This window comes from Phycicoccus ginsengisoli, from assembly GCF_054779295.1.
This window is the reverse complement of sequence record NZ_BAAGYN010000005.1, coordinates 281989-338690: the sequence shown is the minus strand read 5'-3', so window position 1 is coordinate 338690 and position 56702 is coordinate 281989. Positions and strand designations below refer to the sequence as shown.

52 protein-coding genes (2 of these 52 only partly in view) are annotated in these 56702 nt (G+C 72.5%); 28 read left to right on the top strand and 24 right to left on the bottom strand.

Annotated elements, in window-relative coordinates:
- From ACYVDO_RS10885 to metG, 5 genes are all read right to left on the bottom strand, one after another.
- On the bottom strand, positions 1 to 273 hold the start of the coding sequence (locus tag ACYVDO_RS10885; RefSeq protein WP_460935658.1) for a 4-(cytidine 5'-diphospho)-2-C-methyl-D-erythritol kinase. 663 nt of this gene lie to the left of the window's left edge; only the first 273 of its 936 coding nucleotides appear in the window; it begins with the start codon at positions 271 to 273; its stop codon lies off the left edge, out of view.
- A 43-nt stretch (positions 274 to 316) separates the two neighbouring features.
- A complete protein-coding gene (gene rsmA / locus ACYVDO_RS10880) occupies positions 317 to 1192 on the bottom strand; it encodes a 16S rRNA (adenine(1518)-N(6)/adenine(1519)-N(6))-dimethyltransferase RsmA (protein ID WP_460935656.1) in 876 nt (291 codons plus the stop codon).
- Between the two features lie 90 nt (positions 1193 to 1282).
- The gene (locus ACYVDO_RS10875; protein WP_460935654.1) at positions 1283 to 2440 is read right to left on the bottom strand and encodes a ubiquitin-like domain-containing protein; all 1158 of its coding nucleotides are present in this window, start codon (positions 2438 to 2440) and stop codon (positions 1283 to 1285) included.
- Positions 2441 to 2698: 258 nt separating this feature from the next.
- On the bottom strand, positions 2699 to 3562 hold the full coding sequence (locus ACYVDO_RS10870) for a TatD family hydrolase (RefSeq protein WP_460935652.1): 864 nt from the start codon (positions 3560 to 3562) through the stop codon (positions 2699 to 2701).
- Positions 3563 to 3573: 11 nt separating this feature from the next.
- Positions 3574 to 5427 carry a methionine--tRNA ligase gene (gene metG, locus ACYVDO_RS10865; protein ID WP_460935650.1) on the bottom strand — a complete coding sequence of 618 codons (1854 nt, stop codon included), beginning with the start codon at positions 5425 to 5427 and terminating at the stop codon, positions 3574 to 3576.
- 302 nt (positions 5428 to 5729) lie between these two features.
- On the opposite strand from metG, the gene ACYVDO_RS10860 reads away from it, so the two are divergent.
- Positions 5730 to 6680 (top strand): hypothetical protein, encoded by a 951-nt coding sequence (locus ACYVDO_RS10860; RefSeq protein WP_460935648.1) that lies wholly within the window; start codon positions 5730 to 5732, stop codon positions 6678 to 6680.
- 241 nt (positions 6681 to 6921) lie between these two features.
- On the opposite strand, the gene ACYVDO_RS10855 is transcribed toward ACYVDO_RS10860, so the two are convergent.
- A complete protein-coding gene (locus tag ACYVDO_RS10855) occupies positions 6922 to 7596 on the bottom strand; it encodes a response regulator transcription factor (RefSeq protein ID WP_460935646.1) in 675 nt (224 codons plus the stop codon).
- Between the two features lie 46 nt (positions 7597 to 7642).
- Positions 7643 to 9724 carry a histidine kinase gene (locus ACYVDO_RS10850; protein WP_460935644.1) on the bottom strand — a complete coding sequence of 694 codons (2082 nt, stop codon included), beginning with the start codon at positions 9722 to 9724 and terminating at the stop codon, positions 7643 to 7645.
- A gap of 181 nt (positions 9725 to 9905) precedes the next feature.
- On the opposite strand from ACYVDO_RS10850, the gene ACYVDO_RS10845 reads away from it, so the two are divergent.
- Positions 9906 to 10541 carry a hypothetical protein gene (locus tag ACYVDO_RS10845; protein ID WP_460935642.1) on the top strand — a complete coding sequence of 212 codons (636 nt, stop codon included), beginning with the start codon at positions 9906 to 9908 and terminating at the stop codon, positions 10539 to 10541.
- A gap of 138 nt (positions 10542 to 10679) precedes the next feature.
- Positions 10680 to 11279 carry a DUF4126 domain-containing protein gene (locus ACYVDO_RS10840; protein WP_460935640.1) on the top strand — a complete coding sequence of 200 codons (600 nt, stop codon included), beginning with the start codon at positions 10680 to 10682 and terminating at the stop codon, positions 11277 to 11279.
- A 7-nt stretch (positions 11280 to 11286) separates the two neighbouring features.
- Here ACYVDO_RS10840 and ACYVDO_RS10835 read toward each other — a convergent pair whose 3' ends face one another.
- Positions 11287 to 12957, bottom strand: a complete 1671-nt coding sequence (locus ACYVDO_RS10835; RefSeq protein ID WP_460935638.1) for an ABC-F family ATP-binding cassette domain-containing protein — start codon at positions 12955 to 12957, stop codon at positions 11287 to 11289.
- 134 nt (positions 12958 to 13091) lie between these two features.
- Here ACYVDO_RS10835 and ACYVDO_RS10830 point away from each other — a divergent pair, with 134 nt between their 5' ends.
- Entirely contained in the window at positions 13092 to 13868 is a 777-nt protein-coding gene (locus ACYVDO_RS10830) for a CPBP family intramembrane glutamic endopeptidase (RefSeq protein ID WP_460935636.1), read from the top strand.
- A 57-nt stretch (positions 13869 to 13925) separates the two neighbouring features.
- On the opposite strand, the gene rsmI is transcribed toward ACYVDO_RS10830, so the two are convergent.
- Complete coding sequence (gene rsmI / locus ACYVDO_RS10825) at positions 13926 to 14789, bottom strand: 16S rRNA (cytidine(1402)-2'-O)-methyltransferase (RefSeq protein ID WP_460935633.1); 864 nt, start codon at positions 14787 to 14789, stop codon at positions 13926 to 13928.
- A gap of 50 nt (positions 14790 to 14839) precedes the next feature.
- Between rsmI and ACYVDO_RS10820 the strand changes: the two genes are divergently transcribed.
- The 11 genes from ACYVDO_RS10820 (at position 14840) to ACYVDO_RS10770 (ending at position 23738) form a co-directional block, all read left to right on the top strand.
- A complete protein-coding gene (locus ACYVDO_RS10820; protein ID WP_460935631.1) occupies positions 14840 to 16396 on the top strand; it encodes a dolichyl-phosphate-mannose--protein mannosyltransferase in 1557 nt (518 codons plus the stop codon).
- A gap of 10 nt (positions 16397 to 16406) precedes the next feature.
- Entirely contained in the window at positions 16407 to 16667 is a 261-nt protein-coding gene (locus tag ACYVDO_RS10815) for a hypothetical protein (protein WP_460935629.1), read from the top strand.
- A 73-nt stretch (positions 16668 to 16740) separates the two neighbouring features.
- Entirely contained in the window at positions 16741 to 17820 is a 1080-nt protein-coding gene (locus tag ACYVDO_RS10810) for a sigma-70 family RNA polymerase sigma factor (RefSeq protein ID WP_460935627.1), read from the top strand.
- Between the two features lie 2 nt (positions 17821 to 17822).
- Positions 17823 to 18743, top strand: a complete 921-nt coding sequence (locus ACYVDO_RS10805; RefSeq protein WP_460935625.1) for an STAS domain-containing protein — start codon at positions 17823 to 17825, stop codon at positions 18741 to 18743.
- Positions 18740 to 19144: an STAS domain-containing protein gene (locus tag ACYVDO_RS10800; RefSeq protein ID WP_460935623.1), complete on the top strand. Its 405-nt coding sequence runs from the start codon at positions 18740 to 18742 to the stop codon at positions 19142 to 19144. Before ACYVDO_RS10805 ends, ACYVDO_RS10800 begins: the two co-directional genes overlap by 4 nt.
- A gap of 5 nt (positions 19145 to 19149) precedes the next feature.
- Positions 19150 to 19461, top strand: a complete 312-nt coding sequence (locus ACYVDO_RS10795; RefSeq protein ID WP_460935621.1) for a phosphatase RsbU N-terminal domain-containing protein — start codon at positions 19150 to 19152, stop codon at positions 19459 to 19461.
- Between the two features lie 147 nt (positions 19462 to 19608).
- Positions 19609 to 20160 (top strand): ABC transporter substrate-binding protein, encoded by a 552-nt coding sequence (locus ACYVDO_RS10790; RefSeq protein WP_460935619.1) that lies wholly within the window; start codon positions 19609 to 19611, stop codon positions 20158 to 20160.
- Between the two features lie 176 nt (positions 20161 to 20336).
- Positions 20337 to 20537, top strand: a complete 201-nt coding sequence (locus ACYVDO_RS10785; protein WP_460935617.1) for a hypothetical protein — start codon at positions 20337 to 20339, stop codon at positions 20535 to 20537.
- 476 nt (positions 20538 to 21013) lie between these two features.
- Positions 21014 to 22039: a fatty acid desaturase family protein gene (locus ACYVDO_RS10780; RefSeq protein ID WP_460935615.1), complete on the top strand. Its 1026-nt coding sequence runs from the start codon at positions 21014 to 21016 to the stop codon at positions 22037 to 22039.
- 341 nt (positions 22040 to 22380) lie between these two features.
- Positions 22381 to 23010 carry a DedA family protein gene (locus ACYVDO_RS10775; protein WP_460935613.1) on the top strand — a complete coding sequence of 210 codons (630 nt, stop codon included), beginning with the start codon at positions 22381 to 22383 and terminating at the stop codon, positions 23008 to 23010.
- Positions 23007 to 23738, top strand: a complete 732-nt coding sequence (locus ACYVDO_RS10770; RefSeq protein WP_460935611.1) for a phosphatase PAP2 family protein — start codon at positions 23007 to 23009, stop codon at positions 23736 to 23738. Before ACYVDO_RS10775 ends, ACYVDO_RS10770 begins: the two co-directional genes overlap by 4 nt.
- An 11-nt stretch (positions 23739 to 23749) precedes the next feature.
- Here the strand turns inward: ACYVDO_RS10770 and ACYVDO_RS10765 are convergent, their stop codons facing one another.
- The 3 genes from ACYVDO_RS10765 to ACYVDO_RS10755 form a co-directional block, all read right to left on the bottom strand.
- The gene (locus ACYVDO_RS10765) at positions 23750 to 25306 is read right to left on the bottom strand and encodes a CYTH and CHAD domain-containing protein (RefSeq protein WP_460935609.1); all 1557 of its coding nucleotides are present in this window, start codon (positions 25304 to 25306) and stop codon (positions 23750 to 23752) included.
- 295 nt (positions 25307 to 25601) lie between these two features.
- Positions 25602 to 26393 carry an alpha/beta hydrolase gene (locus ACYVDO_RS10760; protein WP_460935607.1) on the bottom strand — a complete coding sequence of 264 codons (792 nt, stop codon included), beginning with the start codon at positions 26391 to 26393 and terminating at the stop codon, positions 25602 to 25604.
- 356 nt (positions 26394 to 26749) lie between these two features.
- Positions 26750 to 27652: an alpha/beta fold hydrolase gene (locus tag ACYVDO_RS10755; protein ID WP_460935605.1), complete on the bottom strand. Its 903-nt coding sequence runs from the start codon at positions 27650 to 27652 to the stop codon at positions 26750 to 26752.
- Between the two features lie 268 nt (positions 27653 to 27920).
- On the opposite strand from ACYVDO_RS10755, the gene ACYVDO_RS10750 reads away from it, so the two are divergent.
- From ACYVDO_RS10750 to ACYVDO_RS10740, 3 genes are read left to right on the top strand one after another with little or no spacing between them, the layout of a single operon-like run.
- Positions 27921 to 29411: an MFS transporter gene (locus tag ACYVDO_RS10750; RefSeq protein ID WP_460935603.1), complete on the top strand. Its 1491-nt coding sequence runs from the start codon at positions 27921 to 27923 to the stop codon at positions 29409 to 29411.
- Positions 29412 to 29437: 26 nt separating this feature from the next.
- Entirely contained in the window at positions 29438 to 30556 is a 1119-nt protein-coding gene (locus tag ACYVDO_RS10745) for an NADP-dependent oxidoreductase (protein ID WP_460935601.1), read from the top strand.
- Positions 30553 to 30873: a hypothetical protein gene (locus ACYVDO_RS10740; protein WP_460935599.1), complete on the top strand. Its 321-nt coding sequence runs from the start codon at positions 30553 to 30555 to the stop codon at positions 30871 to 30873. The genes ACYVDO_RS10745 and ACYVDO_RS10740 overlap by 4 nt, the downstream gene beginning before the upstream one ends.
- Before the next feature lie 68 nt (positions 30874 to 30941).
- Here the strand turns inward: ACYVDO_RS10740 and ACYVDO_RS10735 are convergent, their stop codons facing one another.
- From ACYVDO_RS10735 to ACYVDO_RS10725, 3 genes are all read right to left on the bottom strand, one after another.
- Positions 30942 to 33734 (bottom strand): LuxR C-terminal-related transcriptional regulator, encoded by a 2793-nt coding sequence (locus tag ACYVDO_RS10735; RefSeq protein WP_460935597.1) that lies wholly within the window; start codon positions 33732 to 33734, stop codon positions 30942 to 30944.
- Positions 33735 to 33885: 151 nt separating this feature from the next.
- The gene (locus ACYVDO_RS10730) at positions 33886 to 34149 is read right to left on the bottom strand and encodes a hexameric tyrosine-coordinated heme protein (RefSeq protein WP_460935595.1); all 264 of its coding nucleotides are present in this window, start codon (positions 34147 to 34149) and stop codon (positions 33886 to 33888) included.
- Entirely contained in the window at positions 34133 to 35545 is a 1413-nt protein-coding gene (locus ACYVDO_RS10725; RefSeq protein ID WP_460935593.1) for an NAD(P)/FAD-dependent oxidoreductase, read from the bottom strand. The genes ACYVDO_RS10730 and ACYVDO_RS10725 overlap by 17 nt, the downstream gene beginning before the upstream one ends.
- Positions 35546 to 36173: 628 nt before the next feature.
- Here ACYVDO_RS10725 and ACYVDO_RS10720 point away from each other — a divergent pair.
- From ACYVDO_RS10720 to ACYVDO_RS10705, 4 genes are all read left to right on the top strand, one after another.
- Positions 36174 to 36695 carry a hypothetical protein gene (locus ACYVDO_RS10720; RefSeq protein WP_460935591.1) on the top strand — a complete coding sequence of 174 codons (522 nt, stop codon included), beginning with the start codon at positions 36174 to 36176 and terminating at the stop codon, positions 36693 to 36695.
- 237 nt (positions 36696 to 36932) lie between these two features.
- The gene (locus ACYVDO_RS10715) at positions 36933 to 37616 is read left to right on the top strand and encodes a GAP family protein (protein ID WP_460935589.1); all 684 of its coding nucleotides are present in this window, start codon (positions 36933 to 36935) and stop codon (positions 37614 to 37616) included.
- A 157-nt stretch (positions 37617 to 37773) separates the two neighbouring features.
- Entirely contained in the window at positions 37774 to 38916 is a 1143-nt protein-coding gene (locus ACYVDO_RS10710; protein WP_460935587.1) for an AI-2E family transporter, read from the top strand.
- On the top strand, positions 38897 to 40720 hold the full coding sequence (locus ACYVDO_RS10705) for a SulP family inorganic anion transporter (RefSeq protein ID WP_460935585.1): 1824 nt from the start codon (positions 38897 to 38899) through the stop codon (positions 40718 to 40720). Before ACYVDO_RS10710 ends, ACYVDO_RS10705 begins: the two co-directional genes overlap by 20 nt.
- A gap of 768 nt (positions 40721 to 41488) precedes the next feature.
- On the opposite strand, the gene ACYVDO_RS10700 is transcribed toward ACYVDO_RS10705, so the two are convergent.
- The 6 genes from ACYVDO_RS10700 to ACYVDO_RS10675 form a co-directional block, all read right to left on the bottom strand.
- Positions 41489 to 42211 (bottom strand): phosphatase PAP2 family protein, encoded by a 723-nt coding sequence (locus tag ACYVDO_RS10700; RefSeq protein ID WP_460935583.1) that lies wholly within the window; start codon positions 42209 to 42211, stop codon positions 41489 to 41491.
- 62 nt (positions 42212 to 42273) lie between these two features.
- Positions 42274 to 42915, bottom strand: a complete 642-nt coding sequence (locus ACYVDO_RS10695; protein WP_460935581.1) for a phosphatase PAP2 family protein — start codon at positions 42913 to 42915, stop codon at positions 42274 to 42276.
- A complete protein-coding gene (locus tag ACYVDO_RS10690) occupies positions 42912 to 43556 on the bottom strand; it encodes a DedA family protein (protein ID WP_460935580.1) in 645 nt (214 codons plus the stop codon). The genes ACYVDO_RS10695 and ACYVDO_RS10690 overlap by 4 nt, the downstream gene beginning before the upstream one ends.
- 223 nt (positions 43557 to 43779) lie before the next feature.
- On the bottom strand, positions 43780 to 44631 hold the full coding sequence (locus tag ACYVDO_RS10685; protein ID WP_460935578.1) for a COG4705 family protein: 852 nt from the start codon (positions 44629 to 44631) through the stop codon (positions 43780 to 43782).
- 19 nt (positions 44632 to 44650) lie between these two features.
- Complete coding sequence (locus tag ACYVDO_RS10680) at positions 44651 to 46021, bottom strand: sensor histidine kinase (protein ID WP_460935576.1); 1371 nt, start codon at positions 46019 to 46021, stop codon at positions 44651 to 44653.
- Positions 46012 to 46680 (bottom strand): response regulator transcription factor, encoded by a 669-nt coding sequence (locus ACYVDO_RS10675; RefSeq protein WP_460935574.1) that lies wholly within the window; start codon positions 46678 to 46680, stop codon positions 46012 to 46014. The genes ACYVDO_RS10680 and ACYVDO_RS10675 overlap by 10 nt, the downstream gene beginning before the upstream one ends.
- A 198-nt stretch (positions 46681 to 46878) precedes the next feature.
- Between ACYVDO_RS10675 and ACYVDO_RS10670 the strand changes: the two genes are divergently transcribed.
- Complete coding sequence (locus tag ACYVDO_RS10670; RefSeq protein WP_460935572.1) at positions 46879 to 47103, top strand: hypothetical protein; 225 nt, start codon at positions 46879 to 46881, stop codon at positions 47101 to 47103.
- 435 nt (positions 47104 to 47538) lie between these two features.
- Positions 47539 to 49302: an ArnT family glycosyltransferase gene (locus tag ACYVDO_RS10665; protein WP_460935774.1), complete on the top strand. Its 1764-nt coding sequence runs from the start codon at positions 47539 to 47541 to the stop codon at positions 49300 to 49302.
- A 71-nt stretch (positions 49303 to 49373) separates the two neighbouring features.
- Here the strand turns inward: ACYVDO_RS10665 and ACYVDO_RS10660 are convergent, their stop codons facing one another.
- The 3 genes from ACYVDO_RS10660 to ACYVDO_RS10650 are packed head-to-tail and all read right to left on the bottom strand — an operon-like array spanning position 49374 to position 52778.
- Complete coding sequence (locus ACYVDO_RS10660; protein WP_460935570.1) at positions 49374 to 50297, bottom strand: DMT family transporter; 924 nt, start codon at positions 50295 to 50297, stop codon at positions 49374 to 49376.
- Between the two features lie 25 nt (positions 50298 to 50322).
- Positions 50323 to 51498 carry a glycosyltransferase family 4 protein gene (locus ACYVDO_RS10655; protein ID WP_460935568.1) on the bottom strand — a complete coding sequence of 392 codons (1176 nt, stop codon included), beginning with the start codon at positions 51496 to 51498 and terminating at the stop codon, positions 50323 to 50325.
- Positions 51495 to 52778 carry a sensor histidine kinase gene (locus tag ACYVDO_RS10650; protein ID WP_460935566.1) on the bottom strand — a complete coding sequence of 428 codons (1284 nt, stop codon included), beginning with the start codon at positions 52776 to 52778 and terminating at the stop codon, positions 51495 to 51497. Before ACYVDO_RS10650 ends, ACYVDO_RS10655 begins: the two co-directional genes overlap by 4 nt.
- A 190-nt stretch (positions 52779 to 52968) precedes the next feature.
- Between ACYVDO_RS10650 and ACYVDO_RS10645 the strand changes: the two genes are divergently transcribed.
- The 4 genes in view from ACYVDO_RS10645 to ACYVDO_RS10630 are tightly spaced (each overlapping or abutting the next) and all read left to right on the top strand, a layout consistent with a single transcriptional unit that may run on beyond the window.
- Positions 52969 to 53664 carry a hypothetical protein gene (locus tag ACYVDO_RS10645; protein ID WP_460935564.1) on the top strand — a complete coding sequence of 232 codons (696 nt, stop codon included), beginning with the start codon at positions 52969 to 52971 and terminating at the stop codon, positions 53662 to 53664.
- Positions 53652 to 54386: an ABC transporter ATP-binding protein gene (locus ACYVDO_RS10640; protein ID WP_460935561.1), complete on the top strand. Its 735-nt coding sequence runs from the start codon at positions 53652 to 53654 to the stop codon at positions 54384 to 54386. The genes ACYVDO_RS10645 and ACYVDO_RS10640 overlap by 13 nt, the downstream gene beginning before the upstream one ends.
- Positions 54383 to 55081, top strand: coding sequence for an ABC transporter ATP-binding protein (locus ACYVDO_RS10635; protein WP_460935558.1), 699 nt, complete (start codon positions 54383 to 54385; stop codon positions 55079 to 55081). The genes ACYVDO_RS10640 and ACYVDO_RS10635 overlap by 4 nt, the downstream gene beginning before the upstream one ends.
- Positions 55078 to 56702: the 5' portion of an FtsX-like permease family protein gene (locus ACYVDO_RS10630; protein WP_460935557.1), read on the top strand. Its footprint extends 1030 nt past the window's final position; 1625 of the gene's 2655 nt are visible here — the first part of the coding sequence; its start codon is at positions 55078 to 55080; its stop codon lies off the right edge, out of view. The genes ACYVDO_RS10635 and ACYVDO_RS10630 overlap by 4 nt, the downstream gene beginning before the upstream one ends.

The window sequence follows — 56702 nt, the reverse complement described above, 5'->3', positions numbered from 1 at the left end:
GGTGACGCCGGCCGCCTGCGCCAGCAGCTGGGCGGCCCGGGCGGCGAGGTTGGTGCCGTCCTCGGGGACGCCCAGCGACTGCGGGCCGCTGACCGAGATCCCCCACTCGGCCGCCGCCGTGACGGTGACCTCGTCGTGCAGGGACACCGCGTGGAAGACGGTCGAGAGGGGGTGGTAGCCGTCGGGACGCGGGGCGCCGACCACGAGCTCGAGGTTGATCTTCGCCGGGACGCGCACCGTCACCGATGACGGCGGCACCAGGGCTGAGGTCATGGCCGCCACCCTAGTCGGAGGCGACCGAGGGGACGTCCTCGAGTCAGCCGGGCGGCAGCGCGGTCCGGGCGGCCGCGATCGCGGCGAACTGCTCGACCCCGAGCTGCTCGCCCCGGGTCCGCGGGTCGATGCCGGCCGCGACGAGGCACGCCTCCGCACGGGCGGCGGACCCTGCCCACCCGGCGAGCGCTGCGCGCAGGGTCTTGCGGCGCTGGGCGAACGCGGCGTCGATGCAGCCGAAGGTGTCTCGTCGCGTGGCTCCTGCCACGTCCGGCTCCGGGCGGCGGTCGAAGGCGACCAGGCCCGAGTCGACGTTGGGCACGGGCCAGAAGACGCTGCGCGGTACGGTCCCCGCCAGCCGCACCGAGGCGTACCAGGCGGCCTTGACGCTCGGCACGCCGTAGGCCTTGGAGCCCGGCGGCGCGGTGAGCCGCTCGGCCACCTCGAGCTGGACCATGACGAGGACGCGCCGGATCGTCGGGAACGACTCGAGGAAGGAGAGCACGACCGGGACGGACACGTTGTAGGGCAGGTTCGCCACCAGGGCGGTCGGCTGCGGGTCGGGGAGCTGGCGCACCTTCAGCGCGTCGGCCGCGACGACGGTGAGGCGCTCGGCGACGCGGGGCGCGAGCCGGGCCACGGTGTCCGGCAGGGCGGCGGCCAGGGTGGGGTCGACCTCGACGGCGGTCACGTGCCCTGCCTCCGGCAGCAGCGCGAGCGTCAGCGAGCCGAGGCCGGGCCCGACCTCGACGACGACGTCCTGCGGGCCGACCCCGGCGAGGCGGACGATCCGCTTGACCGTGTTGGCGTCGACGACGAAGTTCTGTCCCCACTGCTTGGTGGGTCGTACGCCGAGGGAGGCCGCGACCTCTCGGACCTGCGCGGCGCCGAGGTAGCCGCTGGTCTCCGGGTCGCTCATGCGGCCGAGCCTAGGGGCACCGCGTCGACCACGTGCGACAGCACCCCGGACCGCCCGGTCCGGGGTGCTGTCGGTGCAGCCGAGGTGCCGTCAGGCGGCGTGGGCGCAGCCCCACGGGCCGAGGCCGGCCTTGGCGTAGTAGCGGTTGGCCACGGTGATCTGCTGCTCGCGCGAGGCCAGGTCGGCGCGCGGGGCGAAGTCGCCGCCACCGTTCGCCAGCCAGGAGCCGGAGTCGAACTGCAGGCCGCCGTAGTAGCCGTTGCCGGTGTTGATGTGCCAGTTGCCACCGGACTCGCACTGGGCGATCCGGTCCCACATCGCGGCGTTGGCCAGGTTGATGCCCGCGCCCGACGTGTTGCCCGCGGAGGGCGCCGGGGCAGCCGGCCGGGCCTTGGTGCCGACCGCGACGAGGCGGGCGACGGGCTGCTGGGTGACCGTGGAGCTGACGACCTTCTTGCTCTCGACCTTGCCGTCGACCTTGGTGACCTTCCAGGTCACCAGCTTGGCGCCGTCGGCACCGGCCTTGAGCGTCTTGGTCTGGCCCTTGTAGAGGCTCGAGTCGCTCGTGCGGGTGACCGGGGCTGCGATGGCCTGGGTGTCCTTGACCTCGGTCGAGGTGACCCGCTGCACCTGGATCTTCATGCCCTTGGTGACCGCCGTGGTGAGGGCGGGCTTGACCCGGTCCTCGCCGCCCTGGGTGATGCCGAGCTCGGAGAGCACGTCGGCGACGGTGGCGGCGGTGGTGGTCTCGTTGCGGTTCTTGCCATCCGCCCGGACGGACACGTCCTTGGGCGTGGTGACCGAGAGGGTGAGGCCCTGGCGGCCGAGAGTCATCGAGCGCGAGGCGGACAGCTTGGCCGAGTCGGCGCGGATGCCGAGCTCCTGCAGGGCCGCGGCGACGGTGGTCGCGGTGGTCCAGTACTCGCGGGTCGCCCCGTCGACCGTGACGGTCAGCTTGCGGCCGTACCGGACGACGACCTTCTCGCCGTCGGACAGCGGGGCGTCCTTCGACGGGGCGACGACGTCGTGGTCGCCGATGGTGATGCCCTCCTTCGTGAGGACGTCACCCACCGTGCTGCCGAAGGCGTGGACGGTGGAGGTCTTGCCGTCGACCGAGAGGGTGACGGACTTGTCGAGGTGCGAGACTCCGACGGCGCCGGCGACGAGGGTCGTCACGACCGCGGCTTGGACGATGCGGCGAACGGGCAGGGTGATCACGGTGCTCCAGAGGTCGTACTCCCCGGGCATCGGTCCGCGACGGCGCGCCTCCCTCCGCAGCCCCTGACGGGGCCTGGACGAAGATAGAGGGAGGCTCGTCGCGGTGCCGTTCTCTCGCGGCGGACCAGCTTCCCTCTTCGCGTCGCCCGGAGGTCCGACCCCGGCCAACAGTCGTCCACCCTGAACCCCTCGGGGGCCAAAGGTCAAATTTTGATAACGGCATGTTCAGGGTTCGGCCAAGTTGCACCCGTGGCATTCGCGAGTGTGCACCGGCCCGGCAGCGAGCCGTCACCAGGGTCCGTAGACCGCCTCGGAGTTGGCGCTCAGCGCCTCGCAGAGGGTGGGCACGGCGACCCCGACGACACCTGCCATGGCGCGCACCGTGAGCGGCACGAGGTAGGGGGCGTTGGTGGCCCCGCGCCACGGCGCCGGGGTCAGGTAGGGGGCGTCGGTCTCGACGAGCAGGCGGTCGAGCGGCACGATCGAGAGCGCGTCGCGCAGGCCCTTGGCGTTCTTGAACGTCACCGTCCCGGCGAAGGACAGGTGGTAGCCCCGCTCGACGCAGGCACGGGCCACCGACATGTCGCCCGAGAAGCAGTGCATCACCGTGCGGTCGGGCGCCCCCTCCTCCTCGAGGATGCGCAGGACGTCCTCGTGGGCGTCGCGGTCGTGGATCTGCAGGGCGCGGCCGGTCCGCTTGGCGAGGTCGATGTGCCAGCGGAACGAGTCCTGTTGCACCCCAACGCCTTCCGGGCCAGTGCGGAAGTAGTCGAGACCGGTCTCTCCGATGACCCGGATGCGCGGGTGGGCGGCCAGCGCCTCGATCTCGCGGTATGCCGCGTCGAGGGCACCGGCCGCGGCCAGCCGTGGTGCCTCGTTGGGGTGGATGGCCACGCCACCGAGCACCTGGGGGTGCCGGTCGACGACGTCGACGGTGAACCGCGCACCGGGCAGGTCACAGCCGATCTGGACCAGCCGGTCGACCCCGACGGCGGTGGCCGCGGCGACGGCGGCGGCCACGTCGGGCGGCGCCTCGCCGTCACGGGCGATGTCGAGGTGGGTGTGGTTGTCGACGACCGCGATGGGCAGTGGGTCCGGCGCGTCCGGCACCCGCCCGTGGCCGCTGCGGCCGTGCGTGTCCGAGGGTGCCACCGAACGTCCGCTCAGGCCGTCGTGGCGGTGTCGTCACCGTCGGCGTCGTCGTCGGCGGCGAGGCGCTCCAGCTCCTCCTCGACCACCGACTCGTCGAGCTTGGTGAACACCGGTGTGGGCTTCGCCACAGGCGCTCCCACGACCACGGGGCGGGACTCCCAGCGCGGCGTCGCGGAGTACTCACCCGTGATGACCGGGTACGTACGGCCGTCGTCGGCGGGGTCGAGGCCCGCGACCTGCTCCAGCCGCGGCATCGGCATGAACTCGCCCTCGCCACCGAGCACCCGGTGCACGGCGTTGGAGGAGTGCGGCAGGAACGGCGCCAGGATGGTGTTGAGGTCGCTCACGCACTGCACGAGCGTGTGCAGCACGGTCGCGAGGCGCTCGCGCTGGTCCTCGCCCTTGAGCTTGAACGGCTCGGTGTCGGTGACGTACTTGTTGACGTCGCCCACGACCCGCATCGCCTCCGCCACGGCCGCCTTGACGCGCTGCCGCTCCAGTAGGTCACCGACCGTCCCGAAGGCGCCGAGCACCCGCGTACGGACCGCCTCGTCGACGGGCTCCGGTGCGCCCGGCTGCGGGACCTCGCCGAAGCTCTTGGCCACCATCGAGGCCGTGCGGTTGACGAGGTTGCCCCAGCCGGCCACGAGCTCGGAGTTGTTGCGCTGGACGAACTCGGCCCAGGTGAAGTTGGCGTCCTGGTTCTCCGGTCCTGCGGCGCAGATGTAGTAGCGGATGGCGTCGGGGCCGTACCGCTCGAGGACGTCGCGGATGTAGATGACGTAGCCACGCGACGTGGAGAACTGCTTGCCCTCCATGGTCAGGTACTCGCTGGAGACCACCTCGGTGGGCAGGTTGAGCTCTCCGAAGACGCCCGGCTCCCCGCCCCTGGCGCCCTTCCCGGCATACCCGAGCAGCTCGGCCGGCCAGATCTGGGAGTGGAAGGTGATGTTGTCCTTGCCCATGAAGTAGTAGGACAGCTGCTCGCCGTCAGCGGCGTCGGCGTTCCACCACTCCCGCCAGCGCTCGGGCTCCCCGATCCGGCGGGCCCACTCCACGGACGCGGAGAGGTAGCCGATCACGGCGTCGAACCAGACGTAGAGGCGCTTGCTCGGGTTGTCGCGCCAGCCGTCGAGCGGCACCGGGATGCCCCAGTCGAGGTCGCGCGTCATGGCCCGCGGGCGGATGTCGTCGAGGATGTTGAGGCTGAACTTGATGACGTTGGGGCGCCACGTGCCGGACGCCTCCCGCCCCTCGAGCCACTCGCGCAGCGCGTCGGCGAGCGCGGGCAGGTCGAGGAAGAAGTGCTGGGTCTCGATGAACTCCGGCGTCTCCCCGTTGATCTTGCTCCTGGGGTCGATCAGGTCGGTCGGCTCGAGCTGGTTGCCGCAGTTGTCGCACTGGTCACCGCGCGCCTCGCCGTAGCCACAGATCGGGCAGGTGCCCTCGATGTAGCGGTCGGGCAGGGTCCGGCCGGTCGACGGCGAGATGGCGCCACGGGTGGTCTGCTCGACCATGTAGCCGTTCTTCCAGACCTGGGTGAACAGCTCCTGGGCGACGGCGTAGTGGTTGGCCGTCGTCGTGCGCGTGTACAGGTCGTAGGAACAGCCGAGATCCGTGAGCTCGCCGGCGATCACCGCGTGGTTGCGGTCGACGAACTCGCGTGCGGTGATCCCCTCCTTGTCGGCCTGGACGAGGATCGGGGTGCCGTGCTCGTCGGAGCCGCTGACCATGAGCACGTCGTGGCCCGCCATCCGCATGTAGCGGCTGAAGACGTCGGAGGGCACGGCGAACCCGGCCACGTGGCCGAGGTGCCGCGGGCCGTTGGCGTACGGCCAGGCGACGGCGGAGAGGACCTTGCTCATGCGACGACCGCCTGAGGACACGAGCGACGAAGGAGCGAGGCCCGGAAGTCCGAGGCGCCTGAGCGGAAGTGGGAGCTCACGGGTCCGATCCTAGGGGTGGGCGGCAAACCGGTTGCGCGGGCGTCGGTATGCCGCGTGCCCGCCTCCGCGCGCGTCGCGTCCCCTCCAGGAAACGGTTCCGGCAGGGCCCGTCTGGCAAGCCTCGAGCCGCACGTCCGCGGGAAACGGTTCCGCGAGGGCCCGTCTCGACCGCACCTGTGGACAACGGGCGGGGCGGGCCGCCGGTCCGCCAGTCTGGGCGCGTGTCCCGAGCCGACATGAACCGCAGGCCCGACCTCCAGCCCAACGCGCCGTTCACCCGCAAACAGGCGTTGGCCGCCGGTCTGACCGACCACGACCTCTGCGGGCCGGCATACACCCAGCTCTACTGGGGCGTGTACATCGCGGCGAGCGTGCAGGTCACGTTGGTGGTGCGGGCATTAGCAGCGCTCATGGTGGCCCCGACCGGTTCCGTGCTGAGCCACCACAGCGCGGCCACGCTCTGGGGAGGCACGCCACCGGACTCCGGGGAGGTGCACGTCACGGTCACGGGCGACGCCCGGCAGAAGACGCGGGGGATCCGACCACACCGTGCGAAGGTGCTTCCGCCGGCCGTGACCCGGCACGGGCTGCGCGCGACGCCACCCGAGCGGACGTGGCTGGACATGGCCGGCTGCTGCGACCTCGTCCAGCTCGTCAGCCTGGGCGACTCGCTCGTCCGGTCGGGGGCCACCACGCCCGAGCGGCTTGTCAACGCGGTGCCGGCCGGCAAGGGGAAGCAGGTGCGGCTCGCCCGTCGCGCGGCCGGTCTGGTCCGGGCGAGGGTGGACTCGCCCATGGAGAGCCGGCTGCGGCTGCTGTTCGTCCTGGCTGGGCTGCCCGAGCCGGTCGTGAACCACGAGATCCGGGACGAGGAAGGGCGCGTCAGGTACCGGGTCGACCTGTCCTTCCCGGAGCAGCGACTGGCGTTCGAGTTCGAGGGTCGCCAGCACGTGGACGTCGTGGAGCAGTGGGAGAAGGACATCGTGCGCCGCGAGGACCTCGAGGCCGAGGGGTGGCGGTTCGTCCTGGTGACCTCCTCCACGCTCTACGCGGCTCCCGCCGACGTCCTGGCGCGCGTCGTCGCCGCCATGGGCGATCGCGGCGTGCGGGTCCCTCGCCGGCTGCGGTCCGAGTGGCGGCACTTCTTCGTCGGGAAGGCCGACATCCGCTGACGCTGGCCGGGAAGGGCCCGCGCGGAACCGATTCCCGGATGAGGGGTAGGGGCGGAGCACTAAAGAGGCCCGCGCGGAACCGATTCCCGGATGAGGGGTAGGGGCGGGGCACTAAAGAGGCCCGCGCGGAACCGATTCCCGGGTGAGGGGTAGGGGCGGAGCACTAAAGAGGCCCGCGCGGAACCGATTCCGGGCGACGGGTGGGGGCTGCGAGCCGGCCTGCACCCGGCGGCCCCAGCCCTCAGTCGCGCTGGCCCAGCCCGGCGTCGCGGGCCCGGATGATGACCTCGGCGCGGTCGGTGGCCTGGAGCTTGGACAGGATCGCGGAGACGTTGTTGCGCACCGTCTTCGGGGCGAGGAACAGCTCGGCGGCGATCTGGGAGTTCGACCGCCCGGCCGCGATGAGGTCGAGCACCTCGCGCTCGCGCTCGGTGAGCATCGGGAACTCCGTGGCCGTCCGCGCGGGCGACGGCGAGAGCAGCTCCCCGATCCGTGACGCGAGCGAGGCGCCGAACACCACCCCACCCGCGTGCACCGCGGTGATGGCCCGGGTGACCTCCTCCTGCGACGCCCCCTTGACCAGGTAGCCGCGCGCGCCGGCCCGCATCGCCGACAGCAGCGTCCCGTCGTCCTCCCCCATGGTGAAGACCAGCACGCCGACCGCGGGGTTCGCGGCGAGCACCCGGCGGGTGGCCTCGATCCCGTTGACCTCGGGCATCTGGATGTCCATCACCACGACGTCCGGCCGGTGCTCGGCCGCGAGCGCCACCGCCTCGGCCCCGTCCGCCGCCCGCGCCACGACCTCGATGTCGGGGTGCGGCTCGAGCAGGGTCGCCAGCCCGTCCCTGAACACGGGGTGGTCGTCCGCGATGAGCACCCGGATCCGCCCCGCCGCCGCTGCAGCGTCCTGGGTCATCTCGCTCCCTGCCTCGTCGCCACCAGGGACGTTCCCTGCGACCGTCTCATCGCGTGCCCGGCCCGGTCGGCAACCAGGCGCGCACGGTGGTCCCGCCACCCGGAGGACACACCACCTCGTACCGGCCCCCCAGCTCGTCGACCCGCTCACGCAGCGACCTCAGGCCCACCCCGGCGACGACGTCCTCGGCGATGCCGCGCCCGTCGTCGGCCACCTCGACCGCGAGGTCGGCAGGCCCGGTCGCGAGCCGCACGGTGGCTGCGCCCGCACCCGCGTGGCGGGCGACGTTGGCCAGCGCCTCCGAGACGATCCGGTAGGCCGCGACCTCCACGGCCGCGGGCAGGTCCCCCAGCGACCCGGGGTCGGCGTCGACGACGACGGCGAGGCCGCCCGAGCGCGCCCGCACCGCCTGCTGCTCCACCGCGGCGAGCAGGCCCAGGTCGTCCAGGGCGGGCGGACGCAGGCCGTGGACCAGCCGCCGCACGTCGGCCAGCGCCTCGGTGATCTCGGCCCGGGACTGCACGACGAGCCGGTGGGCGGTCTGCGGGTCGGAGGCCACGGCGTTGCCCGCGGCGTCGAGCCGCATCGCCACCCCGCCGAGCACCGGCCCGAGGCCGTCGTGCAGGTCGCGGCGGATCCTGCGCCGGTCCTCCTCCCGGGCCAGGACGAGCTGCTCGCGCGACTCCTGCAGCTCGCGCGCGAGCAGGCTGGCGCGCACGGCGATGGCGGCCTGCCGGACGACGTCGAGGAGCAGCGTCTGGTCGCGGCGTGAGAGCATGCCCCGGATGCCACCGTCGGGCAGCTGGAGCGTGCCGATCCGCTCACCGCGGTAGGAGATCGGGAAGGTCTGCGTCTGCGTGGGGGTGGTCCCCCAGGTCGCCGCGAGGCCCTCCCCACCACGTCCGAGCACCTCCACCCGCACGTAGGCCACCCGGAACGCGTCCGCCACCGCCTCGGCGAGCATCGGCAGCTGCTCCTCGAGGCCACCCGACTCCTCGAGCCGCTCCGCGAGGGCCGAGACCACCTCGTACCGCTCCCCGCGGCGGCCCAGGAGCCGGCGGCGCACGATGCCGGTGAGCCAGGAGCGCAGGGGTCCGTATGCCGCGACCGCCAGCACGAGGACGAGGACGGTCACCTGCCGCTCCTGGAACCGGTCCCCCAGCACGGCGCTGGCCCCGGCCAGCACCAGCAGGTCGAGCACGACGAACGCCACCGCGATGCCGCCGTAGACGAGGGTCCCGCCGACGAGGGCGTCGACGTCACCGGTCTGCGGCCGCACCACCCCGATCACCACCGAGGCGCTCGTGACGACGAGCGCGGTGACGAGGGCGGCCAGGCCCGCCGGGCCACCGACGTCCAGCAGCGTGACGCCGCCCGCCAGCAGGCATACCAGGGCGGCCCACAGCAGCCAGCGCAGCTGCGTGCGCTCGACCCCCTGCGCGCGCGAGTGCCGGGCGAACACGACGGCCGCGGACAGCGGCAGGGCCACGAGCGGGACGACCTGCGCCACCCGCAGCGCCCCCTGCGCGACCCCGACTGACACGGGGACCGCCACCTGCGGCAGCAGCCGCACGACCTCGGCGGGCAGCCGGTCCCCGTAGACGGCCCGGTCGGGCGCCAGCATGAGCACCAGGGGCAGGAGCAGCGACATGCAGAGCGCCGCGAGCGCGACGGCCCGCCACCGCCCCTGCGGCAGCCGGCCCGTGGGGTAGAGGACCAACAGCACCGGGAGCGCCACGAGCAGGAGCGACCCGGCCTCGGAGACGAACCAGTAGGCCGGCCCCACGAGGGCCGGGACGGGGTCGCGCCCCAGGCCCCACACCGCATACGCGGAGCACAGCCCGTCGACCGACCAGAACAGGCCGGTGACGACGAGCCCGAGGCCCACGAGGTGCCGGGGCCGGTGCGCGACGATGACCGCGCCGCACACGCCCACCAGCGCGCCCACGAGCCCGGAGCCGAGACCGCGGTCGGAGACGTACCGCACCCGGTCGGCGTCGGTGGCGGCCGCGTCGAGCAGGCCGGTGACGACGACCACCACCGCGAGGACCGTCCCGAGCAGCACCGGCACCGCGAGCGCGCCGCGGCGCAGGCCGGTCGCGCGCGGGGTGAGGGCATGGGCGGTCACGGCGCCAGTGTGCCCGCGGGGGTGTCCCGGTGTCAGGGGTTCGGTGTCCCGTCCCGACGGGACACCGAACGGGACGAAGGTCGGGACGCCGCGCCCTGCCGCCCGGGTCACCGGGCGCCGGATCGTTCCCTGCGACGGCACCGCCCGGGTGCCACCCACCACGAACGAAGGAGCACCACCCATGGCACTCACCCAGACCCCCGCGCCGGCCCGGTCGGACGTCCGCGGCGCCCAGCCCGCGACCAGCACGCCGCCGCGTCGTCCCTACCTCCGGCACGGCACGATGCTCACCGTTGGCGCCCTCGCGTGGGCGAGCACGATCGCGGCGTTCGGCTTCGAGAACGACAGCCCCGGCGGCCAGTACGGCCACAACGCCGGCGCCTTCCTCTTCCAGCTCGGGGTCCTGGCCCTGCTGCGGGTCCTGTGGCGCACCAGGGCGATCGGTGACGGCCGCCTGGCCCGGTTCGTGCTGCGAGCCGAGACCGTCGCCCTGTCGGTCGCGATGGTCTCGACGCTGTCGGACTTCTTCGGCATCACCGACCTCGACAACCCCGTGTCGCTGGCGATCGACATGTTCTGGCCGCTGTCGATGCTCGGCATGTTCCTCATCGGCATCCGCATCGCGGTCGCGGGCCGGTGGAAGGGCCTGTCGCGGTTCTACCCGATGGTCGCCGAGAGCTGGGCGGTCGTCACCGTCCCGACGCTGGGCATCCTCGGCCCGGGCGTCGCCCGCTGGGTCGGCGCGGCGCACCTCGTCATCGGGTATGCCGTGCTCGGCCGGATCGTCGCCCGCAAGACCGGGCGCGAACAGGGCTGACCGGTCCGGTCACCGGGGAACGCCCGGTGGCGACGCCGCGGTTCCGAGCCTCCTCCCGGGCTCGGAACCGCGCGAGCCGGCGCCGCGTCGAGTAGACATGTCCGCATCGGGCGCGACGTGCCCACGGGAGGTCCTCGCATGATCGCCGCACTGACCGGGGCAGGCCTGTCGGCCGCCGCCGGCCTCAACGCCTACATCCCGTTCCTGCTCGTGGCCCTGGTCGCGCGCTTCACCGACGTCATCACGCTGCCGCAGTCGTACGCGTGGATCGAGTCGTGGTGGGCGATCGGCATCGGCGCGGTGCTGCTGCTCGCCGAGGTCGTGCTCGACAAGGTGCCGGCCGTCGACTCGGTCAACGACGCCATCCAGACCTTCATCCGGCCCAGCATGGGCGGTCTCATCTTCGCCGCGACCTCGGCCGCCTCGGACCTCGACCACTCCACGTGGATGACCAGCCACCCGTTCGTGGGGGTCGTGCTGGGCATCCTGGTCTCCGGGCTCGTGCACACCGGGAAGATGGCCGCCCGCCCGGCGATCAACGCCGGGACCCTCGGCTTCGGTGCACCAGTCGTCTCGACGGTGGAGGACGGTGCGTCGTTCGGCATCAGCCTGGTGGCGGTGTTCCTGCCTGTCCTCGTCATCCTCGTGCTCGTGGCCCTGGCCTGGCTGCTCATCTGGCTCTGGCTCAAGGTCCGCCGCTGGCGACGGCGCCGCCGGGGACCCGTCCTCGCCTCCTGACCGCCCGTCAGAGGGCCTCGACCGCGACCTGGCCGCCGGCGACGACCCAGCGGTGGGTCGGCTCCAGCGACTCGACCAGCTGGAGGTCGTGGCTCACCACCACCAGCGTGCCGGTGAACGCCGCCAGCGCCTCCTGCAGCTGCTCGATCGCGACCACGTCGAGGTGGTTCGTCGGCTCGTCGAGCACGACGGTGTTGACCTCGCGGCCCTGGAAGACCGCCATGAGCGCCCGGGTCCGCTCCCCCATCGACAGGCTGTGTGACGGGCGACCGACGTGCTGCGACCCCAGCCCGAACTTGGCCAGCAGCGTCCGGACCTCCTCCGGCTCCCGCTCGCGCCCCGTCCGGCGGTCGGGACCAAGGGCGGCCCGCACCACGTCGACGACGCTCGCCTCGCTGTCGAGCAGCGACCGGTCCTGGTCGAGCACCCCCAGCTGCACCCGGGCCCCGAGGGACTGCCGGCCCTCCGCGAGCGGCAGCTGCCCGAAGAGCGCGGACAGGAGCGTCGTCTTGCCGCTGCCGTTGTCCCCCGTGACGGCGACCCGGTCGCCGCGTCCGAGCGACAGGTCGACCGGCCCGAGGCGGAAGCCGTCTCGCTCGACCACCGCCCCGGTCAGGCTCGCCACCACGTCCGACGACGACGGCCCCTCGGTGAGGGCGTAGCGCAGCTGCCACTCCTTGCGCGGCTGCTCGACCGCCCCCAGCCGGTCGACCGCCCGGGTGGCCCGCGCCGCCTTGGCCAGCTGGCGGTCGGCCCGGGCCCGGTGCTTCTCGCGGATGAACTTGTCCGCCTCGCTGCGGGTCACCGTGGCGCGCGCGACCGACGCCCGACCGCGGTCGGCCCAGCCCTGCCGCTGGCGCGCCTGGGCGAGCAGGCCGTCACGGGCACCGGCGTACTCCTCGTACTCCTGCCAGGCCTGCCGCCGGGTGAGGTCGCGCTGGCGCACGTAGTCGCTCCACCCTCCGGCGTACCGGTTGACGCGCTGCTGGTGCAGGTCGAGCTCGACGACATCGGTCGCCACGTCGTCGAGGAAGGCCCGGTCGTGGCTGGCGACCAGTACCGGGCCGTCATGGCCCAGGACGAACTCGGTCACCAGCTCGGTCCCCCGCCGGTCGAGGTTGTTGGTCGGCTCGTCCAGCAGCAGCACGTCGTAGCGGCTGAGCAGCACGGCCACGAGCGACGCCCTCGCGGCCTGCCCGCCGGACAGGCTGCCCAGCGCGCGCCCCGCGTCGACCACGAGCCCGACGCGCTCCGCGACCTCCGGCAGCCGCTCGTCGAGGTCCGCGGCGCCGAGGGCCAGCCAGCGCTCGAGCGCCACGGCATACCGGTCGTCCGCTCCCGGCACGCCGGCCGCCATCGCGGCTGCCGCGTCCTCCAGCTCCTGGTCGGCAGCGGCGACGCCGGCACGCCGGCGCGCGTAGCCCAGGAGCGTCTCGGCCGGGTCGGGCAGCACCTGGGGCAGCCAGGCGATGGTGGCGTCGCCGGGTGCGAGGCGGACGCTGCCGCGCTCGACCGGCAGCTCGCCGACGAGCACACGCAGCAGGGTCGACTTGCCCGAGCCGTTCGGCCCGACGACGGCGGTGACGTCCCCGTCGGCGAGGACGAGGTCGAGGCCGGAGAAGAGCGGGCGGGCGCCGAAGGCCACGTCGAGGTCGGAGACGGTGAGGGTGGTGGACATGCACATCCCGGGGTCGAGGAGGGACCCCGCGGCGGGGGTCAGGGGCTCGGCTGCTCAGGAGAGGTCCACGGGCGCCACGGTAGACAGGCGGCCGCGCCCGGGTCCACCGGATTTCCGCGGGTTACCCTCCCGCTGTGACCGTGGACGCTGCAGGGACCCGCGCGAGGCCGCGGACGCTCGTCACCGAGACCGTGCTCGTCCTGGGCGTCAGCCTCGGCGCCTCGGCGGTGTGGTCGCTGCTGTCCCTCGTCGACAAGCTGACCCAGCACAAGGCGCTCAACCAGCAGACGACCGCCATGAACTCCTCGGTCACCCCGGACCGGCCGTGGCTCGACCTCACCTACCAGCTCGTCGGCATCGTCGTCGCCCTGGTGCCGGTCGTCCTCGCGCTGCACCTGCTCACCCGCGACCGCGCGGACGCCCGGTTCGCCATCGGGTTCGACCTGCGCCAGCCGGCCCGCGACCTGTGGCGCGGCGCGGCGCTCGCCGCCGTCGTCGGCATACCCGGCCTGGGCCTGTATGCCGTGGCCAAGGCGATGGGCTTCAACACCACCGTGGCGGCCGCGAACCTCTCGGACCACTGGTGGACGGTCCCGGTGCTCGTCCTCGCCGCGGCCCAGAACGCCGTGCTCGAGGAGGTCGTGATGATCGGCTACCTCTACACGCGGTGGCTGCGGGCGGGGTGGTCGCTGCCCGCGGTGATGCTCGTGTCAGCCCTCGTGCGCGGGTCCTACCACCTGTACCAGGGCTTCGGCGGCTTCGTCGGCAACCTCGTCATGGGGCTGCTGTTCGGCTGGGTCTACACCCGCACCCGGCGGGTGGGACCGCTCGTCGTGGCGCACACGCTGCTCGACGTGGTCGCCTTCGTCGGGTACGCCCTGCTCAAGGGCCACCTCGCCTTCCTCGCCTGACTGCCGGGCCGCGTCCCCCGCCCGCAAAACAACGGTTGCTCGACAAACCGCGCGCTGTCATCCCGAGGGTTGCCGAGCAACCGTTGTTTTGCCGGAGACCGCGGCGTCGTAGAGCGCCTTCCTGGACAGGCCGGTGGCCGCGGCCACGTCGGCGCAGACGTCCTTGAGCCGCTCCCCCGCCTCGACGCGCGACCGTATGCCGGGCAGCGCGTCCTCGACGGTGCTCGCCGCCGCGGTCGCCCCGCCGACGACGACGGTGATCTCGCCGCGGACGCCCTCGACCGCCCACTGCGCCAGCTCGGCGAGACCGCCGCGCCGGACCTCCTCGTAGGTCTTGGTCAGCTCGCGGCAGACCGCGGCCGGCCGGTCGGCCCCGAACGCCTCGGCCATGGCGGCCAGGGTCGCGTCGATGCGGTGCGGTGCCTCGAAGAAGACCATCGTGCGCCGCTCGTCCGCGAGGCCGGAGAGCACCCGGCCCCGCTCCCCCGCCTTGCGCGGGAGGAAGCCCTCGAAGCAGAACCGGTCCACCGGCAGGCCCGACACCGCGAGCGCCATGAGCACCGCGCTGGGGCCCGGCACGCAGGTGACCCGCACCCCCGCAGCGACGGCGGCGCCCACGAGCCGGTACCCGGGGTCGGACACCGACGGCATACCGGCGTCGGTCACGACGACCACGCGCTCTCCGGCGACGAGGCGCTGCACCAGCTCCGGCGTGCGGGAGGCCTCGTTGTGCTCGTGGTAGCTGAGGACCGCCCCGCCGGGGGTGACCCCCAGCTCGGCGCACAGGCGGCGCAGCCGGCGGGTGTCCTCGGCGGCGACGACGTCGGCCCCCACGAGCTCGTGCGCCAGCCGGGGTGCTGCGTCGCGAGGGTCGCCGATCGGCGTGGCGGCGAGGACGAGGACGCCGGGGTCGGGACTCACCCGCCCATCCTGTCAGGGGCGGGCGAGGGCAGTTGCATACGATGACGCGCATGACCCGGGTGGAGCAGCTGCGATCCCGCCTGCTCGGGTTCCGGCCCACCGACACCCTGTGGGGGTGGCTCGGGCCGCTGTTCTTCGCCGTCGTGGGCGGCATCCTGCGGTTCTGGTCGCTCGACCGGCCGCACCAGCTGGTCTTCGACGAGACGTACTACGTCAAGCAGGGCGTCTCGATGCTCGACTACGGCGTCGAGATGCGCGTGCCCGACACGATCAAGAAGCCCGACGAGCTCTTCACCAACGGCACCCCCGACGTCTTCGGCACCCAGGGCGACCTCGTCGTCCACCCGCCGGTCGGGAAGTGGGTCATCGCCGTGGGCGAGCAGCTGTTCGGGCAGACGTCGTCGTGGGGCTGGCGGTTCTCGGTCTGCGTGCTCGGGACGCTGTCGATCCTGATGGTCGGGCGCGCGGCGCGGCGGCTGTTCGGGTCCTCGCTGCTGGGGACGATCGCCGCCTTCCTCGTCGCCTTCGAGGGTCACCACTTCGTGCAGTCCCGCACCGGGCTGCTCGACCTCATCGTCATGTTCTGGGCGCTGGCGGCGTTCTGCGCGCTGTTGATCGACCGCGACCGCTCGCGGGCGATCCTCGCCGAGAAGGTGGCGGGGATGTCGGTGCGCGAGCTCGCAACCGGGCAGGGCCCGTGGCTGGGGTGGCGGCCGTGGCGCTGGGTCGCCGGCATCAGCCTCGGCCTGTGCGCGGGCACGAAGTGGTCGGGCCTGTTCTTCCTCGTCGCCTTCGGGCTGATGACGGTGTTCTGGGACCTGGGAGCCCGGAGGGCCGCGGGGGTGCGCCACTGGTTCGCCGGCGCGGTCGTGCGCGACGGCCTGTACGCCGCAGTCGTCATGTGCGGGACGGCGGTGGCGACCTACCTCGTGTCGTGGGTCGGCTGGTTCCGGTCCACGGGCGGCTACGACCGGCAGTGGGCCGTGCAGAACCCGGGCCAGGGCGTGCAGTGGATGCCGCCGGCGCTCCGGTCCCTGTGGCAGTACCACCAGGAGATCTACACCTTCCACGTCAACCTCCACGACAACCACCCGTACAAGACCAACCCGTGGTCGTGGGTGGTGCAGGGCCGGCCGACGTCCTTCTTCTACGAGGGGCCGAAGCAGGGCCAGGACGGGTGCGTGGTCGCCCAGTGCAGCAAGGCGATCACGTCCATCGGGACCGTGTCGGTCTGGTGGCTCGGCGCGGTCGCGATCGTGGTCCTGCTGTTCTACTGGCTGTTCCACCGCGACTGGCGGGCTGGAGCGGTCCTCGCGGGCCTGGCCGGCGGCTACCTGCCGTGGTTCGGCCTCGAGGAGCGGACCATCTACTCCTTCTACACGGTGGCGTTCGAGCCGTGGATCGTCCTCGGGGTGGTGTTCGTCCTCGGCCTCGTCCTGGGCCGGCGCACCGACTCGTGGCGCCGGCGCGAGGTCGGGCTCTACGTCGTGGGCGGCTACTGCCTGCTGACCCTGGCGCTCTTCGCGTTCTTCTGGCCGATCTACACCGCGCAGGTCATCCCGCAGAGCCAGTGGTCGCTGCGCATGTGGTTCCCCAGCTGGGTCTGAGCGGACGGCCGTGACGCGCTTCGAGTTCGCCCCCGGGAGCGCGCCGATGATGCTCGAGGACGAGGACGTCGCGCGGCTCGACGCCGCCAACGCCACGCTGCGCACGGTCCTGCGGGAGGTGCGCGACACGATGGAGGGCGTGTCACCCGAGCAGGTGTATGCCGCGCTGCGGGCCGGCCTCGCGGACCGGGAGGCCGAGGGGTTCGTCGTCGACGAGCGCAGCCTGCGGGCCGATGCCGAGGCGATCAGCGAGGGCACGCTCTTCGGCTGACGGCCGCGCCCGCCGGCGGAAACCCGCAGGTCAGCCAGCGTGCGATCCGGTCGATTCGGCGTAGGGTCGCGACGTGGCCACGGCCGAGGCGGCACCACCGCCGCAGGACCAGGGAGGCGCGGGGGAAGTCGCGGGTCTCATCCCCATGGTGCGCCGGATCGTGCGGGCCAGGGTGGGCGGGCACCCGCAGGCGGAGGACCTCGTCCAGGAGGTCCTGGTCCGGGTGCTGGCCGCCCAGGACCGGATCGAGCCGGGGATGCTGGAGCCCTACGCCATCACCACCGCCCGCAACGTGGTCACGTCGATGTGGCGGCAGGACGAGCGGGCCACCCGCAACCGGCACCGCGTCCACGACCCCACCGAGCCCGACGCGCCCGACGAGCTGCTCGTCGCGTCGGAGGAGCAGGAGGCGGTCACGGTCGCCCTGGGGCGGCTCAGCGCGCGCGAGCGCCAGGTGCTCGTCGCCCACGAGGTGTCGGGCCAGGACACCCGCAGCCTCGCCGAGGACGCCGGGTCGACTGCCGGCGCGGTGGCCGCCCAGCTCAAGCGCACCCGGGCGCGGCTGCGGGTGGAGTACCTCCTCGCGCTCGAGCGGGTCGAGCCGCCGACCGAGCAGTGCCGGCCCGTGCTGCTCGCGCTCTCCGGTGCCGACCGGCGCCGGCAGCGGGAGGTGGACGCCGCACGCCACCTGCTGGAGTGCGAGCTGTGCGCCCGCCTGAGCCAGCCCCTCCTGGGACGGGGGCCCTCCCGCGACGACGAGGTCCGGGTCCCCATCGGCTCCGACCCCGATGTCGTCACCGCACGGCAGGCCGCTCGCGTGCTGGCCGCGCGGGCCGGGTTCACGGGGTCGGACCTGACCGTGCTCGCCACGGCGGTCTCGGAGATCGCCCGCAACATCGTGCGGTTCACCGACGGCGGCGAGCTCGTGGTCGAGCTCCTCGACTCGCCCCGCCGCGGCATCCGGGTGGTCGCCCGGGACACGGGCCCGGGGATCGCCGACGTGGACCAGGCCCTGACCGACGGCTACAGCACCTACGACGGGCTCGGCCTGGGGCTGCCGGGGGCGCGCCGGCTGATGGACGAGTTCAGCATCGCCACGGAGCAGGGGCGGGGCACCACCGTGAGCATGACCAAGTGGTTCGAGAGAGGATGACGATGGAGACCGACAGCGACACCCAGCAGAACCATCGGGACGAGGACAGGCAGGCCTCCGGCGGCGGTGGGCACGGTGACGGGACGCAGCTGCTGCCCCAGCTGGTCGCGCACCTGCGCGAGCACCGGGCGAAGCTGCGGGACGAGTGGGCGTCCCGGATCCGGGAGGCGCACCTCCTCGAGGCGATGACACCGCAGGAGATGGCCGCCGAGACCACGTCGGTCTACGACAACTACGTGGAGGTGCTCGAGACCGGCAGCGTCGAGGCCCTGCAGCACTACGCCCGAGACCTCTCCGAGCGGATCATCCCCCGCGGGGTCGAGACGCACGAGGTCGTGGGCATCGTCCTGCTGCTGCGCGACGTGCTGGCCCGCTCGCTCTTCGAGAAGTACCAGCGCGACTTCGGCCTGCTCAACGCGGTCCTCGACGCCTACGAGCCGGCCGCCAACCGTATCGCCAACACCGTCGCCGTCAGCTTCGTCGAGGAGCGCGAGCGGGTCATCCGCCAGCAGCAGGACGCCATCCGCGAGCTGTCCACACCGGTGCTCCCCGTGCGCGAGCGGCTGCTCATCCTGCCCATCATCGGGGTCCTGGACCAGCAACGGGCCCGGCAGCTCACCGAGCAGCTGCTGGCCGGCATACGCACCCACCGCGCCAAGGTCGTCGTCATCGACATCACCGGCGCCCCCGACGTCGACCACACCGTGGCGAACCACCTGGTGCAGACGGTGGACGCGTCACGCCTCATGGGGGCGAGCGTCATCATCACCGGGCTGTCGCCGACGATCGCCCAGACCCTCGTGACGCTCGGCGTGGACCTCAGCAAGATGAACACCATCGGTGACCTGCAAGGAGGACTCGAGGAGGCCGAGCGGCTGCTCGGGTACTCCGTGACGCGGAAGGACGTGACCACGGGCTCGTGAGCTCAGGACCGGCACTCGTCTCGATCCTGCGGCAGGGACACACCCTGGTCGCGTCGATCCACACTGCCCTGGACGACTCCGAGATGCTCCGGTTCCAGTCTGACCTCGTCACCGCGATCGGGGTGCACCGCTCCCGCGGCGTCATCATCGACGTGGCCGCCCTCGACGTGCTCGACAGCTTCGGGGCCAGGACCCTGCGCACCATCGCCGAGATGGCGCGGCTGCGCGGGGCGGTCACCGTCATCGTCGGAATCCAGCCGGACGTGGCGTTCGCCATGGTGCAGCTGGGCATGGGGACGGGCAACGTCCCGACCGCCCTCGACCTGGAAGAGGGCCTGGCCTACCTCGCCGAGGCCACCGGGCGGCCCGTTCCCACTGCCGTGCGCGACGACGGGGGGTGAGGGCGGTGGATGCCGAGTCGCTGGCCCGCGACTACCGGGCGGCGTTCCTGCGCTACCTGCCGCGCCGCAGCGAGGCGGCCCTCGCGGCCGGGTACGAGCTGGGCCACCGTGCGGTCGAGGACGGGGTGAGCGTGCTCGACCTGGCGCACGTCCACCACGAGGTCCTGATGGAGGTGCTCGAGCAGTCACCCGGCGAGGACGTCCGCGACATCGCCACCGCGGCGTCGGAGTTCTTCCTCGAGGTGCTCGCGACCGTCGACCTCGTGCAGCGTGCGGGCCGTGCCGGCGCCCCGGACGCCGACACCCGGGATGCATGACGCGGGAGGGCAGCGAGATCCGCGCCACGGCAGGCCCGGTGGAGCAGGAGCCACCACCGGGGTCCCGCGTCACGCGGCGCACCCCGGGGACTCATCACCCTCGTACGGCCCACACGATGGGCTCCCCAGCACGAGGAGTGAGATCGCATGATGCTACGAACCAGGCTCGTCGGAACCAGCACCGCCATGCTCCTGGCCGGAGCGGTGGGAATCGTCCCGGCAGCGACCGCCAACGCCGCACCCGCCCCGCGCGCCACGGCCGGGACGGCCGCGGCCGCCGCGGCCGTCCCGGCCGCGACCACGCTCCCGGTGACCGGCACGCTCGCCGACGGCACGGCCTTCACCGGTCAGCTGAGCAACCTGTCGTCGCGCGTCGTCAACGGCGTCCTCATGATGAGCGGCACGATCACCGGAACCAACCTCCCTGCCGGCGGCACCACCTTCACCGCACCGGTGCAGAACCTGGCGACGCCGAACGGCTGCTCGATCCTGACGCTCGACCTGGGCCCGCTGCACCTGGACCTCCTCGGCCTGGTCATCGACCTGGCCCCGGTGAACCTGGACGTGACGGCGGTCCCCGGCGCCGGCAACCTGCTCGGCAACCTGCTCTGTGCCGTGGCGGGGCTGCTCGACCGCAACGGCCCGTTGACCGGCATCTCGGCACTGCTCAACCGGCTCCTCACCGGCCTGGGTCTCTGAGCCGGTGCCCGAGCTGCGCCACGGCTCGCTCCTGCCGGGGGGCGGGCGGGCCGTGGCGTCCGGCCGGACAGGCGCCGCACCCCCTCACGCGGCGCCTGTCCTTCCCGTGGCCGTCCGCGCCCCCGTTACCTCCCGCCCCTGTCCGTCCCGGCGGGCAGTGGACGGGGTGAGCGCCCATGGCTGAGCGCCACGAGCCAGGCGCCCCGGCGGCCTCGGCGGCCTCGGCGGCCTCGGCGCGCAGCGTCCGCCTGCCGCTCCCCCACGACCCACCGCCCCCTCCCGGGTATGTCGACCCGCTGGGCGACGGGGGCGTCCTGTCCGACCTCACCGCTGACGCCGACGAGGCGTCGCGTGCGGACACGGACGAGGACGCCTGATCGGCGCGATCCCGTCCGCGGCACTAGCGTTGACAACGGCAACGACCTCCTTCCGTCCCGTCGGAGGCCGACCCGACCCCCGCCTCGCTTCAGCCGTGAGGTGGGGGTGGGTTCTGTCCCCAGCCGGTCGGTCGAGCCTCGGGTGACGGGCGAACTCGCGTCACCGGCACGACTGGTCGAGCAGGCGTACAGTCGTCGTAGTGCGAGTATCAGGTCACACACCAAGGCTCATGGTTTGGGTCGCTCGGGTCGACTGAGTCTGAGGCAGCACCCACCGAAGGTGGTGGCGTCATGGCCACACAGACCACGTATCGACGCCTTGCCGCACCGGCGGTCGAGGCAGCCCCATTCCTCGGCGAGGTGACGGCCGGCGACGTCGAGGCTCGGAGCGTGGCCCCCGACCCGGACATCTCCCGATGGGACACCGACGGCGGCCAACCGGCAAGGATGTCCGCAACCGGGAGGGGCGGCCGGCGATGAGCGTTCCCGCCGTCGGCGTCACCGCCCCCTCGACCGGGCGGTATGCCGAGCTGACCGCCCTCGTGCGGCAGCGCGGCCTGCTGGAGACGCGGACCTCGTCCTACGTGCTGCAGGCGGTCGGCGTCCTGGCCGTGCTGTCCGGCACCGTGGCGGCGATGGTCGTCTGGCGCCACTCGTGGTGGCTCCTGCTCGGCGCAGTCGTGCTGGCCGCCACCTCGACCCAGCTCGGGTTCCTCGGTCACGACGTGAGCCACCAGCAGGTGACCCGCAACCGCCGCTCCAGCCGGCGCCTCGGGCTCGCCACGGCCAACCTCCTGGGTGGGCTGAGCTACGGCTGGTGGATCGCGAAGCACAACGCCCACCACGCGCACCCCAACGACCTGTCGAAGGACCCCGACGTCCGGACGGGCGTGCTGGTCTTCGACTCGAGCCAGGCTCGGGTGCGGCGCGGGTTCGCGGCGTGGACCACACGGCACCAGGCCGCCCTGTTCTTCCCGCTGCTGCTCGGTGAGGCCGTCAACCTGCACGTGGCGAGCATCCGGTGGGCGTGGAGCGCCGGCGCCGGTCGGTCACGAGCCACCGAAAGGGTGCTCCTCGCGAGCCACGTCCTGGCCTACGGGACGCTGCTGGCCACCACGCTCACGTGGCCCCAGGCCATCGCGTTCTTCGCGGTGCACAAGGCCGTCCAGGGCCTGTACCTGGGCTGCGCCTTCGCCCCGAACCACAAGGGGATGCCGGTGCTGGGCCCTGAGCAGGCCGCCGACCCGCTGTTGCGGCAGGTCCTCACCTCCCGCAACATCCGTGGGGGCCCGTTCACCGACGCGCTGCTGGGTGGGCTCAACTACCAGATCGAGCACCACCTGTTCCCGAGCATGCCCCGCGCGAACCTCCGGCGGGCCCAGCCGCTGGTGAGGCAGTACTGCGAGGACCACGGCATCCCGTACCTCGAGTGCTCCGCGGTGACCTCGTACGCCGCCGCCCTCCGGCACCTCGACCGGGTCGGTGCCGCGGCGCTCAGCTGAGCCCCGGCGCGCACCCGGACCGAGGGGTCCACCGCGTCCGGCGCCCCCACGCCTTGGGTCGACGGACGTGCGACCCCCTCCCGACCGCCCCACAATGAGGGTGACGACCATTCCGGTCGCACCCACGTCCGCGGCGCTGCAGCACAGGCTCGACGAAGGAAGCAGCAGACCGGTCGCGGCTGACCAGACGGCTTCGCTCCGACCGCGCGGGCAGGCTCCCCCAGGAGGTCCCCCGTGCACGAGCTCCCCCCGCCTGTCGACCCGGCGCCCCCCGGCGACGAGGCCCTCGGGCGCCACGGCGTCGCCGCGCCCGTGAGCGCCACGGCAGGCGCGGTGCGCTGATGGGCGGCTTCGTCCACCACATCCTCGACGCCCCGACGTGGGTGGTCCTCGCGATCGCCGGTGCCGTGGTGTTTGCCGAGGACGCGCTGTTCGTGGGGTTCGTGCTCCCCGGTGAGACCGCCGCGGTGCTCGCCGGCGTCGCCGCACGCCTGGGCCACGCCCCATTGGCCGCCGTGGTCGTGACGGTCGTGCTGGCCGCGATCGTGGGCGACAGCGTCGGCTACGAGATCGGGCGCCAGGTCGGCCCGCGAATCCTGCGTTGGTCGGTGCTCGACAAGCGCCGCCAGCGCCTCGACGCCGCCCAGGACTTCCTCGCCCGGCGCGGCGGGGCAGCCGTCTTCCTCGGCCGATGGGTCGCCTTCTTCCGTGCCGTCATGCCCGCGCTCGCCGGGACCGCCCGTATGCCGTACCGCCGGTTCCTCCTCTTCAACGCCGCCGGTGGGCTCGCCTGGGGGGTCGTGGTGGTGGTGGCGGGGTACCTCGCCGGCGCGTCCTACGCCAAGGTCGAGTCGACCATGGGCAAGGACGGCGCCGTGGTCGTGCTCGCCCTGGCCCTCGCGGCATACGCGGTGCACCTCGTCCGCAAGCACCGCAGCGAGTCCCGGCAGGAGCCCGGGGAGGCGGTGTGAGGACCGGCGCCGCCCCGGGGGAGGCGGGTCGTGGAGGGGTCGCCGCCTCCGTCGACCGGCAGCTCGCGCTGCGCGCGGCGACGGCAGGCCTCTCCGTCGCGGTGGGCTCACTGCCCGTCCTGCTCCTGCTGCTGTGGGTCGAGACGAAGTGGTCGCCGTTGCTCGAGCTGGACGACGGTGCGCGGGACGGGCTGCACCGGTTCGCCCTCGGGCACCAGGCCTTCACCACGGTCATGGAGGGCGTCAGCGCCGTCGCCGGTGGCCTCGGGTGGCAGGTGGTCTCCGTCGTGCTCGTCGCCTGGCTGCTGTGGCGACGACGGGTGCGGGCGGCCCTGTTCGTCCTCTTCGCCAACGCCGGGTCCTCGCTGCTCAACACGGCGCTCAAGGACGTGGTGCACCGCCACCGGCCCGTGGTGGCGCACCCCTTCCTGCACGCGCCGGGGCAGAGCTTCCCCAGCGGCCACGCGCAGGCGGCCGCCACCGGCTTCACGGTGCTGCTGTTCGTGCTGTGGCCGCACCTGGGCGTGGGCTGGCCGCGCCGGGCCGCGGTCGGCGTCGCGGTCCTCCTGACGCTGCTCATCGGCTTCTCGCGCGTGGCCCTGGCGGCCCACTTCGTCTCCGACGTCGTGGCCGGGTACGCCGTCGGCGTCACGTGGACCCTCGTCCTCGCTGCCGCCTTCCACGTCTGGCGCAGGCCCGCCAGCCGGGCAGCTCCTGCGGCCGCCTGAGCCCCGGAGGGCTACCGGCGTGCCACCCAGGACTCGGCGGCCCGAGAACTGGGAACCGCGGCCCAGGCCTTCCGGAACCGGGCCTGCGAGTCGGCGGCAGCGAGCCGTTCAAGCCCGTGCAGCACCCCGAACGTGAAGCCGTTCTCGCCCTCGAGGAACGCCTGCGCCCCGAGCCGGCGCAGCACCTCCCTGGCCATCACGGAGTCCTGGTGCCGGCCCAGCTCCTCCTGCACCCGCTTGGCCCGTCGTGCCAGCTTCGCGGTCCTGGCCGAGCCGACCGGCCGCGCGAGCTCAGCCGCGTAACGGAGCCGCTTGGCCTTCTTGCGCGCCTCGTGCAGTGCGGCGTCGCGCCCGTCCGCGGCTGCGTGGTCCACCGCACGCACGGCCCGCCACAACCTGCGGGCATCCCGGCGCACGAGTCGTGCCAGCACCCGGCGGCCCGACCCCTCGGCGCCCGGCGAGAGCGGCACGTCGGCGACCAGCGCGTCGAGGCGGTCGAGCAGGCGGTAGTACCGCTCGGAACGCAGCGCGAGCCGGGCCGCGGACAGGGCGTCCCGTTCCTGCCGGCGCAGCTCCAGGTCGAGACGACGGCGGACCGGGCCCAGGACGAGGTCCGGCGGGACGGTGTCGAGCGAGGCGGCGAGCCGCTCCCGCTGGACCTGGGCGTCGCGCACGGGGCCGAGGACCTGTCCCAGCCACCGCAGCTCGTCGCGGACGTCGTCCGCGGGCTGCGCGAGCACCGGCTCGCACGTCGTCAGGGCTGCCCGGATCCGTCGTGCGGCGATGCGCAGGCGATGCACCGCGGCAGGGTCGCCGGCGCGCAGGGCTGCATCCTGTTGGTGGAGCACCGAGACCTGCTGGGCGAGCCGGTCCCGGACCACGTCGCGCGTCGTTGCGGTCCGCTTCGCCCTCGTCCCCTTCACTGTTGAAGGGCCCAGGGCTGCCGACAGGCCGAGGTCGGGCGACAGGCGCAGCGCCCGGTGGACCTTGGAGAAGTCCGGAGACCTCCGGGCGCCCGCCGCCCGCAGGGTGGGGTGGAGCGACCTGAGCACCGTCGCCGGCTCGAGGGCGTCCTCGGCGACCTCCAGCTCCCACTCGCGCCAGGTCGTGCGCCCTTTGTCGTCCAGCTCGGAGTCGGCCGTCACGCGGTCGTCGCAGACCGTGGCCAGGACGCCCACGTCGGTGACCAGCGTGTACTCGCTCCGGTGCGTGGTGACCCTCGCGACGGGGGCCAGGGCGCGGTCGCGGACGATGGCGCGCACCTCGTCGACGACCGCCGGCGGGACGACCCGCACCGCCCGTCCGAGGGGGTGCCTCAGCTCGGTCCGCTCCCCCGCTGCCCGCGGAACCTTGACGTGCCACCCCTCGTCCGCGCCGCCGGTGCGCCGTCGCAGCGTGACTCCGCGCCGGATCAGGTCGAGGTCCGGGGTGTCGAAGTAGACGGCCTCGAGCCGCACCTCCTGCGGACCGGTCCACCGGCTCCCGGTCGGCGCGTCCCCCAGCGGCACGGTCGCCCGGTCGTCGACGACGTACTTCCGCTCGACCTCCCGGTGCCTGCTACCGCCCATGGCTGATCGTCTCTCCACCCGCTCCGCCACGCCACGCGAGCACCGGGCCGGCGCGGCCTGCACAGCGGGGAGCCGGCACCGGGCCGGCGCGGCACCCGCCCGCACGGCGGAGAACCGGTTCAGCTCGAACGCCCACAGCCAGTCCTCGTCCGTCGCCGCGAGGAAACCCTCGGCGCGGGGACGGAGGGTGCCGGCTGCGACACTGACCCCCTCGGCGCGGAGCGCGCGCGTGACCTGCAGCCGATGCCCGGGCTGGCGGCCGTCACGACCACCGTGCGCCCGTCCCGGCCAAGATTCACAGCTCGCGTTCCTTGAGCCAGCGCAGGCACGCCTCGGCCACCTCGGCCCACCCGGAGTCGATGGTGAGCGAGTGCCCCCGGTCCGGGAACGTCTGCAGGTCGGTGACGGCGTCGGAGTGGCGGTACTGCTTGAGCGTCGCGCGGGTCACCGCCTCGGGGACGGTGTGGTCCCTGCCGCTCGCGATCAGCAGGAGCGGCCCGCGGCCCTCGTTGCCGGTGGCCACCTTGGCCGGTGAGTGCGGCTCGAAGTTGGCCGCCGCCGCCTCGAACAGGGGGCGCCCCGGGGCCGGGATGGTCCAGCGCTCGAAGAGCTCGTCGGACTCCTCCTGGGACACGGCGTTCGCGAAGGCGAAGCGGAACTGCTCGGCGGTCAGGGAGACGGCGCGGTGCCGGTTCGCGGGGTTCCTGAAGACCGGCAGGGTCGCCCGGAGCGCCGAGAGCGGCACCGGCAGCACCCCCTTGATCTGGGCTGCGTCGATCGCGACGGCGGCCCGAGCGAGGTCCTGGCCCAGCAGCTTCTGGGCGACCATGCCGCCGAAGGAGTGACCCACGAGGATCGGCCGCTCGGGCAGCTGGTCGACGAGTGCGGCGAAGTGCCCGACGACGTCGTCGATGCCGTGGTCGCCGATCGCGTCGGGGTTGCGCCGGGACGCTTCCACCGTCGGGCCGTCCCCGGGCCACCCGGGGGCGCTGGTCTCGTAGCCCTCCTGGCGGAAGCGGGTCTGCCACGGCTCCCACGAGGACGCATGCAGCCAGAGGCCATGGATGAAGAGCACAGGTGTCGACACAGTCGGTCCTCCCGTTCGTGCCGGTGCTGGTGCACCGGGCTCGTCCGGACGCTAGGCCGCGGACCGCGCCCGCGGCTTGAGTCGGATGACTCCTCGCCCTTCGGTCGGCCCACGAGGCGGCCCTCGACGACGAGGCCCTCTGCGCGGCCGTCACCGGCCGAGCCGGGTCGGCGCCGGCTTGCCGGCCACCGCCCGACCGGCGGGAACCGGCATACGCCACTAACGTTGCCCACGGCAACGACCTCCTTCCGTCCCGTCGGAGGCCGACCCGGCCCCCACCTCGCTTCAGCCGCGAGGTGGGGGTGGGTTCTCTCCCCGGTCGCGCAGCGGCCGGGCGGCCGCCGGCCCGCCCGGGGTCAGGACGTGGCCCGAGCCGCCTGCAGGACGATGGCCGTCACCGCGTCGGGGTGGGAGACCATGACGTCGTGGGCCGAGTCCACCGTCTGGATGTGGGCGCCTGCACGACGGGCCATGAAGAACTGCCCCGCCGGGGGGATCGCCTTGTCCTGGGTCGTGATCAGGTCCCACGACGGCAGGGTCCGCCACGCGGGCTCGCCCGACGGCTCGAAGTTGGCGGTGAGGGCCAGGGGCCGCTGTGTGGCCGCCAGCTGTGCCGCCCTGCGCGGCGAGACGTCGCCGGCGAAGACGGCCCTGAACTTGTCGAGGGCGATGTACACGTCGCCGTCCTGTCCACCGGCGGCGGCGGCGTTCGGCGCGGGCCGGACGACGAGTGCGCTCGGGGTCAGCAGCGACCCGGGGTAGGTGGCGGGGTCGAGCATCGTCCCGATGGCCTCCCCGGCGTCGGGCACGAAGGCACCGACGTACACGAGGGCGCGCACGTTCGGCACCCCGCGGGCGGCGTTGGTGATGACGGCGCCACCGTAGGAGTGGCCGACGAGCACGATCGGGCCGGGGATGGTCTGGAGGAACGCCCTGACGTAGTCCGCGTCCGCGGTCAGGCCGCGCAACGGGTCCGCGGGGGCGACCACCGGGTAGCCGTCGGCCACGAGGTCGCTGACGGTCGCGTCCCAGCCGCTGGCGTCGGCGAAGGCGCCGTGCACCAGCACGATGGTGGGCTTGGGCCCGGTGGTGGCCGAGGGCGCGGTGGTGGCCGAGGGCGCGGTGCCGGCGCCCTGCGGCCGGCCGGACGCGTCGGCGCTGTTCAGCTGGCCTGCCACGAGCAGCGCCAGCACACCGATCAGCACCGCCACGACGGCACGGGCGGGGGTGCGCCCGCGGGGGCGCGAGGTTGTGGACATGGGTCCTCCCGGTCTCGATGAGCCCTTGCGGCTCGACACGGGGACGCTAGGGACGGGTGGCCACCCCCTTCTTCCGTCAACCGACTGAGCCGTGGTGGCCGGTCCCGGCACGGCCGGACAGTCGGATGACGGAAGAGGGGCGGAGAGCCGGCCCGTAGCGTGGGTGCACCCCCGGCAACTGGAGCAGCCATGACCAAGGGATTCCCGTGACGCCCGGCCACCGCGACGCGCAGGCCCTCCTCCTCGCACCCCCCGGGCGCGGGCCGGCATGAGCCTGCACGTCCCCCACCACGGCGGCGGTGCGCCGCCGCCCGGCCGGCCCGGGAGCGTGGCGCTGTCGACCGGGCACGGGCGGTGGCTGCTCTTCGCGGCCGTCCTGGCCTCCGGGCTGGCGTCCATCGACGCCACGGTGGTCAACATCGCCCTGCCGGCGATCGGCCGCGACCTGCATGCACCCTTCTCCGCCCTGCAGTGGACGGTCAGCGGGTACACGCTCACCCTTGCGTCCCTGATCCTGCTCGGGGGCGCGGCCGGTGACCGCTACGGCCGTCGCCGCATGCTCCTCGTGGGCGTGGTCGGCTTCGCGCTGGCATCCGCAGGATGCGCCGCCGCACCCGGCGCCACCACCCTGGTGGCGTTCCGGGTGGTGCAGGGCGCGGCCGCCGCGCTGCTCACACCGGCCAGCCTCGCGCTGATCCAGTCCACCTTCCGGCCGCAGGACCGCTCGCGGGCCGTGGGCGCGTGGGCCGGCCTGAGCGGCATCGCCGCCGGGGTGGCGCCCTTCATCGGGGGGTGGCTGCTCGGCCTGGGCTCCTGGCGCTGGGTCTTCCTCATCAACCCGCCGCTGGCGGTCCTGCTCGTCGCGGTCATCGTGCGGCACGTCCCGGAGAGCCGGGACGAGCAGGCACAGGGGCGCCTCGACCTCTCCGGCTCGGTCCTGGCCCTGCTGGGCCTGGGCCTGACGACGTATGCCGCGATCGCCGCCGGGGACCCGGGCACCTCCGCCCTCGGCACGGCGGGCTGGCTCGCTGCCGGAGTGCTCGTCCTCGGCCTGTTCATCGGCTGGGAACGGCGCGCCCGCCGCCCCCTGCTGCCGTTGGAGCTGTTCAGGTCGCGCCAGTTCACCGGCGCCAACCTCGTGACCTTCGCCGTCTACGCGTCGCTCAACGGCTACCTCTTCCTGCTCATCATCGAGCTGCAGGTGGTGGCCGGGTTCTCGCCGCTGGTGGCCGGGTCCGCCCTGCTCCCCCTCACCGTCTTCACCCTGCTGCTGTCCGAACGCAGCGGGCAGCTCGCGCAACGGCTCGGACCCCGGCTCCAGATGACCACCGGACCGCTCGTGTGCGCCGCCGCCGCCGCCCTGACGCTCCGGCTCGGGCCGCACGCCTCGTACACCCACGACGTGCTGCCGGCCCTGTCGCTGTTCGGGATCGGGCTCGCGATCATGGTGGCGCCGCTGACGACGGCGGTCCTCGCCGCGGCGCCCGACGCCCACGCGGGCATCGCGTCGGGCGTCAACAACGCCGTCGCGAGGGCCGCGGGGCTGCTCGCGGTCGCAGCGCTGCCGGCGCTCGTCGGGCTCACCGGCGCCACGTACACCGATGCCGCAGCGTTCCTGCCCCCGTTCCGGGCCGCCGTCGTGGTCTGCATCGCCGGCTTCGTGCTCGGGGCGGCCCTGGCGGCGGGGACCATGCAGCGGCCGACCCAGGGCGGGAGTCAGGCGACTCAAGCGGGTGCCTCGCTGCGACGTGGAGGCTGACCACGCGTCGACCCGAGGAGGACACCATGAGCACCACCAGCGACAGCCCGACCACCGACGTCGGTGACCAGCTCCCGGAGCAGGGCTCCAGCGCCACCAGCACCGCCAGCACCCCGCTGCGGCGGCCACCCACCGGCCAGCCGTCGGAAGGGAGCCACGCGGGCGAGATGCTGGCGCTGCGGGCCCATCGACGAGGGGGCGCCGAGCAGCTCGGCCTCGAGCGGGTGCCCCGGCCCTCGCGATGGCCCGGCACGGTCCTCGTCCGCGTGCACGCGGCCGCCATCACCTTCAACGAGCTCCTGTGGGACGAGACCTGGTCGCGGGACGGCCTGCCCCGCACGCCGATCATCCCCTCGCACGAGTGGTCGGGAGTCGTCGCGGGGGCCGACCCGGACAGCGGGTTCCGCAAGGGTGACGAGGTGTTCGGCATGGTGCCCTTCGACCAGGACGGGGCTGCAGCCGAGTACGTCACGGTGCCCCTCGAGTTCCTGGCCCACAAGCCGAGCACCCTCACGCACGTGGAGGCGGCCGCCCTCCCCCTGGCCGGGCTGACGGCCTGGCAGGCCCTCGCCGACCACGCCCACGTGCGCCCCGGCGACCGGGTCGCCGTGCTCGGGGCCGCCGGCGGGGTCGGGGCGCTCGCGGTCCAGCTGGCCGCCGGGATGGGCGCTGTCGTGACCGCGACCGCGATGGCCGCGGACGAGGCCTACGTCAGGGAGCTCGGGGTGCACGAGGTGGTGGTGACGACGGACCGCGGGTCCCACGACGCGTCCCTGCGGCCCGGCTCCTTCGACCTGGTGCTGGACACCGTGGGCGGCCCGCTCCTGGAGGAGTCGTTGCGGCTCACCCGCCGGGGCGGCACGTTCGTGACGCTCCAGCAGCCCCCTCCGCAGGACGTCGCCGACGCCCAGGGGGTGCACGCCGTGTTCTTCGTGGTGCAGTGCAGCCGGGCCGACCTCAAGTGGGTCCGGGACTCGGTGGAGAAGGGTCCGGTGCGCGTCACCGTGGCTGCGACCTACCCGTTGAGCCGGGGCCGCGACGCCTTCGAGTCAGGGGGGCGGGCGCGACGTTTCCCCGGCAAGACGGTGCTCGTGGTGCGCTCCGACAGGGCCGGTACCGCGGGCCGGGGCGAGGGGGAGCGGTGATCGAGCTGCCCGACGGTGCGGCCGTGCTGCAGCACCTGGGTGACGCGGCGGCCGGCATCAGCCCGGAGGCCGCTGACCGCTGCGTCCGGCGCGCGACGGCCCTCGCCTGGGCGCACACGCGTGGACGCGGCTTCTCGAGCAGCGGTGAGGCGGTCGCCGAGGACATCGCGGCAGTGATCGTGAGGTGCGCGGCCCGCGCCCTGACCAACCCGGCATACCCCGTCCGCATGGAGGACGGCACCCTGAGCGGCCGGCCCGGCAGCTTCGGGGACTGGAGCCGGTCCGAGGCGCAGCTGCTGCGGCAGGTCCGCGGCTGACGCCGGCGCGGCGGGCCCGCGCGGGACCGCGCAGGGCTCGCCGGACTGCGCAGGGCACCACGCCGGGCTCAGCCCTCGCGCGCCTGGAGGTACCCCTGGAGCTGGGTGCGCGAGGTGATCCCGAGCTTGGGGAAGATGCGGTAGAGGTGCGAGCCGACGGTCCGGTGCGACAGGTAGAGCTGCTGGCCGATGTCGCGGTTGGACAGGCCGGCCGCCGCCAGCTGGGCGATCTGCCACTCCTGGGGCGACAGCTCGGCCGGCGGCCCCGACGGCACGGGCGCGTCGCGCGACCCGCCGGCGCGCAGCTCCCGGGCTGCGCGGTCGGCCCAGGCCCGGGCACTGAGGGCCTCGAAGGTGTACAGGGCCGACTGCAGGTGCGGCCTCGAGGCCGCGGCCCGCCGGTGCCGCCGCAACCAGCTGCCGTGGGCGAGGTCCAGCCGCGCGCGGTACCACGGCGAGGTGGTCGCCTCCAGGTCGTACGCCCGCGCGAACATCGTCTCGGCCTCCTCGTCGGTGGCCAGGAGGGCGTGCGCGTAGCTCACCGACCGCCGCACGCCCGAGGACGGGATGCCCGCGACGTGCTCGTCCAGCCCGTGCAGGATGGCGCGGGCGTCCTCGACCTCACCGCAGGCGAGGGCCGCCTCGGCGAGGTAGTCGACGGCCCAGGCGCGTTGGGTGCGGTGGTATGCCGGGTCGGCCGGGACCATCATCCGGCGCAGGTGCGCGTACGCCTCGGCCGGCCGCTCCCGCCCGAGCTCGGCGAGCCCGCGGGAGAGCAGCACGCCGTTCAGCAGCGCGCCGTTGGCGGTGTACACCGCCACCCGCTCGGCATCCTTGAGGACGTCGTGGGCACGGTCGGACTCGCCGTGCAGGGCCGCGAGGTTTGCCTGCCCCAGGACAGCGCAGGCGAACCAGACCGGCTGCTGGGTCTCCTCCGCGAGTCGTCGGGCCTCGTCGGCGGCGACCCGCGTGATGTCCCACCGGCCCGTGTACATGGCGGCGAACGTCTGGAAGACCAGCACCTGCGCCAGGGAGCCGAGGCGGCCCTGGCGTCGCAGCTCGCCGGAGGCCGGCGCGCAGAACGCCAGCACGCGGTCGAAGTCTCCCGTGACGAAGGCGGCCCGGGCCAGTGCGCCGAGCTGGACGGCGGTGACGCCGTCCTGCTCCCCCCACCAGGCCGCCGCCTCGAGCACACCCCGGTGCCGGTCGAAGTCACCGGCCACCGAGACGGTCGCGAGCTGGCGGGGATCGCGGGGGTCGAGCGAGAGGCTGTCCGCGACCGCGACCAGCTCGGCCCGCAGGTCCACCCCGGGGTCCCCCCACCAGCAGCGGGTGGCCGCGCCGTGGAGCAGGTGGACGGCGAGGTCGGGGTCGGCGCGGTCGCGGGCCGAGACCGCCCAGGTGACGAGCCGCCGAACCCCCCGCGCGTCCCCGGGGGTCCCGTCGTCGAACGCACCCTCGAGCCAGCCGAGCCGGGCCTCCTCCTCCGGCCCCAGCTCCAGCGCCTGGGCCTCCTCGATGAGGCGGCGCACCATCGAGGGCCGCCCGAGCTCGAAGGCCAGCTCGGCCGCCCGGAGCAGCCGCTGGGAGCGCCGTCGCCCCGAGGGCGACCGGGCGGCCGCCTTCTCCAGCCACTGCACCGCGGTCCCCGGCGCGCCCCTCGACAGGGCTCGCAGCGCAGCCGCGTCGAGCGCCTGCGCGACCGGCTCGTCGGGGTCGTCGGACGCGCAGGCCCGGTGCCACACGGACCGGTCCGGGTCCGCGGCCATCACCCGGGCCAGGGCGGCGTGCGCCCGGGCCCGGTCCTCGTCGGAGGTCGCCATCCACACGGCCGACCGCACCAGGGGGTGCCGGAAGACGATCGCGGGACCGTCGATGCGGACCAGCCCCGCCTCCAGCGCCGGGGTGAGGTCACTGTTCCGGACCTCCCGGCCGGTCTCGAGGGACACGGCCGCGGCGGCCTCGGACAGCAGGTTGCTGTCGTTGACGGCGACGACCCGCAGCAGGGTGCGGGTGGTGGGGTCGAGCTCGTCCAACCTGGCCGCGAAGCTCATCACCAGGCGGTCGGTGAGGGGGAGTCGGTCGGCGTCGAGGTGGGTCCCGCGAGCCGCCGTGAGCCGCAGCCCCCGGGGCAGCTCGAGCAGCGCCAGCGGGTTGCCGTCCGCCTGCCGCAGCACCGCCTGCTCCACCACCGCCGGCAGGTCCGGCTCCCGGAGGTGGAGCAGCTCGCGCGACGTCGCCCGGTCCAGGGCTCGCAGCGTCCGCAGGGTGATCCCCGTGTCCGAGGCGCTGGCGGCGAGCTCGATCGCGGAGTCCGGTCGGGTCGCCACGACGAGGATCGCGCGCTCGTTCTCGAGCCGCCTGGCGATGAAGGCGATGACGTCGCGGCTCGGCTGGTCGACGGCGTGCGCGTCGTCCACCGCCATGACGACCGGGTGGTCGCTCGCCGCCTCCACGACGAGCTCGAGGGCTGCGAGCGCGACGAAGAACGGCTCCACCGGACCCGTCGACTCCACCAGACCGAACGCCCGGGACAGGGCGTCCCGATGGAGCGGGGAGAGCGACCCCAGGTGGGTGAGGACCGGGCGCACGAGGTCGAAGAGGACGGCGAAGGACAGGTGGCGCTCGGACTCCGCGCCCGTGGCCCGGAGCAGCGGGATCCCCCGCTCCTCGGCCGCTGCGACGGCTGCCCCGAGCATCGCGGTCTTCCCGATGCCCGGTTCGCCGACGAAGATGAGGGTTCCGCCCCGCGCCGAGTGCGTCGTCCCGCTGCTCGCGGGCTCCGTGATCCCGTCGAGCAGCCGCCCGATCGCGACCAGCTCGTCGTTGCGACCCAGGAGCGGCTCTGCGGTGGCTGCCACAGAGACGCCACCCCCTCAATCTCGGGACACGTCCGCCCTCATTCGCCCGCGTCGGACCCAGTCGTGGGGCCTCAGTCTCGCAGCAGTCGGAGGGCTGTCAACCACCAGACCACCCGCCGAACACGGAAGACGGCGCGCATCCCGGAGGGGCTCACGGTGGCGTCGGCCGCCAGTACTGGTTGGCGGCCGCGATGGTGGCGAACTCGACAGCCACCACGTGCCCGGCGCGCATCAGCGCCTGCGGGTCGTGGGCGTAGTGCGGCCGCCCGGCGACGAGGACGTCGAGGTCGGGCTGGAGGTTGTGGATCGTGTGGCGCGCGATCGCCAGGGCGAGCGCCCGTCCCTCCTCCGGGGTGTCGGTGATGAGGGTCCCGCCGGGGACGAGGGTGAGCTCGGAGTCAGGGACGCGGTTCATGACGGTCGATGCCTTTCGGGAGGGTGGGGTGGCTGGACTGGGCGGACCGGGTGGGCTGGGCGGACCGGGCGGCCTGAGCGGGCTGGGCGGCCTGAGCGGGCTGGGCGGACGGGAGGGGCTGGGCGGGTGCGGTCCGCTCGGACCTGCCTCGCCCGAGGAAGCTGATGGCCCAGTGAATGAGGACGAGCAGGCGGTTCTTGAAGCAGACGAGGTAGAGCAGGTGCACGACCAGCCAGAGCAGCCAGGCGGTCGTGCCGACCAACGAGAGCCGCCCGATCTTCGCCACCGCCCGGAAGCGCGAGATCGTGGCCAGGCTGCCCTTGTCGCGGTAGCGGAACGCCGCTCCGGTCGGGCGGCCGTCGAGGCGGGCGAGGATCTGCCCGGCGGCGAACCTCCCGGACTGGATGGCCACCTGGGCGACGGCCGGGACCGGCTGGTCCATCATGTCGCCGACGACGAAGACCTCGGGATGTCCCCGGAGGCTACAGTCCGGCAGGACGTCCAGCTGTCCGCCACGGGCCAGGCCGCTGCCCGTGGCCTCTGCGAGGAGGCCACCCAGCGGGGAGGCGCGTACCCCGGCGGCCCAGACCTTCACGCGGGCCTCGATCCGTTCGGTCCGCCCGTGCCCGTCAGCGGTGCCGATGTCGACGCCGAGCTCGTCGACGCCCACGACGGGGGCGTCGAGCCGCACCTCCACCCCGAGTCGCTCCAGGTCGCGCAGCGTGCGGCGCGACAGCGCCGGCCCGAAGGTCGGCAGCACCGCGGGACCGGCCTCGAGGAGCACGACGCGGGCATCGGCCGGGTCGAAGGTGCGGAAGTTCCGGCGCAGGCTGCGCCGGGACAGCTCGACGAGCTGACCGGCCATCTCCACCCCCGTCGGGCCGGCCCCCACGACGACGAAGGTGAGCCAGGGGCGGCGCTCCTCGGGGTCCTCGATGAGCTCCGCCGTCTCGAACGCCCCGTAGATCCGACCGCGGAGACGCACGGCGTCGTCGACCGACTTCATCCCGGGGGCGTGCTCGGCGAACTCCGGGTGACCGAAGTACGAGTGGGTCGACCCCGCCGCCACCACCAGGCTGTCGTAGGGCGTCACCGTCCTGCGGTCGTCGTGGCGGGAGGTGACGAGCCTGGCCTCGAGGTCGATGTCGGTCACCTCGCCGAGCAGGACCCGGGCGTTGTCCTGGCGAGCCAGGACCTCGCGCGTCGCGGGGGTGATCTCTCCCTCGGAGAGGATGCCCGTGGCAACCTGGTAGAGCAGCGGCTGGAAGAGGTGGTGCGGCGTCCGGTCGAGCACGGTCACGGCCACACCCGGGTGGTCCAGGGCCCTCGCGGCGGACAGTCCGCCGAAGCCCGAGCCGATGACGACCACGCGGTGCGGCGACCCCGCAGCCGTCACCGACCGCAGGCGCGCCGAGGCGGCGCCGGTCGCACCCCCTGGCGGCGACTGCGGCAGGGTCCTCGTCCGAGGCCTCGTCCCGGCACCCGCTCCCGGCTCGGCGGCATCCGTTCGTCCCACTGGCCCTCCCTCGTCTCGACGTCCGCGGAGGGGCCTGCCGCCCTGTCCGCCGTGGCGCAACCGACGCTAGGGAGGAGACGAGACGGACGGCTTCAGTCGAGTGACTGCGCGCAGCCGCCGCCCCGGCGGCCCCGGGCGGCCGGCAGGTCACGGGAACCGGCGGGCAGGCGCCTCCGCGCCCGGACGTGCGGGTCGTGCAGCTCCGTGGAGCTGCCCGGAATGGGTCACCTTGCCCCTGTTGAGGATCCCCGCTCCGTCAGCGACCTCCTCCGGTCCTGGCTCACCGCCTGACCTGGCCCAGGGGTGGGAGGGCATCCCGCAGCGGTGACCTTCATCCCGGACGGGTGACGCCCACGACGCTCGTAGCGGCGGACAATGTGGAACCCAAGGTCGCCGCCGGGAGGCGGCGCGCCACACCCGTCGGAGGCCTCCATGTCCCCACCGAGACCGGCCGACGCCTGCGTGCGGCCTGCACAGGACGTCGACCGCCCCGTGCAGGCGTGACGCCATGACCAGCCGCACCATGTCGCTGACCCCGGTGCGCGTCCGCACCACCGCGTGGCTCACCACGCACCATCCCGCGGGCCTGCTGTACGGCGCGGTCATCACCGGCGCCGTGCTGGGCGTGACGGCCGGCCACGGCTCCGCTCCCGGCAGGGTCGTGGCCAAGACCCTCGTCGTGGTCGCGGTGTACTACTGGGCCGACGTCTACGTCCGGGCCTTCGCGGAGCAGTTCCACGAGGCGAGGTCGACCCTCCCGCGCCGGCTTCTAAGGGCGCTCGCCCACGAGTCCAGCGTCCTGCTCGGGGCCGCGCCGGCCACGGTCACGTACCTCCTCGCCGTGGCACTGGGGGTCGGATCATCACGCTCTGCCGACTTCGCCCTGTGGCTCACCGTCGTGCTGCTGGGGCTCGTGGCGTACCTGGCCGCCCGGCGCGTGGGGGTCCGGAGGAAGACCGCCCTGGTCGAGGGGGCACTCGCGGCCCCCATCGGCGTCCTGATGATCGCGGCGAAGGCCCTGCTCCACTGACGGCCCGCGGCCGTGGACAGCGCTGCACCGATCACACGCACCGGGTGACGCCGTGGCCGACTCCTCGGCGCCAGACTCCAGATCCCGCCCGACGAGGGAGCGCCACACCATGACGACGCCCACCCCCACCTGCCACGGTGTCCGTGCCACCCAGGCCATCCGAGCCACCCGCACCACTCACGCCAGCCGCGCCACGAGGAACCTCGGCGGGCCCGCAGCGCGCCCGCCCGGGGGCCGGTGACGGTGGAGGCCCTCGCCCTCTTCGGCGCCATCCTGCCGCTCGCGGCCGCGATCGCCATCAGCCCCCTGCCCCTCATCGCCGTGATGCTGATGCTCGCCTCCGCCAGGGCGCGGAGGACGGGCTGGGGGTTCCTCGCCGGCTGGGTGGTCGGTGTCGGGGCACTCGCCGCGATCGCCAGCCTCGTCCTCGGAACCCTGCAGGCCGACGGCCGCACCGAGCCCCGCCGCGGGGTGGCCGTGGTCAGCCTCGTGATCGGGCTGGGCCTGCTGGCGGTGGCAGCCAAGCAGGCCTTGGGGATCCGTCGCGTGGACCGCGGCGCGGCGCTCCCCGCGTGGATGCACGGGGTGGACCGCCTGGACTCGCGGTCGGCAGCTCTCCTGGGCCTGTCGCTCAGCACGCTCAGCCCGAAGAACATCGTGCTCGCGTTGTCCGCCGGCTCGTTCATCGGCGCCAACTCCACGACGCCGTCGGCCCAGGCGGTCGCCCTGCTGGGCTTCACCGCCGTGGCCGCCCTGAGCGTCGTGGTGCCAGTGGTCGCAACCACCTGCGCGGGCGCACGGGTCGCCCCCGCCCTCGGCCGGACACGGGAGTGGCTGACACGCCGCAGCACGACGATCCTGAGCGTTCTGCTCGCCGCGATCGGCCTCGTGCTCGTCGGACAGGGGCTCGGCGCTCTGTGACTCCTGAGTTTCACCACCACAGGGTGAGGCGCGCCGCGGTCCGCGGGTCGTAGCGTGCGTCCCGATCCGACCGCGCAAGCCGACGGCTTCGCGACCGCCCGGGTCGGCGCCGGGCGCCAAAGCGCTCGGAGCCGGCCCTGCCGATTCGAGGCCACCGGTGCCGAACCCCGTCCCAGGTCCCAGCCGCGCCGCCCAGCTGCGCCTCGTGGCGCAGGCCACGGTCGTCGTCATCGCGGTCGGGGCGGCGACCCTGGCGCTGCAGCGCGTGGCGGGGGTGCTCGTCCTCGTCTTCGTGGCCCTGTTCCTCGCCGTCGGGGGCGAACCCGCCGTCGAGCGCCTCACCCGTCTCGGCGTCCGGCGACCGCTAGCCGTCGTCGGCCTCGCGCTGCTGCTCGCGGCCGTCGTCGTCGCCAGCCTCCTCGCGCTCGTCGTGCCCGCGGCTCAGCAGCTGGCGTCCCTGGCCGGCTCCGTGGCCGATGCCGTCGCCCGGGCGGGCCGGGACACGTCCGGGACGTCCTTGGGGGACTACCTCTCCCGACCCGAGGTCCAGGAGCGCGTGGCCTCGCTCGCGCGCAGCGTCGTGGGACACCTGGACGACCTGGCCGGTGCCGTCTTCGGCGCACTGGGCGGGGTCGCCGGCTTCGTCTCGACCGCAGCGACGGTCGGCGTGCTCACCCTGTACTTCAGCGTCGAGCTCCCGCGGATGCGGGCGTTCGTCGACGCCAGGATCCAGGACCCCGAGCGTCGTCTGGCCTTCGCCGAGGCGCTCGGCAAGGTCGGCGCCTACGTGGCGGGGCAGGCCGTCATCTGCCTCCTGGCGGGCACCCTCTCGTTCGTGGCGTTGAGGGTGATCGGCGTGCCGTATGCCGCCCTGCTCGCCCTGCTGGTGATGCTGCTCGACGCCGTCCCCCAGGTGGGGGCGACCATCGGGTCGCTGCTGGCCATCGTCGTGGCCCGGTCGGCCGGCTGGCCGCAGGCCCTGGCGACGGCGTTGTTCTTCATGCTCTACCAGCTCCTCGAGAACAACCTCATCGCACCGCGTGTCTTCTCCCGGACGATCAGCGTGCCGCCACTGGCGGCGCTGCTCGCCGTCATGCTCGGCTTCTCCCTCGCCGGGGTGCTCGGGGCGCTGACCGCGCTGCCTGCGACGGCGGCGGCGAGGGTGGTGCTGCAGCGGTTGCGCCCGGGGCCGGCTGCGGCGGGCGGGGCGGCCGCGGCCGGGGCCGCATTCCCGGCGTCCGAGCCGCGCCCCATCCTCGAGCAGGCCCATATCGCGACCGATGCGCATGACGGAGCCTGAACCCCGGACCGGGGGGCCCGGGCCCGACACCGGGACGGGGCCCGGGACTCCGGGCTCGAGCGCGGGCTCGGGCTCGGGCTCGGTGTCGGTCTCAGCACAGGAGCAGTCGCGCCTGACCGGGTCGGTGATCCGTGCGGTCCGGCGGACCAGCCGCCGGTTCGGCGACCGGAGGACGCGATGGGCGGACCTGCGGGCAGGGACGGTCCTCGGGGTGGAGAGTGTGCCGGACGGGTTGGCTGCCGGCGTCCTGGCCGGCGTGAATCCCGTGCACGGGCTCTTCGGCTACCTGGTGGGCACCGCCACGGGTGCGCTGGCGACGAGCTCGGTCTTCATGAGCGTGCAGGTCACCGGCGCGATGGCAGTGATCATCGCCGACATCCCCGTCGTGTCCGACCCTCAGCGCGGTGCCGCCGCCCTGTCCACCCTGTCGCTGGTGACCGGCCTGGTCATGCTGGGCCTCGGCCTGGCCCGCCTGGGGTCGTTGGTCCGCTTCGTGCCGAACGCGGTCCTCGTCGGGTTCGTCAACGGGGTGGCCGTGAACATCGTCCTCGGCCAGCTCGGCAACCTCACCGGCTACGCCTCGCCCGCGTCGGGTCGCCTCGCCCGGGCCGTCGACACGGTGCTGCACCCCGGATCCCTCTCCTGGTCCTCCGTCGCCGTGGGCTGCCTCACCATCGTGGGCATCGTCCTGCTGGACCGCACCCGGCTGGGTGCGCTCGGCCTCGTCGTCGCGGTGGCGGTGAGCAGCGCTGCCGTGAAGGTCCTGGGCCTCGCTGACATCAGGGTGGTCGGCGACCTCGCCGCGGTGCCGGACCACCTGCCGACGCTCGCACTCCCCTCACTGTCCCTCGTCCCCGGGCTCCTCCTCCCGGGCGCCGCCCTCGCCCTCGTCGGGCTCGTGCAGGGGGCGGCCATCAGCAACTCGCTGGTGAACCCCGACGGCAGGTATGCCGATGCCTCGCGGGACTTCAGCGGCCAGGGCGTGGCGAACCTCGCCACCAGCGTCCTGCAGGGGATGCCGGTCGGCGGCTCGATGTCCGCCACCTCGCTGCTGACCGGCGCCGGCGCCCGCAGTGCCGGTGCCAACCTCGTGGCGGCCGTCGTCATGGCGGTCGTCATCCTGACGATGAGCGGCCCCGTCAGCGCCATCGCCATGCCGGCGCTGGCCGCGCTGCTCGTCGTCGTCGGGGTCCGCACGCTGCGCCTGTCCGACCTCGTGACCGTGTGGCGCACGGGCCCGGTGCAGGCGGCCCTCACCGCAGTGACCCTCGCGCTGACGCTGACCATCCCGCTGCAGTACGCCGTGCTCGCCGGGGTCGGCCTGGCCATCGTGCTGCACTCCGCCAGGCAGGCCAACAGGGTCGTGGTCCGGCGGTGGGTCTTCGACGAGGGCTCGAGCCTCCCCCGGGAGGTCGACCCCCCGGCGACAGTCGGTGACGGCGAGGTCGTCGTCCTCGTCCACTACGGCAGCCTGTTCTTCGCGGCGTCCCCGGTGCTCGAGGCCCAGCTGCCCGAGCCGGCGGGCTCGTGCCGGGGAGCCAGCGTCATCCTCCGGCTGCGCGGCACCGACGAGCTGGGGAGCACCTTCGTCCGAGCCGTGACGGGGTATGCCGAGCGGCTGGCGGCCGCCGGGGGGACGCTGGTCCTCGTGGGCGTGGGGCCCCGCGTCGCCGACCAGCTGAGGGACACGGGGGCCCTCGCGACCGTTGGCAAGGACAACGTCCACCCGGCGACCGATCGCGTCGGCGAGTCGCTCGAGGCGGCCCTCCGAGAGGCACGCGCCCGCGCGGCTGAGCGGGAGTGACGCCAGGCGGACGCGGCGCCGGGGCGCGCCGGGGCGCGCCGTCAGGGCAGGGGCTGCGTGGACCGGACCTCGGCGATCGTGTGCCGCACAAGTGCCATCTGCGACGGGGAGTCTCGGTAAAGGCTTTCCGCGTTCATGAACTTCCGCCGACCGACCGACTGGCCGCGTCACACCGCGAGACACCCCTGCCGATCCTGCCACGGTGCCTCAGGTCGGACAGGGTGCCGAACTTGCAGAAGGACCCCGGACGGAAGTCGCGTGTCCGATCCTTCGTCATGTGGTGGAGCTGAGGGGATTCGAACCCCTGACCTTCTCATTGCGAAGGCTGCCCTGGGCCGAAGCACCAGCCGATCTGTGCGTGTTGAACGGAGTCATGGAGTGCACTGGATGCAGCAGTGGCCGATCGGGGGCACAAAGGGGGCACAAGGTCCCATCGGCCCTCAAGACGTTGAGGTATCAGCTCCACCAATCTTGCACGAGACGTAGCAGGCAGGGCCCGCACGCCGGCTCCGCCTGCACATTCGCCTCTGCCTGAAGAGCGGAGGGTCGGCTGGGGGCGCCACGGCTGTGCGCAGTCCTGCGGTGACCACGTGGCGGATTGGCGCGGTTGCGCTCTACCGAGGCGAGGGGCAATCAGAATTATTCGCGCCTACGCGACGCCCCATGTCTCCGCCGCAATGACCACAGTGGGTGCACCTTTGCGACTCGGGTGCCCGCGCTTTGCGCGGGTCACGGCCGGGTCTGTGTGTCAGCGAAGCACAGATGCGCCTACGGCCGTGATGGACACCCGGCGCACCAAGCCCAGGCCAAGTGGCCTCGCGGACCGCCGTAGTTCACGCTCCGGAAGTCATAAACGCGGGGCGCGGCCAGACATGCAAGGCAGAGGCGATGGAAATGGTCCACGCGACGCCGACGATGTATCCGGCCACGACGTCGAAGGAAGTGCGCCGCCAGGGCGACGCGGGAGTAGCCAATCAGGAGGATGGCCGCAACGGCGCCGCCGATCATTGCTCGCCGCATCCAGTGGGTGTGCAAGTGAGGCCAGAGCACGAACAGCAGCACCGTGAAGGCTGTGGCCGCAGCCTGCGCGTGGCCACTGGGGAAACTCTGTCCCGGCGCGTGCAGGAACGGGTGGGTCACGACGGGGCGATGCCGGTGGATGAGGTCTTTTAGGACGGTGTTCAGCAGTGACGAGCCAGCATTGGCGACGAGGACGAACGCGGCTTCCCGGAACCGGCGGCGAAGCAGCAGCCAGGCAATGGCGATGACTGACACCACCTGCCACCCCACGGCGCCGCTGACAGCGCTGACCCCCTGCATGAACGCGGTGAACTGGGGATGTGCCAGGCCGTACTGATGCAGATCGTCGCGGGCGGCGTTGTCGACGCGCAGCGCCGGCCCCCACTTGATCTCGAATGTGAGGGCGATCAACAGCACCAAGAGCGACCCCGCGGTGACCGCCGCCGCCACCACTGCGACGCGTCCTGCCACTTGGGGGTCAGCGCCTCCTTTGTCGGGCGCAGGGGTTGGGTCGCGATGGTCGAGGCGGGACATCAGCGGACCTGCACGGGGCCGACCCCGTGCGCGGAAGTTCCGGCGCCCGACCGGGCAGCGAACACTGTTCGCAGGCCCCGCTGAGCCCGTAGCCATCCGGCTGCTGGCACGAGGGCGGAACGCAGGAGCACCCAGAACACCAATGCAATCAGCGCACCGAAGACCAAGCCCGCGACGACGTCCCACGGGTAGTGGGCTGCGATGTAGACCCTGGCGAAGGCCATCAGCAGCGCCATTACGGCTGCAAGGGATCCCAGCACCCGGTGAGCCAGCAGCAGTCCGGCGGCGACGGAGCCTGCCATGACGGCATGGTCCGATGGGAAGGAGAAGTCGGTCGTCACGTCGGCCAGACGCAGCAGGTGGGGGTGGGCGGCGTACGGACGGGGCTCGCGAAAGAGGTGTCCGAGTGGTTGGTTGAGGCCCAAGGCCAAGAGGGGTGCCAGGGCGGCCCAGCCGGTGGCGGCGAGGTCGCGGGTCGACCGGTGCCGCGCCGCCACTAGGGCCCCGGCCAAGAGGGCGAGGAACAGAACGAGACCGTACTTGGCGTACCCGGCTACCAGCCCGTGCAGGCCTGGTGTGTTGCGTGCGAAGGAGTTGACTGCGAACAGAATCTGGTTGTCGAGGCCTCGCAGCTGGTTCATGCAACTTCCCGCTCCTCGGTCGCCGCGCCCTGCCCACGGCTACGGTGCAGCTCGCGGGCGACCGGAATGAGGGAGAGGACGACGATGAGTCCGATGACGGGCAGGAGGTACTTGTCGATGCCCGGGATGCTGGACCCCAGGACGTAACCCGCCACGGTCACGCCGAGAGCCCAGATGGTCCCCCCGAGGGACTGCCACACGGTGAATGTGCGTGCCGGCACGTGCACCGTCCCGGCGAGCGGGTTGAGCACTGTCCTTACCAGCGGGATGAACCTGGCCAGGACGATGGCTCTCCCGTGCCCGTAACGCTTCAGCGCGGCATCCGACCGGGCCACCGCGGCCTGCAAGCGTGGCCGGTCAGGGCGATCCAGCAACCGCGGTCCTACGACGCGTCCGATCCAGTAACCGGTCTGCGCCCCGAGCAGGGCACCGGCCACCGCGGCTACCAGAACCCATGGGAGGGATAGGTGCAGGGTTGAGGTGGCCGTCGTCGCCGACAGCAACCCGGCCGTGAAGAGCAACGAGTCCCCCGGCAGGAAGAAGCCGATGAGCAACCCGGTCTCGGCGAAAACCACGAGGAACACCCCGACCGCGCCGAAGGTGCTGAGCAGGCTGTGCGGGTCGAGCAGGTTCAGGCCCACCGTGGCAGCCGGGAGAGAGGCTGGAGCGGCAGTGGGGGGTGCGAACAAGGGTCGCCTTTCGTGACGGGCCGCGGGCGTGCTCGGCACTGTGTTGAGCACGTGCCGGAGTGGGGATCAGGATGGCTCATGACGATGCAGGTCGCGCGGCGAGCTGGGACAGGGGGCGGCTCGGCGGAGCGGACGAGGGGGACATTCGGCCCCGCCGAGCCACGTCATTGGCGGTTCAGCCCTCTGTGGCGAGAGCCGGTTCCGGCTCCTCCTCGAGGACCGGTACCGCGTCTCCTTCGTCGTCACGGTCGACACCGCTGACGGACAGGAACACGACCAGGCCGAGAATGGCCGCCAGGAAGATGAGACTGGTTCCGGTGGTACCCAGTCCGAATCCACCGTCCTTGGGCGCCTGGGACATGCCGTCGCCCATGGAGGCACCCAGGGGGCGGGTGAGGATGTACGCGAGCCAGAACGCCAGGACGCCCTTGCTGCGAACGGCGAGGTGCGAGACGGCGATGACGGCGATGAGGACGGCGACGATGCCGGCGGTGGGCCAGTAGCCGAGGTTGAGGCGCTCGGCGAACAGGTCGCCTGCCGAGGTGCCGAGGGCGAAGGTGAACAGGATCGCCGCCCAGTAGAACCCTTCACGACGGCGAGTGGTGATGGAGTGGATGGACAGGGTCCGCTCCTTGGCGAACCAGAGCGTGAAGGTGCCAGCCAGCAGAACGGCGAACAGGACGGTCGTGGTGACCAGGGAGATGCCGAGGTCGTCGGCGAGCTTGTCGGAGACCAGCGTGCCCACCACGCTGACGAGGACAACGGCGGTCCAGTAGATCGCTGGCACGTACCTACGGGTACGGAATTGCGCAACGAGGACGGCGGCGAGGATCGCGGTCATGATGACCGCTGTGAGGTTCAGGCCTAGACCAAGCGTGCTGTTCAGGTAGTCCGAAAATGTCTCTCCGACGGTGGTGCACAGGATCTTGATGATCCAGAAGTACAGGGTGACTTCCGGCACCTTGTTCAGCAGGTGCGGCACTGATGGTGATGCGACGGGGTCGTGGGCGCGGGCATTCGTGTCCATGGCGCCACGGTCGGCCAGATCACCTGACCTTCTCCTGAACACCGTTGCCCGGGCCTTCGATGGGGCGGCGTACTGCCCGCAGCTCGACCACGAGGTGTCCGCCGGGCCCGGGCTCGGCCGATACGGTCCCCCCTGCGGCCCGGGCGAGGCGGCGCGACAGTGGTAGTCCGAGGCCGGAGCCGTCGGCTTGAGTCGTCACCCCCGCCTCGAAGACACTCTGGACATCGGCCTCTGGGATCCCTGGCCCGTCGTCGTCCACACGGACGCGTACGACTGAGCCGGTCACCGCGCGACTGATGGTGACGCTGTGGGGGGCGTGCCGTACCGCGTTGTCGATCAGCGGGGAGAGGATGGCCGTCAGCAGCTCCGCCGGAAGGTCGGCATGCACCCTGCGCCGGGCACCCTGACCCTGCGCGGGTGCGATACGCACAACGACGTCGCCCGGGCGATGCGCCGCTGCTACCAGGGACGCGAGAACTTGGTCGACGTCGCAGACGTCATCGATTGCACTGCGATGGCGCGCGGTGCGCAGCAGAGTCTCGATGGAGGCGTCCATGCGGTCGGTGGCGCGCAGGATGGCCTCCAGGGACGCGCTCGTCGGCTGTTCGGCGATGGGATGCGCCAGTTGCGCCTCGGCTCGGATGACGCTCAGCGGCGTGCGAAGCTCGTGGGCGACCCCGTCGGTGAGGCGCCGTTCGGAGTCCAAGGCGCTGGAGATGCGGTCCAGCATCCGGTTGAGGGTGCGCCCGAGATCAGCGAGCTCGTCCCGGCCGCCGGCGGGAAAACGGTGCCCGTCGTGGTGGTCGCGCCACTGGTCCGCCTGAACAGCCATGGCCCGTACCCGGTGCAGCGCCCGACCGGTAGCAGCCCATGCGGCTCCCGCTGTCGCAGCGGTTGCAGCGGCGGCGAGGATGAGGCCAAGCCAGGTCAGGCGCTTTGTGCCGGAGGTGTATGGGCGCAGGTCGAGCGCGCCGACGACCGTGGCTGCGGACGTCCCGTCGGGGCGCTTGACTGTCCGAGACGTGACGAGGTACCTGCCCGCGACCTCGCGTGGTGGTTTCGCACCAGCGCTGCCCAGGGAGGTCACGACGGTGGCCAGTGCCCGTGGTGGAGTGGCGCCGTCGAGCAGGGAGCCGTCAGCCGCGAACACCCAGACGCCCTCATCCAGCGTGTCGGCGGGTGTTTCCAACACCCGGACCGCGCGGACGCCCACCACGACGGTGCTTGCTGCGGCTGAGACTCGGGACGTCAGTACGGTCTGGGCTTGGATGTCCTCGGCATGCGACTGGGCCAACACAAGCCCGCTGACCAGGAGACCCATGGCAAGAGCTGCTGCGGCCGCCGTTCCCAGGGTGACGCGAGCCCTCAGCGAAGTCGCGTTCAGCGCCACGCGTATCCGACCCCACGGACGGTGGTGATGGCTGCGTCCAAGGCGGATGTCTTGCCGAGTTTGAGACGGAGTCTGCGAATGAACGCGTCGAGGGTGTTGTCGGTGACGATTGCCCCCATCGGCCAAGCGGAGGCGATCAGGTCGCGGCGTCGAACCGCCTGCCCCGGGTTGGCCATGAGCTTGGCTAGGAGGCGGAACTCAGTCGGAGACAGGGACACTTCGACGTCGCCGACCCGAAGGAGATGGGCCGCCGGGTCGAGGACAGCAGCACCGACGACCTGGTCAGCGGTGATCCTGCGAGACAGAGCGCTCACCCGCGCCATGAGCTCGGCGAGCTCGAAGGGTTTGGTGAGGTAGTCATCGGCGCCTGCCTCGAAGCCGGCGACCTTGTCGTGCAACCCCGAGCGAGCGGTGAGGAAGAGCAAGCTTGCGGTGACCCCGTGGGTACGCAGCGCGACGGCAACGTCGCGTCCGTCGGAATCGGGCAGGCCGATGTCCAGCACGAGGACGTCGAGCGATCGCCCGGGGAATACCTCTACCGCCTCACGACCGGTCCGGGCCACTGCGACCTCGTGACCGGCTCCCTTGAGGGCGCGCACGATGACCGAACGCAGGTCCGGGTCGTCCTCGCACACACCGACTGCTGCCACGATCAGCACGGTAGCTGCTGGGACTGCGTCGGTGTCCTCGCCGCCGGCCCGAGATTGCGCTTGGGCACCCCCGCCCCAAGCCGCTCGGTGACTTCTGGGCCTAACCATCGCCTCGAGGCGCGATGTCTTGGAGCACCGGTTTCAGGTCTCGATCCCGAAGATCCAGCCCTTGAGGCGGTGCACAGCAGCGCCCTCTACTTTGCCGGCGTGAACCTCGTGAACTTCGACCTCAGGGAACTGCTCCGCCTACGAGACGAGTACTGGCCGGAGCGAGAGGCACGCATGACCGATGTGGTCGAGGGCAGACTTGCGAATCCAGCTGCGACGCCGACCGACCCACATCTCCTGGATGCGTTGGCCACAGAGGTGCACAATCGCGATATCGAATGGCACGACTTCCTGACCATGAGAGCTCCGGACGACTGCGGTTGACGCTAGCCGTCGGTGGTCACCGGTCAGCACGTGTTCATCAGAGGCGCGGCCCGGGACGAGCAACCGACGGTCGATCGCCCTAGACTCCGATCGAAGTCCGCGGCAGCACTCAAGACATCTGACCGCCGGCGGATCACCCGAGAGGTGACCGATGTACGTAGCCTCAGCTGGCAGTCCTGCCATCTATCCGCTGAGCCAACTCGGGACCTCAGAGCCTTGCTCTTGGTGGCCCGCGGGGGCCGATCCGGCCTCCGCGACCCCAAGACCGTCTGCACTTCACCAGCCACCAGCTGATGGATGGGTCGTCGCGCTCATTGCGGACGCCAGCTCATGAGAACGCCATCGCCGCCGAAACACATCGGCCAGCCCAGCCTCACTCCGCCAGACGGGGCCCGACGCCGCGCAGACTGGCTGGAGGCGGCTCTCGTGGCGGTGATGGCGCTGGGCGCGACGGCGGCATACGCCTGGGATCTCGATGCGCAGGGGTGGGCCAACCCGTACTATACCGCGGTGGTGCAGGCAGGTCAGCAGAGCTGGACCTCCTTCCTGTTCGGCAGCCTCGAGGTCGGCAACGCGGTGGCGTCAGACAAACCCCCGCTGGCGTTCTGGGTCATGGCTCTGTCCGCGCGAGCGTTCGGACTGTCGAGCTGGAGCGTCCTGCTGCCGCAGGTAGCGGAAACGATCGCCACGATCGTGATACTGAACCGGATCGGCCGTGAGCTCGCCGGCCGGGCGGCGGGCGTGGTAGCTGCCCTGGTCTACGCCACCACTCCGGTGGTGTTGGTGATGGCCCGCTACAACCATCCGGACACGCTGATGACTTTGCTGGTGGTGGTGGCTGCATGGTGTTGCCTGCGCGCCACGCGCAGCACCGCCTGGGGTTGGGCCACAGCATCTGGAGCGCTTCTGGGGTTGGGGTTCCTCACCAAGTGGGGGGTTGCCCTGATACCCGGCCCGGCGTTCGCCGCGGCGTTGTGGGTCTCGACCCGCGGCTCGCGACGGCAACACCTGCTGCGGGTGGCCAACTTCGCGGGCTCGGGCTTCGTGAGCATCGCCAGTTGGGTGGTTCCCATTCTCCTGCTGCCCGGCGCACGTCGCCCGTATGCCGATGGCAGCCAAGGCAACATACTGTCACTGATGCTCGGTCGGGACGGGTTCAGCCGCCTGGGTGGCACCGGAGGGGCTGGAACGGAGGAGGTGGCCGGGACGCCAGGGCCGTGGCGACTCGTAACCCCACCCTTCGCCACCCAGGTGGGCTGGCAGGTTGCCCTTGCCGTGGGCATGCTTGCGCTCGTCGCTCTCCTCGCCGCCAAAGGCCGACGCAGTCACGTCGCCCCGCCTTCAGGGTCCGATGTCAAGCGCGCCGGATGGCTCCTCGTCGTGGGGTGGCTAGCCACCGGCATCGTCGTCCTCAGCGTCATGAGCGGACCGATGCATCCCTACTACTCGGTCATGCTCGTACCCGCTGTTGCACTGTCCATCGGGCTGGCGCTCGCGCACCTTCACCGATGCAACCGCCTGCAGCTCGCACTGCTCCCGGCCGCAGCGACCCTGGCCTACCAGGTGCTCGTCTTCCGCCGGTCTGGGGTGTCGGATCAGGCAGCTTTGGACGATTGCCTGGCGGTAGCTGCAGCCAGCATGGGCGCGGTGGCAGTTGCTGACCGGCGCTGGGCTCGAGGGGCCCTCCCCTGCCTGCTGCTGGGTCCCCTGTTGGTGCTCCCGCTCGCCTTCGGGCTCACCACGGACTCACACTCGGTCTCCGGGTACGACCCAGTCGCCGGCCCACTCCGGAACCCGACCAGGCCCGGCTATCCCGCCGCCTTGGTGCGCTACCTCCGGGTACATCGAACGAGCGCCCTGTGGGCGGCTGCGACCCCACGAGCGACGGCGGCCAGCATTCTGCAGCTTCAGTCCTCCTCGCCCGTGCTTCCTCTCGGCGGGTTTACTGGCCATGCCGCCGGACCCACCCTCGACCAGGTCCGCGTGTGGACCGAGTCCGACCGGCTGCGATACCTGGTGCTCCCACGGGAGTACACCACCCACGTGTTCGACACCCCGCCCGCCTTGGCGAACTACCCGGTCGCTTCCATCCTCCAATGGGCTCAGCAGACGGGCTGTACGCAAGGGAGCGTCTTCGGCTCCTACGTCGTGGTTGATCTCGACGCCGACAGCGCTCCTCGAGGGGCTGGCTGTCTCTAGCCATAGAAGGGGATGCTGTGCCGCACCACCCGCGCTGGCGGGCGGGCAGGAACCAGTCTGCCGGACCTGTGTCACGCCCGGCGCCCTGGCCGTGGCGTGGGGGCTGCGGTGGCGCCTTCGGCGTGTCCGGCGTTGAGGCGGCTGAGAGCAACCGCAGCCACGGCCAGACCCACCAGCAGCGCGGCCTGGGCCGCCACCGGCCCGACCCCGGTCCGCAGCTGCTCGTCATAGACCACGACGCCGAGGACGACGCTGAGCAGCGGGTCCACCGTGGCGATGACCGGCAGGCTCGTGTGCAGCGGTCCGGCGCGGAAGGCCAGCTGGGCCAGCAACAGCCCCGACACGCCGCACACGACGAGGACGGGCAGCTGCCAGCTGCTGAGCATGGCAACCGGTCCTGAGTTGCCCCACACCTCGGTGGTCGCCTTGAGCAGGACAGCCGTGCACGCGTACAGCGTCCCCACGGCAACCCCGAGCAGCGGTGCGCGGCGCGGGACCGGTGCACGCCGAGCGGACAGGACGCAGGCGACAGCGAGCAGCAGGGCAAGGGCCGCGCAGACCGCGGCGGGTCCGCGGTCCGCCGCCTGCTGCCGCACCTGCGGGGACGACGCGCCGGACACGACGAGGAAGCCGACGAGGCTGGCCACCAGCAGCGCGCCCCAGCCCCACTCCCGGCGGCTCATGGGCGTGCGCTGGCTGACGTGGGTGACCACCAGGGACGTGAGCAGCGCGGTCACCAGGAGGGGCTGCACCACCGACACGGCGCCGATGTGCAGTGCGAAGGCCTGCAGGGTGAACCCTGCGGCGTCGGCGACCAGCGCGGCCAGCCACCAGGGGTGGCTGAGGGTCGCGGCCAGGAACCGGCCGGTGCGCACGCGTCCATGGGCGGCAGACGGGGTCGACAGCGTCGTCGCACTGTGGTGTTTCAACGCGGTCGACACCGCCGCGAAGACCGTCGAGCCGAGGCTGGTGGCAACGACAAGCGGGTAGTTCACGAGGCCTCGAGCCGCCCGGGCGACGTCACGCGACCTCGACCGACGGGGACGCGGCCCCCGCAGCCGCGCCGGCCGCCTCGTACGCCTGCTCGGTCATCGTCAGCACACCCTGCCAGCCCACCCGCGTCTCGGCGGTGAGGTTGTGGTCGTGCAGCCGGCGCTGCAGCGCCTCGTCACGGGCGATCCGCGCGAGGCTCGCGGCCAGCTGGTCGTCGTCCTCGCACAGCAGGCCCTCGACCTCGTGCCGCACGAACTCGCGCACACCGCCGGACGACATGGCCACCACCGGCAGACCCGCGCACCGTGCCTCGAGCGCGGCGATCCCGAACGACTCCCGGGTGGCCGGGGCGACGAACACGTCGGCGGAACCCAGGAGGTCCCTCACCTCGTCCCGGGCCAGCCGCCCGCGGAAGGTGACGGCGCCGGACATGCCGCGCAGCCGGGCATACGCCCCGAGCACGGTGCGCCACGGACCGTCACCGGCCACGACCAGGTGGATCCGCTGCGCGGTCCCGAGGTGGTGCTGCGCACGGCGCACCGCGCGCAGGAGGGCGAACGGGCGCTTGCGCGCGCTGAGGCGCATGACCGCCGCGACGACGAGGGGGCGCTGGCCGGCGGGGGTCGGCCGGTGCGTGTCGGCACCGTCGCCGGCGGCGAAGCGGTGGGCCGGTCGGCGTCGCAGAGAGCGCCAGTCGTCCTGGTCCACTCCGTTGGGTATGACGCGAACCCCATGGCCCGGGCCCAGGATGCGTCGCAGCGGCTGCGCCGCCGCTTCGCTGACGGCCGTCCACAGGATCGGCAGGCGGCTCCAGCCACCGACGGCGTCGAGCGTGGTCATGAGGGCGTGCACCCCCAGCCACAGCGAGTGGACCGTCACGACGGTCGGTATGCCGCGCCGGGACGCCGCGCGAGCCGTGAAGAAGCCGAGCGGTGAGAGCACACCGACGTGCACGTGGACGACGTCGACGTCGACCTCGAGAACTGACCGGACACCGTTGACCGTGGCGGCAGGGTGCAGCGCGTGCTGCCACCGGCGCCCGGACCGCAGGCGCGTGACCCACGGCTCGTCCGGCCCAGGGGAGCTCGTCAGGACGCTCACCTCGTGGCCGGCAGCCCGCTGCCGGCCCACGAGGTCGGACACGTGCATCTCGATCCCACCGAGCCGGGGCAGGTAGAAGTCCGTAACGTGCAGGATCCTCACCGGGCCGCCTCGGACGACAGCGGTTCCGCCCGGTCAGGGAGAAAGAGCGTGAAAGTGGTGGGGGAGGTATTGGTCACCGTGAGCCGTCCACCCAACGCCTCGGCCATGGTCCGGGCCAGTGGGAGCCCGAGCCCTACCTCAACCTCCGGTCGTACGGCGAAGGGGTCCTTTGCGGCCAAGGTTCCTTCGTCAACGACGTCCACGGCGGGGACGCCAGCCGTCTCTCGGATCACGACCTGCACCTCGCCGCGACCATGGCGCATCGCGTTGTCGAGCAGGACCTCGAGGACCTGTCCGACGATCCGGCCGGCCACCAGTGGCTGACCAGGCTCCTCGGCTCGGTCGGGCACGTGCAGGCTGAGCCGTCGCCCGACTGCCGCCAAGGGTCCGTGCCAGCGCCGTGCCACACCGCGGACCACGTGCTCCAAGGGCAGAACGGGCAAGGTCGCGCCCGCCAAACCCGGAGTTCGGCGTGCGACGAGCAGCACGTCGTCGATGGTGGACTGGAGGCTGCCGAGCTCTTGGAGCACCGCTTGGAGCCGGGCATCGGGATTCGGGGCGCTCATGGCCGCCTCCAGCTCGAGGCGCATTCGCGCGAGCGGGGTCCGGAGCTGGTGCGATGCCTGCGCCGAGAAGCGCCGTTCGCCTTCCAGTGCCTGGGTCAGCTCACGAACCATGGCATTGTGCGCCTGCCCGACCAGGTCCACCTCCGGCACGGAGCTGGGAGTCGCTCGCGCGGTCAAGTCACCCTCGGACACTCGAGAAGCCACGGACGCGAGCTGTTCCAAGGGTTCGACCAGGGCCCGGGACTGTCGGCGCGCCACCCCCAGCGCCGCCACCCATGCTACGAGCGCCGCTGCAGCCTCAAGGCCCCATGCGGCGCCGACCTGCCTCCACAGCTCACCAGCCGGCTCGCCTGCCCGAACAACCGCGATGACCCGTTCGTTGTTGACCACGGGCACAGCCGCTGACCACTCCCCACGGTCCCAGCCGGTCGCCGTAACCCCCGTGGCCGCACGGCGAACCATGACCCCACCCTGAGCCGGTCCGGCACCGCTCCGCCGGACCCCGGATGGCTCGTATACGCCCACCCGCGTGGGCGGCTCGGCAGGCGGCAGCTCCACCGGGTCGCCGGCGGCCGCACCCCCGACGCGAGTCGTGGCGGATCGAGCCAGAATCTCGAGTTCGGCCAACTCTCGCTCCTGCAGCAACGAGTGGGTCACGAAAGCCAGCGGCAGCGCGAAGAGGACCAGCGCCACCACCACCGCCACCACCGCCACCCGGCGCACCCCTGCCCGCACCACCCCATCATGGCTGTCGCGGGTGCCTGGCGAAGACGCCCCTCCCGGTCCGCGAGCAAGTTTTGCCGTCGCTTAACCATCCTCGATGCGGGGGCTTGCACAGCCGCTCCTAACGTCAGAGCGAAGCCAACAAGAACGCGGAACCACCGCCAGCGACCAAGGAGCTCTCATGGATCACCCCGGCGCCCGCATCGTGCAGCCCACACGGCGCGTGCTGACCCTTGCCGCGGCTGGCGCCGGAGTGGCAGCGCTTGCCGCCTGCGGAGCATCAAACGGGACCGCTGCTCCGACCAACCCGTCCACAAGCACCGCAGCAGGGTCTTCATCAGCCCCAAGTGGCCCGCGCGTCACCGCCAACGCCGGCACAATTGCGCCCAGCCACGCTACCGAGTCCAATCCGCCCGGCGATATCCCTGACAACCAGGCCTACGTGTCGTACACACCGCCCGGGGTAGCGCTCACCGTCAAGGTCCCGGAAGGATGGGCTCGCTCGAGCCAAGGCGGCGTCACGTCGTTCAGTGACAAGCTCAACACCATTCAGATCCAGATCACCAAAGCCACCGCAGCTCCCTCCGAGGCCACAGTCCGCGACCAGGACCTGCCGCACCTGCGTACCACTGTGCCCAACTACGCGAAGGGAAAGGTCGCCGCGGTCGCAAGGCACGCGGGAACCGGAGTGCTGGCCACCTATCAAGGGGACTCGGCACCTAACCCCGTCACCGGCAAGGTCGTCCGGGACGCGTTCGAGCGGTACACCTTCTTCCACAAGGGAACCCGGGTGGACCTGACACTGTCCGGGCCGACCAACGCCGACAACGTCGACCCTTGGCGCATCGTGACTGATTCGCTGCGGTGGCAAGGGTGACGGCCGCTTCGCCCCCCACGCTATTGGCCGCGACTGAACATCGCGACGTGTCCGGGTCACCGGCACTCTCAGCCGACCACCTCTACCGGTTCTACCGCGCCGGGGAGGAGGAAACCCTTGCGCTCCAAGGAGTGTCCCTGTCCGTCCGGTCTAGGGAGATGCTGGCGATCGTCGGCCCCTCCGGGTCCGGCAAGTCCACCCTGCTGGCCTGTCTGGCCGGCCTGGACGAACCCGCTGGAGGCAGCGTGACTGTGGCCGGTCACCGACTCAGCCACCAACCGGAGCGCAACCGCGCACAGCTGCGTGCTCGGCACATCGGAATCCTCTTGCAGTCGCGCAACCTGCTGCCGCACCTCAATCTCCTCGCGAACATCAAACTTGCCCAGGCGGCCACACGCCTCCCAGATCGGCGGCCGCCCGCCGCGGCAGAGCTTCTCGAGGAGGTAGGCCTCGGTGACCGTGCCCGAGCCCTCCCCCGCCAGCTGTCGGGCGGGGAGTTGGCCCGCGCCGGTCTGGCCGTGGCGGTCGCCAATGACCCAGAGGTGATCCTCGCCGACGAACCCACCGGCGAGCTCGACGGCGACACCGAGCAGCAGGTGCTCACGCTCTTGCGCCAGCGGGTCAGCGACGGCGCCGCGCTGCTGGTTGTCACCCACAGCCCCGATGTCACCCGGGCTGCCGACCGCGTACTCACCCTCTTCGACGGGAAGGTCCAGCCATGACGCCCACCGAGGAACCACTCGTCACGTCCCAAGCGGCTGCCGTGACCTTCGGCACGGGACACACCGCGGTGGTCGCGGTGCACGGTGCCACCTGCGCGGTCCAGCGCCATGACCGCATCGCCATCTCGGGCCCGTCAGGTTCGGGTAAGTCCACCTTGCTACACTTGCTGGCTGGCCTCGAGAAGCCCACCAGTGGCCTCATCACCTGGCCATCACTGTCCCGCCACGGCTACCCGACGGGGGTGCCCACGGGGAGCATCGGGCTGGTGTTCCAGTCCCCCAGCCTCATCCCGACCCTCACCGTGGCCGAGAACGTGGCACTGCCCCTGCAGCTTGCGGGCCTCGAACCCGACGAAGCTGTCCGGCGCACCGGCGCCTGCCTGGATCAAGTTGACGCGGCGTCTCTCTACGACAAGCTCCCCGAGGAACTCTCCGGCGGGCAGGCCCAGCGCGTCGCCGTAGCCAGGGTTTTAGCCATCCGACCACCCCTGATCCTCGCAGACGAACCCACCGGACAGCTCGACCATGCCTCCGGACAACGGGTGATCGACGCGCTTCTGACGGCCGCGGATGAGATCGGCGCCGCCGTGGTGATCACCACCCACGACGTCACCATCAGCACCCGACTCCCAACCCACTGGAACATGCATGAAGGCCGCTTGGCTGTGCCCGAACCGGCAGGAGCGGACCGATGACAGGTACCGCCACCTGGCTTTGGCTCACCGGCCTTGTCCGCCACCGCGGTGCACGCCTGGTCGGCACCGCCGCAGGCATCGCTCTGGCTGTCGGACTGACGGCCGCGCTGGGCGGATTCATCGCCGGTTCTCAAGCCACCATGACCAGGCGGGCAACCCACAGCGTCGTCGTGGACTGGCAGGTCGAGGTGCAGCGGGGGGCCGACCCCACCGCAGTCTTGAGGACTCTGCGAACCACCCGGGGCACCGGCGCCGTGCAAGCCGTTCACCTGAGCGCCACGACCGGCTTGCAAGCCACGACCTCAGGTACCACCCAGACAACCGGACCTGGTGTCATCTTGGGCCTTGCCCCGGACTACCGAACGGCCTTTCCCGGGCAGGTCAGGCAGCTCGCCGGCGCCCCCGGCGGAGTGCAGCTCGCCCAACAAACCGCCGCCAACCTGCACGCGGCGCCCGGAGATCGGATCACGATCGGCCGAGCGGATGCAGCGGCCGTCACCGTGACCGTTGCAGGCGTCGTCGACCTGCCCCAGGCCGACACCCTGTTCCAACGCGTCGGCGCACCACCACAGTCGCAACCGACCGCGCCCCCGGACAACGTCGTCCTGCTGCCTGACGCCACTTTCGCCAGCCTCTTCCACGGTGCCGCCGTCACCACCCAGTTCCACGTCGCCCGCACCGCGGCTCTGCCGAATGCGCCAGCGGACGCCTACCAGGCCGTGGTGGCCGCTGCTCACAATCTGGAGTCCAAGGCTGCGGGCGGGGCATTGGTCGGAGACAACCTGGGAGCTGCCCTCGACGCAGCTCGCGGCGACGCCGCGTACGCACAGATGCTCTTCCTGTTCCTCGGGTTACCTGGTGCCGTGTTGGCCGCCCTTCTCACCGCCGCAGTTGTCGGCGCCGGTACCCGTCGGCGCCGAGCTGAGCAGGCTCTCCTGCGCACCCGTGGCCTGACGAACAAGAGCGTGGTCTGGCTCGCCACCACCGAGACCGTCCTCGTCGCATTCGTGGGCTGCGCCGTCGGCCTTGCGCTGGCCACCGTCACACTGCCGGTAGTCACCGCCGGGCAGCCTGGGAAGGCAGGGCTGAACCTTGCCTGGTCCTTCGCCGCAACGGCACTCGGTGTCACAGTCGCGGTCTCGACCACGCTCGTACCCGCACTCCGAGACTTGCGCGCCCACACCATTGCCCACGCCAACGCCGTGGTCGGACGCGGCCACAGGCTTCCCTGGTGGCTCCGCACCGGGATCGACGTCGCCCTGCTTGCCGCCGCCCTCATCGTGTATCGGGCGTCTGCGGCGAACAACTACACCCTGGTCCTGGCCCCTGAGGGCGTTCCGAGCATCTCGGTATCCTATTGGGCGTTCCTGGGGCCCGCCCTGTTGTGGCTCGGGTCTGCCGCCCTGCTCGCCCGTATCGTCCTTACCCTGCTGACCCACGCCCGCGCACCCCTCACAGCCGCGCTGCGACCCCTCGCCGGAAGCCTCGCCCCCGCCGGTGCAGCCAGCTTGACCCGGCAACGGCCCAGCCTCGCCCGGGCCATCGTCCTGCTCGCCCTGGCACTGTCGTTCGCTGCCTCGACCGCCACCTTCAACGCCACCTACGCGCAGCAGGCCGAGGC

What these genes read in the sequence shown, in the direction of transcription:
- rsmA (WP_460935656.1), bottom strand. Translation starts at nt 1,192, where the DNA reads ATGAGCGACCCGGAGACCAGCGGCTACCTCGGCGCCGCGCAGGTCCGA.
- ACYVDO_RS10875 (WP_460935654.1), bottom strand. Translation starts at nt 2,440, where the DNA reads ATGCCCGGGGAGTACGACCTCTGGAGCACCGTGATCACCCTGCCCGTT.
- metG (WP_460935650.1), bottom strand. Translation starts at nt 5,427, where the DNA reads ATGAGCAAGGTCCTCTCCGCCGTCGCCTGGCCGTACGCCAACGGCCCG.
- ACYVDO_RS10855 (WP_460935646.1), bottom strand. Translation starts at nt 7,596, where the DNA reads ATGACCCAGGACGCTGCAGCGGCGGCGGGGCGGATCCGGGTGCTCATC.
- ACYVDO_RS10845 (WP_460935642.1), top strand. Translation starts at nt 9,906, where the DNA reads ATGGCACTCACCCAGACCCCCGCGCCGGCCCGGTCGGACGTCCGCGGC.
- ACYVDO_RS10840 (WP_460935640.1), top strand. Translation starts at nt 10,680, where the DNA reads ATGATCGCCGCACTGACCGGGGCAGGCCTGTCGGCCGCCGCCGGCCTC.
- ACYVDO_RS10835 (WP_460935638.1), bottom strand. Translation starts at nt 12,957, where the DNA reads ATGTCCACCACCCTCACCGTCTCCGACCTCGACGTGGCCTTCGGCGCC.
- ACYVDO_RS10820 (WP_460935631.1), top strand. Translation starts at nt 14,840, where the DNA reads ATGACCCGGGTGGAGCAGCTGCGATCCCGCCTGCTCGGGTTCCGGCCC.
- ACYVDO_RS10805 (WP_460935625.1), top strand. Translation starts at nt 17,823, where the DNA reads ATGGAGACCGACAGCGACACCCAGCAGAACCATCGGGACGAGGACAGG.
- ACYVDO_RS10790 (WP_460935619.1), top strand. Translation starts at nt 19,609, where the DNA reads ATGATGCTACGAACCAGGCTCGTCGGAACCAGCACCGCCATGCTCCTG.
- ACYVDO_RS10785 (WP_460935617.1), top strand. Translation starts at nt 20,337, where the DNA reads ATGGCTGAGCGCCACGAGCCAGGCGCCCCGGCGGCCTCGGCGGCCTCG.
- ACYVDO_RS10780 (WP_460935615.1), top strand. Translation starts at nt 21,014, where the DNA reads ATGAGCGTTCCCGCCGTCGGCGTCACCGCCCCCTCGACCGGGCGGTAT.
- ACYVDO_RS10775 (WP_460935613.1), top strand. Translation starts at nt 22,381, where the DNA reads ATGGGCGGCTTCGTCCACCACATCCTCGACGCCCCGACGTGGGTGGTC.
- ACYVDO_RS10765 (WP_460935609.1), bottom strand. Translation starts at nt 25,306, where the DNA reads ATGGGCGGTAGCAGGCACCGGGAGGTCGAGCGGAAGTACGTCGTCGAC.
- ACYVDO_RS10755 (WP_460935605.1), bottom strand. Translation starts at nt 27,652, where the DNA reads ATGTCCACAACCTCGCGCCCCCGCGGGCGCACCCCCGCCCGTGCCGTC.
- ACYVDO_RS10750 (WP_460935603.1), top strand. Translation starts at nt 27,921, where the DNA reads ATGAGCCTGCACGTCCCCCACCACGGCGGCGGTGCGCCGCCGCCCGGC.
- ACYVDO_RS10745 (WP_460935601.1), top strand. Translation starts at nt 29,438, where the DNA reads ATGAGCACCACCAGCGACAGCCCGACCACCGACGTCGGTGACCAGCTC.
- ACYVDO_RS10730 (WP_460935595.1), bottom strand. Translation starts at nt 34,149, where the DNA reads ATGAACCGCGTCCCTGACTCCGAGCTCACCCTCGTCCCCGGCGGGACC.
- ACYVDO_RS10720 (WP_460935591.1), top strand. Translation starts at nt 36,174, where the DNA reads ATGACCAGCCGCACCATGTCGCTGACCCCGGTGCGCGTCCGCACCACC.
- ACYVDO_RS10705 (WP_460935585.1), top strand. Translation starts at nt 38,897, where the DNA reads ATGCGCATGACGGAGCCTGAACCCCGGACCGGGGGGCCCGGGCCCGAC.
- ACYVDO_RS10695 (WP_460935581.1), bottom strand. Translation starts at nt 42,915, where the DNA reads ATGAACCAGCTGCGAGGCCTCGACAACCAGATTCTGTTCGCAGTCAAC.
- ACYVDO_RS10685 (WP_460935578.1), bottom strand. Translation starts at nt 44,631, where the DNA reads ATGGACACGAATGCCCGCGCCCACGACCCCGTCGCATCACCATCAGTG.
- ACYVDO_RS10665 (WP_460935774.1), top strand. Translation starts at nt 47,539, where the DNA reads ATGGCGCTGGGCGCGACGGCGGCATACGCCTGGGATCTCGATGCGCAG.
- ACYVDO_RS10645 (WP_460935564.1), top strand. Translation starts at nt 52,969, where the DNA reads ATGGATCACCCCGGCGCCCGCATCGTGCAGCCCACACGGCGCGTGCTG.
- ACYVDO_RS10635 (WP_460935558.1), top strand. Translation starts at nt 54,383, where the DNA reads ATGACGCCCACCGAGGAACCACTCGTCACGTCCCAAGCGGCTGCCGTG.